Origin of the sequence: Chryseobacterium sp. UNC8MFCol, assembly GCF_000482305.1 — a bacterium.
Lineage (GTDB): Bacteria > Bacteroidota > Bacteroidia > Flavobacteriales > Weeksellaceae > Chryseobacterium > Chryseobacterium indologenes.
The window spans coordinates 1-57,671 of the sequence record NZ_KI535293.1 but is presented as its reverse complement, the minus strand read 5'-3'; the positions used below and the strand labels follow the sequence as shown (position 1 = coordinate 57,671).

Here is a 57,671-nt window from a genome sequence, read left to right as displayed (position 1 = left end):
GACGTCATTATCCTTGAAACCTCAGGTATCGGACAATCCGGTTCGGAAGTTTCTGATTTTGCAGATGTTTCGATGTACGTCATGACTCCTGAGTACGGAGCCTCTACTCAGCTTGAAAAAATTGATATGTTGGATTACGCTGATTTGGTAGCACTAAATAAATCTGACAAACGCGGAGCTCTTGATGCCCTTCAGGCGGTAAGAAAACAATTCCAGAGAAACCATCTTTTATGGGAAAGTCAACTGGAAGATATGCCTGTGTACGCAACAAAAGCATCTCAGTTTAATGATCACGGGACAACTGAGCTTTACAACAGGTTGGTTTCAAAGGTCAATGAAAAATTCACTGATTTAGATCTTAAAACGTTTGTCGAGCAGGAAATCACAGATGAAGTGACGATCATCCCGCCTAAGAGAGTTCGTTACTTATCTGAAATCGTTGAAAACAATAAACAATATGATGCCAATGTTGAGAAACAAGCGGAGCTTGCCAGAACAATGTATCATATTGAAGGGGTTAAAAACATTCTTTCTAACGAGGTTTTAGAGGCTGAATATCAAAAAGCGGAAAAAAATCTTCAACAGGAAAATATTGACTTCCTGAAAACATGGGATGATACGAAAAAAGCCTTTCATGCTGAGTTCTATTCATATTATGTGAGAGGAAAAGAAATTAAGGTTGAAACGTCAACTGAATCTTTATCTCATTTAAGAATTCCAAAAATTGCCTTACCAAAATACAATGACTGGGGGGATCTTATCAAATGGAAATGCCAGGAAAACCTTCCGGGAAGCTTCCCATACACTGCAGGAATCTATCCGTTCAAAAGAACAGGAGAAGATCCGACAAGGATGTTTGCCGGAGAAGGGGGTCCCGAAAGAACGAACCGAAGATTCCATTATGTTTCTGCAGAAATGCCTGCAAAACGTTTATCCACAGCTTTTGACTCGGTGACATTATATGGCCAGGACCCTGCTTTACCACCGGATATTTACGGTAAAATCGGAAATGCAGGAGTTTCTATTGCCACGTTGGATGATGCTAAAAAACTATATTCAGGATTTGACCTGGTGAATGCATTAACCTCCGTTTCCATGACGATCAACGGTCCGGCTCCTATGTTATTAGCTTTCTTTATGAATGCTGCAATCGACCAGAACGTTGAAAAATACATCAAGGAAAACGGATTGGAGGCTAAGGTTGAAGCTAAGCTCAGGGAAAAATTCGACGATAAAGGATTAGAAAGACCCCAATATAATGGTGAACTTCCGCCATCCAACAACGGATTGGGATTACAGCTTTTAGGACTTACCGGAGATGAAATTGTACCTGCAGAAGTATATGCAGAAATTAAAGCAAAAACCATCGCTACAGTTCGTGGTACCGTTCAGGCCGATATTTTAAAAGAAGATCAGGCTCAGAACACCTGTATTTTCTCTACAGAATTTGCCTTAAGATTAATGGGTGACGTTCAGGAATACTTCATTAAAGAAAAAGTAAGAAATTTCTACTCTGTTTCTATTTCCGGGTATCATATTGCTGAAGCAGGAGCCAATCCGGTTTCTCAGCTCGCTTTCACCCTTGCCAATGGTTTCACCTATGTGGAATACTATTTAAGCCGTGGAATGGATATCAATGATTTCGCTCCTAACCTTTCTTTCTTCTTCTCAAACGGTATTGACCCTGAATATTCAGTGATCGGACGTGTAGCAAGAAGAATCTGGGCAAAAGCCATGAAGCTGAAATATGGTGCCGATGAAAGAAGCCAGATGCTGAAATACCACATCCAGACCTCCGGGCGCTCACTGCACGCTCAGGAAATTGATTTCAACGATATCAGGACTACGCTTCAGGCATTGTACGCTATCTATGACAACTGTAATTCACTTCACACAAATGCGTATGACGAGGCTATTACTACTCCTACAGAGCAATCGGTAAGAAGAGCGATGGCGATCCAGCTGATCATCAATAAAGAATTAGGATTAGCCAAAAACGAAAATCCGCTTCAGGGATCATTTATTATTGAAGAATTAACTGACCTTGTGGAAGAAGCCGTATACACGGAATTTGACAGAATCACGGAAAGAGGAGGTGTATTGGGTGCGATGGAAACAATGTACCAACGTTCTAAAATCCAGGAAGAGTCTATGCACTATGAATGGCTGAAACACACCGGAGAATATCCGATCATTGGAGTGAACACATTCCTTGGTAAAGACGGTTCGCCAACTGTACTTCCGGGAGAAGTGATTCGTTCTACTGAAGAGGAAAAACAGGCCCAGATTGAAGCTCTTCACAATTTCCAGAAAGCCAACGCAGATCGATCGGAAGAAGCATTGAAAAAATTACAACATGCTGCCATCAATCAGCAAAACTTATTTGAAGTAATGATTGATGCCGTGAAATACTGTTCTTTAGGACAGATCACCAATGCTTTATTTGAAGTAGGTGGTAAGTACAGAAGAAATATGTAGGAAGCATTTCATCTTCTGAAAATATACAAACCTAACAGAATTCAGAATCCTGTTAGGTTTTTTATTTATCTTCACCACAAATTTCAATTAACCAGAAAGTATACATGAAGCCCCAAGCCCTATTCAACTGGAGCAGCGGAAAAGATTCTGCACTCGCCTTGTATAAAATCCTTCAAAAAAACCAATATGAAGTTTCTACCTTGCTTACAAGTATTAATGAGGAATTCCAAAGGGTTTCCATGCATGGAGTTCATGTTTCTTTGTTGGAAAAACAGGCAGAAAGCCTCGGAATTCCCTTGGTTAAAATGGAACTTCCTAAAGAACCGTCCATGGAAGAATACCAGAAAATAATGAGTAATACAATGGCTGAGATACAGGCTCTGGGCGTTACACATTCAATTTTCGGGGACATTTTCCTTGAGGATCTTAGAAAATACAGAGAGCAACAGCTCAATGCTATCGGTATGCAAGCTGTCTTTCCACTCTGGAAAAAAGATACCTCAATACTTATCCGTGAATTTCTGGATCTGGGTTTTAAAACCATTGTAACCTGTGTGAACGGATCTTATCTGGATAAAGGTTTTGCCGGACGGATGATTGATCATGATTTTATCAAAGACTTACCGGAAAATGTAGATCCTTGCGGAGAAAACGGAGAGTTCCATACATTTACCTTTGACGGTCCTATTTTTAAAACCCCTGTTGCTTTTGAAATTGGGGAAACTGTAAAGAAAACATATCCTAAACCCAAAACGGATGCCGACAAAGAAGGTGGTGAATATGTTTTTTGGTTCAGTGACCTGATTCTAAAATAAGCCCGGGAATAGCTCCAACGGGCTTATCAAAGTATTATTTTATCGCGTTAAAGACTTCATTCATGGTATCAAAAATCAATTGGATATCATTTTCATTGGTCATCCAATTGACAAATGCAGCCCTTATTCCCTTGCTGCCGTTATACGAAGTTGGAGTCATAAAGACTTTACCTGTATTATTAAGATTCTCCAGGAACCGACCAACCTCATCTTGCATTTCGTCATCCTGTAAGGTAAAACAAACCGTATTCAGACGTACCGGGGCCAATAGTTTAAAATTATCGCTATCCTCAAGCCACTGTCCCAGTTGCTTTGCCAGGGATATGTTATTTTCTATGATATACTGATATCCATTTTTACCATATGCCATGATGGAAAACCATGCCGGAAGTGCCTTTAATCTTCTTGAATTTTCGGGAAGAAAATTTAAATATCCAAAATCTTCCAAGGGATCCCCAAGATAAGGAGCATTAGAGTTCTGGAAGGTTTCAACCTGCAGAATATGATATTGCTCTTTAATTAAAAATATTGCACTTTCATAGGGAACATTAAGCCATTTATGACAATCAACGGTGATACTGTCGGCATATTCCCACCCTTCCAAAAGGTGTTTATATGAATCCGAACAGGCTGCAAAGCCACCGAAAGCGGCATCAATATGCCACCAGAAATTATACGCATCTTTTAATCTTTTGATTTCTTTAAAATCATCGAAATCTACTGTATTTACTGTTCCCCCGCTGGATATTAAGATAAAGGGCTCCCCTTTAAGGCTCATGATCTGATGCTCCAGATCTGCCATATCAATAGATTCACGATTTCCTGCTGCTGTTTTAATCTTAACAATAGTATTACTTCCCAATCCCAGAAGTGATAAAGATTTTACCGAAGAAGAATGTGGAGTAGCACTCAGTATTTTCATTGTTCCGGGCATTCCTTCTTTAGCAATATCCCTTCCCTGCTCTTTGCCTAACCATTGCCTCGCAACGGCCAGACAGGTGAAATTTGACATGGTCGCCCCGGTTACAAATCCACCCAGAAAACTGTCCGGAAGTCCTAAAAGTTCTACTATCAGATGTATGGTCTCCAGCTCAATATTTGCGGAGATATCGCCCTGTCCTTTTGTGGTCTGGGTATTCTGATCATAAATAGTCGTCAGCCAGTCACCGGCAATGGAAGCAGGCGTTGTTCCTCCGGTTACAAATCCAAGATACCGTGGGCCGGAAGATCCCACTATTATGGGTTCAAATCTTTGGTTAAAAATTTTTAAGGTCTCTTCTGTTCCGTATCCTGATTCGGGTAATCCCTGTTTTTCCCAGACAGGGATGGTAGGTACAGAAGTAGGTTTTTCCGTTATAGAATTCAGATACTCAACTCCTTGTTGCTTTATACTGTTCAGCAAAGTTTCAATTTGAGACCAGTCACTTTTCAGATGTTCATTCATAATTTTCTGATGGTAAATAATAGAATCAAAATTATTGAATACTCTTTAAAAGCCGACAGATTATTTTATATGATAGAAAAAACCTATTCTAGCACGGATTTTGCATCCCTTAACACTTTTTAAGATTTTACGATCTATAAAATGATAATCTATTAATAAAACACCCCCGTGATTAAAAATTTAACATTCCTTCTGTTTTTTTGTGTATTATTTTCATGTAAAACCGGTACAACACAAGCTCCCGTTGATCAAAAAGCTATTATTGACTCTACCATTACTGCTTTTCAAAAGACCCTCTTGGAACAGCAGATTGATTCTGTGTTTAAAAAGTACCATTTTAACGGGAGTATTGCAGTCTTCAAGGACTCAGACCAGCTTTACAGAAAAGAAAGCGGATATTCAGATTTTAAAAGAAAAGCAAAAATCGATAGCAACACTGTTTTTGCCATTGGTTCAATAAGCAAACAATTCACAGCCGTTCTGATTCTTCTTCAGATGGAACAGGGAAAACTGAACGTCAAAGATAAAGTATCCAAATACCTGAAGGAATTTAAGAATAAAGATTATGATAATATTACTATCCATCAGCTTCTGAATCACACTTCAGGATTGAATTTAATGGGTGGTAAACTGATGTTTAAAAGCGGTACGGATTTTTTCTATTCCAATGACGGATTTAATGCTTTGGGAAAAATTGTTGAGACAGTATCCGGAAAATCTTATGATCAAAATGCAACGGAACTCTTTAAGAAAGCCGGAATGGCCAGTTCTTCCACAGGAGACACCTTCCACGGAAATAACTTTGCAAGTGCTTACCTTGGTAATTCTGCCAGATTTCAGGAAGTTCCCAATATGCCTGAAAGATTAAGCGGAAAAGAGATCGGTACCCCCGCCGGAGGAGTGCTTTCCACCATTTCAGATCTTCACAGGTGGAATAACGCTCTGTACGGAGGGAAAATTTTAAAACCCGAAACACTCAATCAGTTCATGGCTAAAAGTGCAGAAAGACGTCATGCAATCTTTGGAAAAATGGGATATGCCTATGGAATCATGCTGAATATCGGAAAACCTAATTCCTATTTTCACAGTGGATACGTGAAAGGATCTCCTTCATTGAATATTTATTATCCGGATACAAAAACTTCAGTGATTATTCTGTCTAATATCGCAGATGAGGAAAAAGGTAAAAGCTCCATATTTAGACCGCATATAGAAGTGAAAAAGATGACAGATCATCTTGAAAGCACATTGCTACAGCTGAAAGCAAAAAATTAAGTACCTTTAGTCTGGCCGACATCAGGAATATGAAAAAACTATATTTTATCGCCATCTATCCTCCAACGGAAATTATTGAAGAAGTAAGGATTTTTAAAAAAGATCTGGCGATTTATTATGACAATTCCAAAGCGTTAAAGAATGAAGCTCATATCACCCTATTCCCTCCTTTCTCAAGAGAAATTGAGTGGGAAGACGACATCTTCACAGCTTTTCAAAAAATAGACACCCATATGAATCCCTTTAAAATTGAACTGAATGGATTCGGAAGCTTTGCCAATCCTAAAAATCCGGTGATCTATATTCATCCTGAAATCAGTTCTGAGCTCCAGGACCTTTACCAGAGAGTAAAGCAACAATTCAGCTTCGCCCCCTACTCATTTAACCCTCATATGACAGTAGGGTATCGGGATCTTACGTGGGAAAACTATTTAAGAGCATGGGAAAAGTATCAGCATTTTCCGTATAAAACTAATTTCTTAGTTGACAAAATATTACTTCTCCGTCATGATGGAAACTGGGTTCCGATTGCCGAGAAAAGACTGGAAACCAATTAAAAACCGGCCTGTCAGGCCGGTTTTCATAATATTTATTCTTTTATAATTTTCTGGGAAATGATTGGCTGATCATCTTCAACGACATTCAGCAGGTAAGAACCGGAAGGTGCATATTGAATGTCTACCGATAAGGTTGAACTATCTTTCATTTCAGACTTCGCCGAAAGCAGCTTACCGGAAGCATCATAGATTTCAATTTTTATATTTTTTGAGAAATCCTGTTTTCCTCTGATATAAAATACCCCATCTGTCGGATTCGGATAAATACTGAAGCGTTTCTCTCTGGCTGTAACTTTAGAAACTTTAAGTCCTGACTTATTAAGCGTCCAGCTGACATTGGTAAAATGAAGAGTTCCGTGATTGTTTACTTTTAAAAGAGGACTGTTGTCTGTCACTGAAAAAAGCAAAGTATTATTACCGCTGTTAAGTTGAGCAGGAGTGATCGTAATTGTATTAGCCGTTGCACTGAGTGTTGTTCCATTCAGTTTCCAGGTATTCACGAGTGTATTAGGGTTAGGAAGGATCTCATTCACTGTAAAGGTGATATTGGTATTGGCATTTAAAGTGGTATTATTTGCCGGGGTATAAGAATCTACCGGAGATACCAAAGAGTGAATTTTCTCCACAATAGCTTCTTTACATACAGAACAAAACTGTTGATTCAAATATCTCATCTCACAACTTTGATGGGGTCTGAACCAGCTCGGACTTTCCGTATAAGGATAAACACCGACACTGTTTACGCCTACCCAGTTTTTCCACTTTACCGTCGCAGGATTTGACGTCTGAGTTTTGTTTGGGGATTCGCCGGAACCTGCAAACCAGTATTCATCTGCCAGTTTTCCGAAAGAATGTCCCAACTCATGTACAACAATTTCACTGGACGAACTATTAAGAGACGCAAAGGCATATGCCCCACCGCAACCTCCATATTCAGTTGAATTTCCTAAAACATAAGTAATATCATAATCAGGAACATTGGCGGCCAATACCTGCCCGACTTTATTCGTTGTACTGCTGTAGATACATCTGTGGACTCCGACATCAAAGCTGGAACCAAGATAATTGTTAGGATTGGATACAGGAATAACAGGTTCTGCCACGTCGGTTGCCGTTCCCGGGTGCTTTACTCCGGACTGAGTGGATATCACTTTCACCGCATAGGCATTAAAATAATTTTTATACTCTTTGTAAGGGCTTTTGGTAAAAAGATAATTAACGGTTGACTGAGCTGAAGAAACAAAAGAGTTTTGTTCCGCACTGGTGAAGCCATCCCCCAAAACGGCAATGATGATTCGTTTATCATTTGCACCGCTTTGTAAAAGTGATACTTTATCAAATACCTGTCCGAAGCAGTTGCTTCCAATAAGTAGGGATAATAGAATTTTTTTCATGATTATAGTTTTTGAGTGAATAATAATTGTATCCCATCCTCTGCAACTTTTTCGATTTTTACAGATCGGATATTTTCAGAATAAGCAAATCTCACACTGAATTCAGCATCGGGAAGCGAGGCTTTCTGTCTGGAGACTCCTTCTTTTTCATACACTTCCAGTTCAGGCTGTAAAGGATTTTTAACGAGTTGTCTGGAGATTTCTTTTCCTCCTGCTTCCTGAACAGTGATGATAAGATCTCCTTTTTGCATCTCATCTCTATCAAAAGATGGCAGAAGTTTTAACCTTCCCTCCAAAATTTTACTATCCTGAAGAACAATTTTTTCTCTTCCGGATGGATCTTTATCCGCTTTAAAAAACAAATACATAATCCGATCTCCTTTTTGAACGGCATTTCCTGCCTTCAAGTATCCTTTTTGAGCTAATCCACTCTCTTTCTGAAAACTACAAAACAGAAAAACAGGAACAATTAATACATTAAGTAAATTTTTCATGATCATTTTTTATTAAAGTTAATAAAGATTTAAACACAAATCACCATTCTTTGATTTTTTTTCATTATTAAATAAACTTGAGAAAATCATATCTTTGCAATAATGATTTCAGAGAAAATAATTTTAGGTATTGATCCCGGAACTACGGTCATGGGATTTGGTCTAATTTCCGTCAAAAAAGGTAAAATGGAAATGGTTTCTATCCATGAGCTTATCCTAAAGAAGTATCCCAACCATGAAACTAAACTGAAGTACATTTTTGAAAGAACTCTGTCACTTATTGATGAGTTTCATCCAGATGAAGTTGCCCTGGAAGCTCCTTTCTACGGAAAAAATGTACAAAGTATGCTGAAACTGGGACGTGCCCAAGGCGTTGCTATGGCAGCCAGTCTTTACAGAAATATCCCCATTACGGAATATTCTCCGAAAAAAATCAAGATGGCTATTACCGGAAATGGTAATGCCAGTAAGGAACAGGTAGCAGGAATGCTCCAAAACCTTCTCAATCTTAAAGAGTTTCCCACGAAATATCTGGATGCTTCAGACGGCCTTGCTGTTGCGGTATGCCATCATTTTAATTCAGGGACGATTGCAGATACAAAGTCGTATTCCGGCTGGGAAAGTTTTTTGAAGCAAAATCCGGATCGGTTGAAATAAAAAAGCCCTTTTTCAAGGGCTTTCAGTTCTAATTATTTAAGAATTTTTTCGATTCTTTTCTATTTTTGTCTGAATAATTGAGTATAAACGCTCCTTTAGGAAGTTCTCTCTCAATCTGAATTTCATTTGTTCTGGCGTTGCCTTTCTGGATAAGCTTGCCACTCAGGTCATAGATCTGGTATTCTCCAAATACATCATTTCCTTTCCCTGCAAGTTTGAGTTTATTTTCTGATTTCACGTATACTACTTTCAATTCTGTAGCATTATTTTTGGTATCCGAAGTTCCCAGAGAGCCTACAATTTTCACCGCATAATCTTCCATTTGGCCATATTGTAACTGAGAACAAGGACTAACATCCGGTAGATTTGTTCCACTGTATGTCGCTGCATCTACAGCAACTCTCATTCTTAGGTAAGTATCTGTAACGGCTCCAGCCGGAGGAGTAATAGCTGCGGTGACAGCAGCCCCCGATCCAGATGCCACAGCAGTGGCTGAAGTATTATTTACGATTAATTCACCATCTTCGAAAGATCCGTTGTTATTATAATCTATCCAAACCTTTGTTCTGAATTTTTCAGCTTGTGAAAATCCATTTTCAAAATACACTTTTAGACTTGTGCTTGCATTTGATGCGATATCTGTATAGTAAGCTGGTCTAATACAAGTCGCAGTTGCATAATCTTCATAAAACTTAGGAGTCGGTTCATCCGAGTCATATCCGTTAGTCATACTGCTGATTCCTCCAAATTCAACTCTTGTAGGACCGATAGCGAAGTTATTATTAGTAGGATGAGCGGTACCTGTAGGGTTACATTGAGCAGCCGATATTACAACCGGAGACGGAACCACAACAGAAGGATCCTTTCCTCCTAAAGAATTAAGCAAATTCTTTCTATATTCCATCATCAACATAAGTGCACGGTCTCTTTGCCCTGCTGTAAACTTTCTGTTGGTATTGGAATAATTCATAATATTATATTGTACCCCTTGATAGTTAACACCCGTACAAGGGTTAATAGCTGTATTGGAAGGTGCCGGAAACTGATAATAAGCTGCACCGGATACTTCTGTATCACAAACCATATCATTGTCTATTGTACAATCAGTTTGTGCTGGCGGGCAATAGTTTGTGGTACCACTTTGAGCAGCATAATTTCCTCCCTGAAAAGTATGGTATAATCCAAATGAATGTCCTAACTCATGGGTCAGTGTCGTATCATTTGCATTGGTGATCGTAGCAACTTTCATGAAACTTTCATAAAAATAATCATATGTCTCCGGGAACCGGGCATATCCCATAAGCCCACCAGAGTTTTGCTGCTGGCCGTTAAACCCAATAACAACATAAATATTAAAATATGAGGTTTCCGGCCAGTGAGGTGCCAATTCTTTAATTGAATAATCAGGAGCTCCGGTACCAGGATTCGTTGCAGACATCGCTTGTCTTACCCCACTGGCATCGTATGCAGGAATTGTACTTCCGTTATATCTCACAATTCCATTCGTAGCGGTACATTGTGGTGTTCTTTTTGCCAATACCAGTTTAAACGGAATAACATTCCCTCCGTCTGCTCCGGGTCCTTCTGCATAAAAGCCATTACCATAAGTGGTGGCATACATTTTATTGGCCCTGTCTATCCAATCTGTAATCTGCTGATCTGTCAATTTTAAATTGACATTTGATGTTGCATTCGACTCGATAACGTGTACTACAACCGGTATTTCGTATACCTGACCTGTATACAATCCGTTCCAGGAAGTTCCTCCGCCAACTTTATTAAGATAGGACTGCTTATCAATATTTCTCAATTTAAGTTCTCCTTCTTCCCGCCTTTTTTTGAGTTCAGGAAACTTTGTGTCCATCCTTCTCATATCTTCATCAAAGCCACAATAATGTTCCTGCACCTGAGAAAAAGCACTAACAAATAGCAAAACACCTAAAAAGGTAGTAATTTTCTTCATTTTTAATATTTTTTTTAATTAGAATTAAGCAAAAGTATAATTTTATAATCAAATCATCAAAAAAAATAAAATATTTTCTTAGCATTTTTTTATTTATCCTAATTTTTTAAAACAACGTTGTATAACAGTAAATTAGACCCCAAACCACAATTACTTGGTAAAACATAATACTATCTTTTACATTGGTATGATTTTTAATACTACATTTGTATAAATTTTCTACAATGAAAACAAACCAACAAACTATAAATCAAACGAATCATAAAATAAACTGGTTCCAGAAGTTTCTTATGGTATGTTCCGGAGGAAACATCCATATTTTAAGAAAGACTCCGAGTGAATGGAATAAATTTTCAGGGATCGGAGGAATTGTACTTTTCACTGCAGTATTTGCTACTCTCTCTGCAGGATATGCCATGTATACAGTATTTGATAACCTGTGGGCAGCTACAGGATTTGGAATTCTCTGGGGGTTAATGATTTTTAACCTGGACAGGTATATCGTTTCATCCATCAAAAAAACCGGGACATGGTGGAATCAGATTCTGATGGCTATTCCACGTTTGGTACTGGCCACCTTTTTAGGAATTATAATTTCAAAACCGCTGGAGCTTAAAATTTTTGAAAAAGAAGTAAATAAACAACTGAATACCATTATTCAAAGAAATAAAAAACAGCTTCAGGGAGAAATGAATGGAAGGATTCTGCAGCAAAGCGGCCCTTTTGAAACGGAGAAAAAACAAATCTCAGAAAAGATTGCTCAATATCAAGTGGCATATGACTCCGCATCCGTAGAACTTGAAAAAGAAATTCTCGGAAAACAATCAGGTTTAACCAGTGGTAAAGAAGGTTTCGGACCTAATGCCAAACGTAAACAGGAATTAAAAGAACAGCGACGACTTGATCTTGAAAATTATCAGAAACAAGCAGCTCCAAGGCTTAACTATCTTGACAAAGAAATCTCCAAAGTATACACCAATCTGGAAACAGAAAGAAAGTCTACGGAAACTTTTGAAGATAAATTCAACGGATTTGCAGCAAGACTTCAGGCTTTGGATGAACTTGGAAAAAACTCCGCAATTATAGGCCTGGCTGCGGCATTTATCATGGGGTTATTTATCTGTCTGGAGATCTCTCCTGTGTTGGTAAAACTTATTTCGCATGTAGGGCCTTATGATTATCTTCTTGAAAAGACAGAAAACGATTTCAGATTATATTCCAAAGAAAAAATTGAAAAAGGAAATGCTTTGACAGATTTCCGTGTTGATGATTTTAAAGATAATTTAAAAAAATAGCGTATTTTTCATACATGATTATTGACAAAGAAGAAATCAGGAAGAAAAAGAAAAAACTGGACGACTGTAAAGCCTTCCTGAAAAAAGAATTCATCGGAATCGATAAGATTATTGATGATGTCATGGAATATATCCAGATATGGTATCTTATGCCTGAAATCCTGACACGCCCAGTGGTCATCAACCTTTGGGGAATGACAGGAGTAGGGAAAACAGATCTGGTGAGAAAGATGGTCCGGTTTCTCGAATTTCAGAATCGTTTTGTTGAAATAGAACTTAGCAATTCCGATGAGACCTCCTGGAGTAAAAGTGTCTCTGATATCTTCCAAAGCAACGGTTTGAGTGATGAAAAACCAAGCATTGTTCTTTTTGACGAGATCCAACGTTTTAACACTATTGATCCGGATGGCATGCCCGTTCCTCAGACCAAATTCACCGATTTCTGGGAACTTTTGAGTGACGGACGCCTCAGCAAGCGGGAACGGGAAGATCTCGAACATTACCTGTTTTCTTATCTTTTACGTAAAAAAGAAAATGAAAGACGCAAAGTAAACGGCGAAACAGACCTTGATGAGAATCCATATCTTAATTTATGGGATGCCAAAGAACTTAAAAAATATCTGAGTATGGATGATGATGTAATGAGCATCATTGATATGAAAGAGGAAGATATGATCAAGCTGATTCGTAAAAAGCAGAAAGAAAAGAAGATTTACGAACCCGTGAATTACAGCAAAATGCTGATTATTATCAGCGGAAATCTGGACGAAGCTTTTCAAATGTCAAAAGAAACAAGCGAGGCAGATATAGATGCTAATATTTACCATGCTTTTACCAAAAAAATAACTGTTGTAGATATTAAAAATGCCCTGTCAAGAAAATTTCGTCCTGAACAGGTGGCGAGATTCGGAAATATCCATCTGATCTATTTTTCGTTAAAAACGGAAGATTTTCAAAAATTAATTCAAAGGGAAATCAATAATCTAAAACATAATACTAAAACAAAATTTGGTGTTGGTTTAAAAATAAATAAAAATATTAACGAGCTCATTTACCGAAACGGGGTGTTCCCTGTACAGGGTGTGCGTCCTGTCTTCAGTAGTGTCGTTGATATTCTGGATACAAATTTGAGTAAGTTTCTTTTTGAAGCGATTATTCACGATGATCCGTCGATAGAGATCAATTACTCTCATGCTGACAAAATCATTACCGGTAAAATCGGTGATCGTCTGATCGAAATTCCTTATCTGGGTAAGATTGATAAAATACGGCAGTCTAACCTTCAGGATGCGGTAGCCAATATTAGTGTTCATGAATGCGGTCACGCAGTATCATATATGCTGTATACAGGCTTTGTTCCTTTACAGCTTAAAAGTAAAGTGGCGAGCAGTTATGCCGCAGGATTTACGTTTCCGCATCAGATCCACGATACCAAAGAAAGCATTGTCGACAGGATTAAAATTTATCTTGCTGGCGGAATTGCCGAAGAAATTATTTTTGGTGAAAAAAATGCAAGTATCGGAAGAAGCCATGACCGTGAGCAGGCTACCACTCTTGCTATAGACTATATCCGAAAATATGGTTTTGAAGAAAATTTCCAGGCTACTTACAATCTTGAAGATTACCCTCATCGAATGCAACAGCATATTACGGATGAAAGAATTGAAAATTTAATGCAGGAATTGGCCCGAAAAACCCGGGAAGATCTGATCTTGCATTTTGATTTATTAAAAAACATGAGCAAAACGCTTAGTGAAAAAGGTAGTTTACAGCCTAAGGAAATATATGATATAGCCATCAAACATCAATTACAAGTAAGCCTTAAAGAAGAAGGCTATTTGCATATTGCCGGCTATCACCATTTACTGAATACATAAAGAAAAGCAAGAGCTATTTATACATCTGACCTTTTAGTTAATTCTGGAAGGTCTTTCTTTACTCCTTCAATGTATAGAAAAGTTAGCCAAACACAACCTGAAATCACAGAAATCTTACTCATCTAAGAGCAGGAACATTTTTTGCTTTCATTTTATATGCCTTCAAGTGTTGTCAATAGTTTTGTATATTTTCCTGAAACTGAAATATTGAGAATTATATATCAGTCGGGAGCAGTATACGATTATATGAAGGTACCGGCAGGCATCTTTGAAAAATTTAAGGTGGCAAGATCCAAAGGTTTTTTCCTCAATAAGGTAATCAAACCAAAATTCAAATACATCAGAATATCATAAAAAAATGCCCCCATATGATGGAGGCAACATGGGTAATATTTAAATTTTCTTTAATATAAACACACATGAATTAAATATTAAATCAATATAAAATGATAAAAACAACACAGAAACAATTAACAAAATTGCTGTTTTATTTTTAAAAAATAAAAACTTTTACCGTATTCAAATTCAATATCATAATAAAATCCTACACTAAGAAAAACAAACAGAAGAATATTTTTAAAACAAAGTAGCAATATCTAAATAAAAACAAAGCCCATACAGATTTGTATGGGCTTTGTTTTTATTGTTTACTATTCCTTATAAAGAATAATTCGGAGCTTCCTGTGTAATAATCACGTCATGAGGGTGAGATTCTTTCAATCCGCTTCCTGTGATCATAACCAATTTGGAATCTTGTTGTAAAGCTTCAATATCTTTGGCCCCACAATATCCCATACCGGCTCTTAATCCTCCTGTCAACTGGAAAATTACATCTTCCAATTTTCCTTTATGAGGTACTCTTCCTTCAATTCCTTCCGGAACGAATTTTTTAGCTTCACTCTGGAAATATCTTTCTTTACCTCCTCTCTTCATTGCAGAAAGACTTCCCATTCCCTGGTAAGATTTGAACTTTCTTCCCTGGAAAATAATCTCCTCACCCGGAGCTTCATCTGTTCCGGCCAAAAGAGATCCAAGCATTACTGCTCCTGCACCACTTGCAATTGCTTTTACAATATCTCCTGAAAGCTTGATTCCACCATCTGCAATTACCGTTACATTTTGAGACTTGGCATATTCATATACATTATAAATAGCTGATAACTGAGGAACACCTACTCCTGCTACAACTCTGGTTGTACAGATAGAACCTGGCCCTACCCCTACTTTAAGAACATTTGCACCTGCAGTAATAAGGTCTTTTGCCGCTTCGGCAGTTACAATATTTCCTCCTACGATATCTAAGTCCGGATATGCTTTTCTTATTTCAGAAATTTTGTCTAAAACTCCTTTAGAATGTCCGTGAGCAGAATCAATGGCTACAATATCCACTCCTGCTTTTACCAAAGCTTCAATTCTGTCTAAAGTATCCTCACCAACACCTACTCCTGCACCTACAATAAGACGTCCGTTCTGATCTTTATTGGCATTTGGGTACTCCAGCTGATTGTCGATATCTTTGATCGTAATTAATCCTACAAGCTTGTTGTCTTTATCTACGATAGGAAGTTTTTCAACTCTGTTTCTAAGAAGAATTTCTTTTGCTTTTTCAAGATTGGTATCTTTATCGGAAGTGATCAGATTTTCTTTGGTCATGATCTCCTCTACTTTCATATCAAGATTTTCCTGATATTTAACGTCTCTGTTGGTAATGATTCCGATTAAAACATTTTCACTGTCTACAACCGGCAAACCTGAAATTTTGTATTTTGACATCATTTCCTTAGCCTGTCCCAAAGTATGATCTTTAGAAAGGGTTACAGGATCAGAGATCATTCCGTTTTCAGAACGTTTTACTCTGTTTACCTGAGCAGCCTGCTCAGCGATTGTCATGTTTTTGTGAATGAAACCCAAACCTCCAACTCTTGCTAAGGCAATGGCAAGATCTCCTTCAGTAACTGTGTCCATCGCAGCAGAAACTATCGGAACATTCAGCGTGATTTTGTCGGTAAGTCTTGATTTTAATGATACCTGATTAGGTAAAACTTCTGAATAAGAAGGGACTAGAAGAACGTCATCGAAAGTGATGGCTGTCTCTACAATTTTGTTATGAATAGACATCTTTACTTTCTTTGCAAAATTAGGCTATTTTTACGACATATGAAAATCCTTTTTAATAGTTTACATCAAATTTAATAATCAATACGTTAAATTAAAAAACCGTTCATTATTCATGAACGGCCACTGTACAAAATAAATTTAGTCTTATAAAACTACTTATTAGGTTTAACTTTATTCTGGTATCCGTGATCGGTTAATTAACCGGATTACCTTTTTCATCCAAGTTCTCAATATGAGTCTGGTTATTCTTATCAACGTATAACTTCAGTCGAATATTACCTTTGGCATCACGAATAAAAACTCCGACATCTCCATTTGCTGTTTTTCCGGCAAAAAATCTTTCATTTCCCAGCTTGCCTTCTTCTCTGAGTTTTGTATAAGCCTTTTTACTTATTGCAGCATTATTGAGCTTTTTAAGTGAATCATCAAACTTAATAAGCGCCTCCATCGGAAAATCATCCGGACGATCCCAAAGTTTTAAACCATAGACTCTGTTTTTTTCTTTTCCAGCTCTTTCAAAGTACTGGAGTTGCATGACCTGGTCTGTTCTTCTCTGATCTACAGAATATACCATTCCGGATTCCTTTTCATTGGCGTCATAGACCAATCCGCCACATTCGTCACCTAATGAGTTAAAGAAAATAAGTCCTGCTTCCCTTTCTCTGGGGTTCAAATCTTTATGATTGAATTTTCCGGGATGCTGGCGTTCTTTATTGCTGATGACCATTTTCAGTGTTCCGTCTTTTTCAACAATATTGATTCTTTCAACGTCTATTTCTTTAAAACGTTCGTTGGAAGATTGATTTTTGAATGCGAGAATAAAAAACAGGATGCACACGACAGTAAGCGAAGCCGCGTATATTTTTAGAATTCGTACTTCTCTTACTAGTTTTTCCATGGCAAATATTAGTTTTATGAGTGGGAAATTATTTATCGGAAACAGAATTGATCATTTTTGAAATATCAGCGGTTGTAAAGTTTCCTTTTACATCTACAAATACCAATTCTTTATTTGAATTGACAGTGATCAGCATATTTTTAATAGCATCACCGTTTTGCTTTACCCGAACATTGACATTGTCACCGTCATGTTTTATGGTAGCCCAGTCTTCGTAGTGATTATTATTCAGATACTTTGCATAATCATTGAGCATTTCCTTGCTCCCGTTTTCAACGGTGAGAACTTTGATTTTTGAAATTTTCTTTACAAGGGCAATGAGTTCCTCGCTATCCCCATCCTCTTTTAAAGCCTTCTTAATATAAGGTTTAGCCAGGAACATAGGCACATTAAAACTTGTAAATTTAGCACCCCTGAAATCATATCGTGAATCAGAAAAGAAATTCATATTAGGTTTTTCTGATACGATGCAGGATTGAAAAATACTGATCATCAGAATAGCAAGGAAAATGTTTTTTAAAGTTTTCATGGCTGGTTTTTTATTCGATAGGTCTCAGGCTTCCTCCCGAAGTTTTACTGATATTTGATTCTATCTCGGGTCTTCCTTTATATTTTACCAATCCTCCCGAAGATGCTCTCACCTTTAATTTATCGGATACACTGACGGAAAGGTTTCCTCCTGATGTGGCTTCTGTTTCAAGGTAGGTTAATTTGAGGTCTTCGGCTTTACAAACAGCACCACTGCTGATATCTATCATTCCTGAATCTGCTTTTCCGTTCAGACTCATATTGGAGCCACTGGAACTTTTAATGGAAATATTCCCTGTTGTGATTCCGGCTCTGACGTTAGCACCTGAGGATGCAGAGATGTCTGTAGCTCCCGCAATTTTAAAATCACCTGTCACGTTGGCTCCTGAAGATGCATCAATTCTCATGTCTTTTTCCGAAATAGAATTCACCACCGTAAAGTTTGAACCGGATGAAACATCAATACTGTTCATTTTCGGCGAAGAAACATTTACACTTAAATTTTTAAACCTTAAATTCCTTACTCCTTTATTATCAATATAAATTCTCAAAATTCCATTTTCTACTTTTGTAATGATATACTGCAATTTGTCAGAATCTGCAATAACTTTTATGCTCGTAGGCTCTTCCTGCTTGAATACTACATTTACTCCTGTACTTACCTGAATTCCGGAGAATTTACCTACATTTCTTGCTTCGCCGTTCAGGTAGGAAGAATTTCCTTCTGAGGTCAGGCTGCTGCGTGTGGTGGAAACGATGGTCTTTTTAGTTTCACTGGAACTGATAATCTTACTCACATCATCCATAGAAAGTTTTCCGTCCAGCATCACAAAAATACTTTCTCCGCCACCACCGTCAATACTTAGCAGAAGGTCATCCAGAATACCATTTTTAGCTTCTGCTGAAAGGAATTTTATTTTACCTCCTGAACTGTTTACTGACATTATTTCATTGTAATTCAGGTTTTTCAGGTACGATGAAATATCTTTACTTAATTCAGACAGATTAGTCTGGACTCTTCGCCCATCGGTGGTATTGCTTTTTTCAGGATTCTCTGTAATCAGAATTTTTAATCCATTGATTTTAGACAGCAACGGTTTAATCTGATCCAACTGTGAATCATCAATATTTAAACTGCTCAGCATACCGAACATCGGTTTGGCAATTTTAATAGAAGTTACTCCTTCTACTTCCTGATATTTTTCGAAAAGTTGATCAAATTTATCTTTTTGTCCATATACGTTGAAGAAATGGGAAAAAGCAAGTGCGAATATTATGAATAGTTTTTTCATGAGTCAATTTTATTTTTTTTTAAGGATGATTATGGATGATCAGGCTGATCTTGGCTAATAATCATCGTCCACCACTTTAGGTTGTACCAATTTTTCACTAACGTTATTTGCAAATATCTGGAATGAATACTTAGTCACATTGATTGCTTCTTCTACATTATCGATTCTCTTGCCATTCACAATGACATAAGAGTTTTCATATCCTGTAGAGTCTTTTGAAATTTTATTTTTAAAAGAGGCATTGTCTACATACCTTGGTTTTCTCTCCTTTTTAAGCCTTCCTCTTTTAGGAAGAATCTCATCAAGTACATCCTTTTCAGCTACATGATTTTCCTGAAAGATAGAGTCTTTTTTGGCTCCTGAGATAGAATCGGTATGAGTATTGACAGCTACCTGGGCCTGATGATCGTTATTTTCTTCAATAAAATCAGATTTTTGTCTTAATACCTCTTCTTTTACCAGCTTTTCCGTATCCGGGGCACCTGTTGCGGCATTATCATTAGTATTGTAAAAGAAAAAACCGATGCCGAAAAGCAGTATGATGCTGGCCGCCATCCAGAACCATTTAGGAAAAGAAGGTTTTTTACTTTCTCTTAATGGAATAATAGGGGTAGTATCCTTTTCACATTCTTTATCTTCTGTCTTCTGAAGAAAGTCTTCGAAGCTCCAGTCCATTTTTTCTTCCCTGATATCCCGGAAGATTTCGTCGTATTTATCTTGTAATTGATCTTTTTTCATAGCTCATCAGTTGTGAGATTTGTTCTTTTACTTTTTGTCTTGCCCGCATAAGGTTGACCCTTACTGCATTTTCTTCCATTTCCAGCATTTCAGAAATTTCAGAAACATCGTACTCTTCTACATCTTTCAAATGGATAACCATTTTCTGCTTTTCCGGGAGCTGATTGATAAATCCTACAATATGTTCTTTAAGATTATCCACTTCCATACTGTAAAGCTCTGACCGGTGAAGCTGCATATCTGCAAAACCTATCTTCACATCGTGATGTTTCAGCCGGTTGAGACATTCGTTCTTGACAGATTTGAGAGCATAGGATTTAAAATTCCCAAACTGCTCCAGCTCGTCTCTTTTCTGCCAGAACTTCATCATCAGGTCCTGCACTACATCTTCTGCTTCATCACTGCTCATGACGAACCTTTTCGCAAAACGATACATCTCGTCTTTGAGAATAAACACCGTATTCTTGAAGGTTTCTTGGGTCATGAGTTTTGTTTCTTATAGGTAAGACAACCAGTCTTTACAATCTATTACATCAAAAATAAAAAAACTTCAAAAAAAAAATCATTTTTTTTATTTTCTATTGGGTTTCAGGCTAAGATAAACCATTAAAAGATTGTTTTCTCTTATAAAAACTTCTATATTTAAATTGTAAAACAATACAACCGTGAAGATAAAACATAAATATGAAGAATAGTCTCAAAATCCACAATCCCTGCCCTGAAAACTGGGACGATATGCAGGATCTTCCATCAGGAAAATTTTGTGAAAAATGTTCTAGATGCGTCATAGATTTTACCCATAAAACGGATGAAGAAATCCGAGATATTTTTAATACAGCTGATGGAGAAAAAATATGTGGCAGAATTACAACAAGGTCATCAGCTTTAGCAGCAGCGGGAATTATTTTAATTACAAATCTCAGCTTTGTTCAGGCTCAAACTAAAGATAGTTTCAGAATGGCTACCGAACAAAAGGCAGCAAACATCACTAAAGTGTCCGGAAGACTGATTTCTAACAGCACAAAAAAGGAAATACCAGGCGCTGAAGTGTTCTTTATCTGTAAATCTAAATACATTAAAGCCATTACCCATGAAGATGGAACATTTGCCTTGGAAATACCCAATGAACTTATTGAGAAGAAAAATATTTTATACTTTGACTTTGATAAGATGAATGAAGTTGAAAAGGTAAATAACAAGAAAGATTCAATCACGTCTATGGGGCTTGAAAATGAAACTGTTATTTTTGAAAAAAACGAGAAATTAGAAAATAAGGAATTTCAAATTGAATCTCACTACGCCACTATCGGTGGCGTCGTTATAATGTCCGAAAGACCTCCTGATTATTATTACTTTAACGGAAAAAGCATTAGTGGAAGAAAGTTTGAGAAATTACAAAAAGAAAACCCGAAGTATCAATTCTTTTTTTTCAAGGGCAAAGAAGCAGAGGTCATTTCCCGGAAAACCTATCTCAATTCTTTAAGGCTCTTATATTCGGACTAAAAAATAAAAACCTCAGAATCATCTGAGGTTTATTTATGTTCTAATAGTTATCAAACACATGCTTCAAAATAGCTTTATCTTCTTCCGTTAAAGCCACTTTTCTTCTTGCCATTGCTCTTTCTGCCACTTCATAGACCTTATCCAACCTGAACCTTTCATCATCTTTCAATCCACCCCATGAAAAGTTTTCCACAAGATTGGGTGGAAAGCCTGGTTTGAAAATATTGGAAGCCACCCCGACCACAGTCCCTGTATTTAACTGCGTATTGATTGCCGTTTTAGAATGGTCTCCCATAATCAGCCCTGCAAATTGTAATCCGGTATCTTCAAAAGCTTTGGTTCTGTAATTCCAGAATTTTACATGGCCGTAGTTATTTTTCATATTGGAAGAGTTGCTGTCTGCTCCGAAGTTACACCACTCTCCGATCACTGAATTTCCTACAAAACCTTCATGCCCTTTACTTGAATAGCCAAAAATAATTATATTATTGACTTCTCCTCCTACTTTACAGTGAGGTCCCACGGTAGTTGCTCCGTAGATCTTAGCACCTAAATTAAATTTAGATTCATCACACAATGCGATTGGCCCCCGAAGGTGACAGCCTTCCATAATTTCTGTATTTTTACCGATATAAATTTTACCGGTTTTTGTATTGATCGTTGAAAACTCTACGGAAGCCCCTTCTTCGATGAAAAGATCTTTTTTATCTCCCAGGAAACCATTTGTTGAAGATAATTCCTGTGATGTTCTTCCCATGGTCAACAGATCAAAATCAAAACTGATTGCATGATGATTATACGTAAAAAGATCTGCAGGTTTTTTAAAGAAAACAAGCTCTTCTTTAATATCAGTCATTTTTTCAATCTGATGTAAAGAAAAATCTTTCATATTAATTCTTGCCGCTACCAATTCATCTTCGTACACCAGCGCCTCTCCCTGTTTCAGGTCTTTGATCTGCTGAATAACCGTTTCAGAAGGCAGAAAATTCGGAACGAGAAAAAGACTTTCTTTTTCTTCAGGAGCATTAAATTTATCCTGAAGATACATTTCCGTAAAATAAGAAGCTTCGGTGTTTCCGAGAAGTTTTTGCCATCTTTCAGAAAAAGTCAGGATCCCGCATCGCATGGCTGCAACAGGTCGGGTAAAGGTAAGCGGAAGAAAATCTTCCCAATATTGTGCGTCTGAAAAAACTAATTGCATTTTTTGAAAGTTAGGGTTAAAAGATAAAAAACAGAGACAAAAAGCTAAAGCTGTTGTTTCTAATTCTATCTAAAACAAAAATACAAAAAGATGGGAGAAATTGTGATAGAAGACAAGAGATAATAGACGGATGGATGACAGATCAGGAAAGTTTGGAGCGAGGAGTATGCGTGGATAGCGGGATAAAGTTCCTAAAAATCAGATTTCATACAACAAAAAAAGCCTTCCAAAAGATTGAAAGGCTTTATTATTTTGAGTAGACAAAAAATTACTTAGCGAATTTTTTGTATTTGTTCATGAACTTATCAACTCTACCTGCAGTGTCAACTAATTTCACTTTACCAGTGTAGAAAGGGTGAGAAGTTGAAGAGATCTCCATTTTGATTAGAGGATACTCTTGTCCTTCGAACTCGATAGTGTCTTTTGTTTCTGCAGTAGACTTGCAAAGAAACACCTCGTCGTTACTCATATCTTTGAAAACAACAAGTCTATAATTTTCTGGGTGGATTCCGTTTTTCATAATACTATTTTTAAAAAATTAAAGTTTGCTTTCGAAATAGTAATGGATATTTCTCTGCTAATTTTAGGTTGCAAAAGTACAACTTTTTTTCTAAATTCCAAATACAGAATCCAATATTTTTTTAATGATAAGAAATTCAAAGTATTTTCGTTAAATTTGGAACTTACTTAAACTTTAATTTCAATGAAATTCAAATTATTACTGGCTTTTTGTTTCTGGATACTTCTTGTAACGGTATCATGCAATAAGGATGATATTACGTTTGATGCTCCTTCACAGCAATTAAGATTTTCAAGAGATACGGTATTTTGTGATACAGTCTATCATCAGGTACGTTCAGAAACCTATGTGGTAAAAGTTTATAATAATGAAGACAAAGATATTCTGATCCCAAGAGTAAACCTTGAGCAGGGAGCAGCCTCATTATATAGAATCAATGTAGACGGAAAGCCTGGATATGATTTTAAAGATGTTCCTTTAAGAAAAAAGGACAGCCTTTATATTTTTGTTGAAATTTCTCCACAGGCTACGGGGCCTGAAGCTATTGCTGAAGACAAAGTAATTTTTTCCGGTCCTGCCGGACAGCAGCACGTGACTTTATTTTCGGTAGTTCAGGATGCAGAATTTTATATTCAGACGCCTACCAATCCTAATGTCATTACCAGCTCTACAACCTGGAGTAATAATAAAGCTAAAATCATCTACGGAAATCTTACCGTCAATCCTAATGTTACATTGGATGTAGATCCCGGAACAAAAATATATTTCCACAAAAACAGTGGGATGAAGGTCGCTTCAGGAGGTGTTTTAAATATCAACGGAACCATGGATCAACAGGTTATCATTCGTGGAGACCGGAATGACACTAAATATGATACGGTTCCCAAAAACTGGAATTCTATTAAAATGGAGCCCAACTCTATCCTTAATATGAACCATGCAAGGCTTTTCGGAGGTATAAAAGGGCTGGAAATGAAGCAGACAACGGCTACCATTACCAATTCGTTCATCCACACCTTCCTGGATTACGGAATCTATGCGGTGGGATCTACAGTGAGAGCTAATAATTTGGTGATGAATAACTGTGGGCTTTCATGTATCGGGATATTCAGAGGAGGAAATCACAGCTACACTCATGCAACGATTGCCAATTATTCCAAATCGATGAGCCAGTTTGACAGAAATGGAATTTTTGCCACCAATGAATGGAAAAATGATGCTGGCCAGATAGAACAGGGAGCTTTACAGCAATTGAGTATCAAAAATAGTATTGTGTATTCTGACCGGGATAACTCAGTGCAGGTTGAGCCTACTTCCGGACAGCAATTCGAATTTTTAATCCAGAACTGCCTGATTAAATACTCTGGAAAATCTGAATCCGGATATACTTTTGACAACAGTCAGAATGTAGTGCAGAGTATTAAAAATGAAGATCCTCAGTTTGTCAATTATTTCATGGCTAAAATGAATCTAAGACTAAAATCAACTTCTCCGGCCAAAGGAAAAGGAAATGTAGCGGTAGCAGGAACAGTGCCTGCTGATATCGTAAATGTATCCAGAACAACCAATCCTACGCTGGGAGCTTATCAATAATGGAAATTACACAATTACAGCAACAGGTCGATGAGTGGATCAAAACCATCGGCGTAAGATATTTTAATGAACTCACCAATATGGCCATGCTGACTGAAGAAGTAGGTGAAGTCGCAAGAATCATTGCCAGAAGATATGGTGAGCAAAGTGAGAAAGAAAGTGACAAAAACAAGGATCTGGGAGAAGAACTGGCAGATGTGCTTTTTGTAACATTATGCCTAGCCAATCAAACGGGAGTCAATCTCCAGGAAGCTTTTGACAGGAAAATGAAAATAAAAACTGATCGCGATAAAGATCGTCATCAGAATAATGAAAAATTGAAGTAGAGACTTCAGATGTTAGAGATCAGACCTCAGGCTGTGACAGTTTGTAATCTGATATTTAAAAACACTGGATCTTAAGAGAGTAATAAAATTGAAGGAGAGATTACATTGCTGATTATAGACCATGCCCGTCTGGAATCCGATGTCTGAAATCTGAAATCTAAAGAAATAATGAAGCTAGAAAAATCAACACTACTAGGAAATAAAACAGTACAGATCAGCGGTTCGAAGAGTATTTCGAATCGTTTATTGATTCTGGAAAGTCTGTTTAGCAATATAAAAATCGGGAATTTGTCTAATTCTCAGGATACACAGTTACTGAAAAAAGCATTGTCTGAAAATTCAGAAACTGTAGACATCCATCACGCGGGAACTGCTATGCGTTTTCTGACTTCCTATTATTCTATTCAGGAAGGAAAAACAACGATTCTTACAGGTTCCAAGAGAATGAAGGAAAGACCGATTAAAAATCTGGTGAATGCCCTGAGAGATCTTGGAGTTGACATCGAGTACCTTGAAAATGATGGATTTCCCCCTTTAAAAATCACCGGAAAAAAGATCAGTCAGACTTCAGTGAATGTTCCTGCTAATATATCAAGCCAGTTTATCACATCTCTCCTGCTTATTGCCGGAAAGCTTGAAAACGGACTGGAAATCAATCTTGTGGGTGACGTAACTTCAAGGTCTTATATTGAAATGACACTTGATATTTTGACTAAATTCGGAATCAGAAACAGTTTTACAGGCAATACTATCAGAGTGGAACCTTTCAATCCCGACGATCAGCCTTCAACAGATTCTTACGAAGTGGAAAGTGACTGGAGCTCTGCTTCTTACTTCTACTCGATCTGTGCTCTTGGAAGGGAAACCCTTCACCTGAAAAGTTTTTATAAAGAATCTACGCAGGGAGATTCTGCGATTTCAAAAATATATGAGGATTTCTTTGGAATTAAGACTATTTTCTCAGAGGATGAGCATAAAATTACATTAGAACCTCAACAGAATTTTTCTTTTCCTGAAAAAATCATCCTGGATATGAACAACTGTCCGGATATTGCCCAAACGCTATGTGTAACGGCCTCTGCTTTACAAATTCCTTTTGAGATCTCAGGATTGGGAACCTTAAGAGTAAAAGAAACGGACAGGCTTCTTGCTCTATACCATGAATTACAAAAACTGGGTACTGAAACAGAAATCACAGACCTTACAATCAAGTCGATCAGTTTCGGGGAACCGCAGGATAATATTTCCATCAGGACCTATCAGGATCACAGAATGGCTATGAGTTTTGCGCCTTTCTGCCTGATCAAAGAACTGAATATCGAAGAGGAAGATGTTGTGGAAAAATCTTATCCGATGTTCTGGAGAGATCTTGCCGGCATCTTGACGAATTAATATTACAACGTAAAAACGGGATAATTTGAAATGAACTTATACATCTGATGTAAATTATCCCGTTTACTACATACTGTTTCATGAAGTCTCTTTTTTCTTTTCTCTGTTTCTTGTCACTGACAGGTTTTTATGCCCAAAGTATCCCAGATTTTTCGGTACCGACAGGATATATCAAGGTGGCGGAAGCAAAGGGAGATCTCGATAAAGATGGCAGAGACGAAATAATTCTCGCATTTGATACGAATATAAAAGCATCAGAACACGAAGGCTCTTCAAACCGGATAGATAAGCTGCGGATGTTTTATATTTTGAAAAATGAAAACAATCATCTTAAGGTCTGGAAAGAAAATTCTACTTTCCTTTTATCCGGCGATACAGGCTTTTCTCCTGAATATAACAGGCTTGCACTTTCCGTAAAAAACAATTGTCTTATTATTGAAGAGGAGTATTCCACCAATTCCCGGCATACTCAAAGCTATAAGCATACTTTCAGATTCCAGGAGGGCGATTTTTACCTGATTGGTTCTGAGGATACGTTTGAAGATACCTGTGATTTTAAATTTATAAATGTCATCAACTTTTCAACCGGAAAAGTAGTGATTGACAAAAAATATTCTTCCTGTGATGAACAAACAAAAGTATTACCCGACGGGTATAAAGAGTTTAACCACAAGTTTCAGGCACTTATCAAAATGAATGATTTCAAAATCGGTGAACATACATTCAGAATTCCCGGTTCAAAGGAGGATTTTGTTTTTTAAGAAGAAAAGCCGGAAGATTGGGGCTGAAAGTGCTTTGCATCCTTATTTTAAATTTTCATTTTTTTTAAGAATACTTCTTAAGAGAGTAAAAATAATTTTTTTTGCTGCCGGCTCCCAATCCATTATTTTCAACAACTTAATTATCTTTTAAAATTAAATTAACTCCTCGTAATTTGATATATTCTTATTTTTAGGTTACAATAAAAATATGAAAAAACTATGTTCAAATTAAACATGAGACGTTTTACGTCCATTACATTGGGTATTGCTACCGCTACCGTATTCTTTTCCTGTTCAAATGACAGTATCACTGAAAGAGACTCTCATGAAACTGTTCTGGCATCTTCCGCAAAACTTACAGGAAAAGCGTCTTTACTTCCTCTTGAGATGAACAGCTGGATGGCCGGTCTCCAGGATAATATTTCTATTTCAAAAATTTCAATTCCAGGAACACATGATTCAGGAGCACGTATTGACGCCCCGGTTGTATCAGGTACAGCGAAAACACAAGACCTCAGCATTGCAGAACAACTGAATGCCGGAGTACGTTTTCTCGATATCCGTTGCAGACATATTGACAATTCTTTTACCATTCATCACGGAGCTATTTATCAGAAGTTAAATTTTGATGATGTACTTAATGCCTGCTATGCTTTTTTAAACAGCCATCCGTCGGAAACCATCATCATGTCTGTAAAAGAAGAACATGAGCCGTCTAATAACACCAGAACTTTTGAAAAGACCTTTGATTCTTATGTTCAGAAAAATGAATCAAAATGGAACCTTGGAACGAATATTCCAACGCTTGGAGAGGTAAGGGGAAAAATAAGATTGCTAAGAAGATTCTCTGCTGAAACAGCCAAAGGAATCAGTGCTACGTCGTGGGCAGATAACACAACATTTGACATCAACAATCCGGGAGCTGCATTAAGGGTTCAGGATTATTATAAAGTAACAAATAATGACGATAAGTGGAACGGAATCTCCGCATTACTGAATGAGGCTAAAAACGACAGCAGCAACAAACTTTATATCAATTTCACGAGCGGGTATAAACCGGGGGTCTTTGGTATTCCTAGTATTCCTACGGTTTCGAATAATATAAATCCAAGGCTTAAAACATTCTTTCAGAATAATACAAAAGGATCTTTTGGAGTAATGCCTATTGATTTTGTGAATGCAGAATTATCCGAACTGATTGTAAAAACCAATTTCTAAGTTATTTAATCGCCAGATATTTTCAAACACAGGCTGCCTTATTGCTGAGGCAGCCTGTGTTATCAGTGGTTTACAAAACCATTGAATGCAAATTTAAAAACGTAATTGATTAAAGTAGAATATAACTCTTAGTAAAGAGCTACCTATTTTTTATCCACTTTAAATTACTTGATAAATTATTTCTCAATCCCGTAAGCGGCAAGAATTTTATTAAAGATTTCTGTATTCTCAAATAATCCTGTAAATTCTTTAGAATTCGGCCCATACGCAAAAACACTCGAAGGAATTGAAGTATGGTCATTGGTACTGAAATTTCCAAATACCCAACCTTCCTTCAGACTTCCGTCAAGGAGCGTTAGTCCACCTGTTTCATGATCTCCGACAACAATGACCAGTGTTTCCTTATTTTCATCGGCAAATTTCATGGCTTTTCCTACGACATGATCGAAGTCTAATAATTCGGTAACCAGTTGCTCTATATTATTGCTGTGTCCGCCTCCATCAGTTTGGGAAGCTTCTATCATCATAAAAAAACCTTTTTTATTTGATTTAAGATCATTAAGCGTAAGATCAAAAGCGTCGGACAGCCAGTTCCCTCTCCCATTGCTGATTCTTTGTGATGCTAAAGGATCAATGATCAGGGTACGGTTATTTATTTTTTCCACTGATTTCAGATCACGGTAGAGATCTACTTTGGCTTCCTTCAATTTCTGTTCTGCTTCCGGGGTTAATCCGCTGGTAGGCCCTCCGATCAGGATTTTTGTTTTGGAAGTGGCAAAATCTTTCAGGATAGGTTCTGAACTGTTTCTGTTGTCCGAATGCGCATAAAAATCTGCAGGCGTGGCATCTGTCACATCCCCAGTTGAGATCAGCCCTGAAACCATTCCTTTAGCCGCAATAATATCGGGGATTTGTGCTAAAGCTTTCCCGGCGTTATCAACTCCTACAAATGTATTTTTGGTTTTCACTCCGGTTGCAAATGCGGTGGAACCCGGTGCGGAATCTGTAATGTATGCATTCGACGAATTGGTTTTAGACCAACCTGTTGATTTCATATTAAATACATTCAGTTTTCCTTTATTTGCCGTGAAGGCTGCATAATATTGCGGCAAAGAGGTACCGTCCGGAATCAGCAGAATTACATTCTTCACTTTTTTGCCTACTCCATCAGTCTTATAAGTGGGAGTATAGGTCGTATATTCCTTCGTATTCTTGTAGAAATTCTTCGGAATTGTATTCATGAATTTTTTGAGATCCGGAATATGGTCTGTATTGATGTAGTCTGCTCCCATATCCATTAGGTTTACCCACGCATTGGGAAAATCCGGGGCTCCGTAAAACCGCATCGGTTTCTGCTGTGTATGGGCCCGCTCAACAGCTGCTTTTATTTTTGCCGTTTCTTCATCTCTCGGAATCCCTTTTCCGTTCCATTTCACTAATCCGGGTAAATCGGCACTGAACATTCCTATTCTTTTCAACTCGTCAGTGGTATAGTTTTTATCAAGATCGCCATCAAAATACAGATAGCTGGGATAATTTCTAAAATCACCGGGTTGCGGCCTTCCTCCTGTAATCACCATTTTAACTCCTGAATTTCCTGTAATTTCAGGATACTTCTTTAAAGTTGCGACCAAAGCTGTCAACGATGATTTATAATCCTGTTTGATATCAATCAGTAATTGCAGTTTTTTAGTCTTATCAGCATATATACTTCCTTTGTTCAGTTTAATCTGTTTTGAAATATTGTCAAGATAAAGACTTTCCAGGGTTCTATCTGGTGAAAGTTCCTTTTCGGTATGGGCTACCCAAAGCTTTCCTTTTACCAGGAAAACATCTGCTTCAACAGATCCAAAATTAGCATAATATGCCTGCCAGAAAGGAATTTCCTGCATATAGTCGTTGTGGGAGTGAGCATTTCCTACATTGTAATTCAAATAATTCTGAGCCTGACTTTCAGTAAAAACGGCTAAGGCCATTACCGCTAGTATTTTTGATAATTTCATTCGTTTATTTTTATGGTCTTGGTCGCGCTGATAAAATGTTTGGGCAAATGCTTTATCGTACGTGTAAAAAACTATATCATTGCAGAGATTCTGCAATGATATAGAGGGTAATATATTGGGCTGATTTTTTACCAACCTTCGTTTTGTTTAATGATTCCGTAGCTGTTTACAATCTCTGCTTGCGGCACCGCCCAAACATTATGTACGGAAGGATTAAAATTTCTGGTAGCCCATACCACCTGTCCGTTGATCCCATGTAAAGGTTTTGCATAGGTAGCCTGAGCATCCCCCCAACGTACAAGGTCTCTGTGACGGTCTGCCCACTCGCCTGCCAGTTCACAACGTCTTTCGTGCTTCAGATCTGGCATTGTACAGCCGGTCTTTGGAGCCAGGCCTGCGCGGGTTCTGATCATATTGATCTCCTGATCCGCATTTCCTCCGGACATCAGCAAGGCTTCAGCTTTGATAAGAATCACCTCTGCATAACGCATAATCGGAACAGCAAGATCTGTACAAGGATAATCTCCGTTGGCACTCACGTGGCCGCTGCTCAATGGATATTTGAAGGCATCCATATATTTATTGAACTGATATCCTGTGAGCGAGTTGGAAGAAGCATATGTTCTTTCTGTTCCGTTAAATGTAAACTTATCTCCAAGTTTCAGAACGGTTGTATTTCTTCTGAGGTCTCCGGCTTCATACTCATCATATAGTTCTTTCGTGGGCTGGAAATACCCCCATCCGTTATATTCTCCCCAACCTTTGTTCTCAAGCATAACTCCAGGAAGGATACTTCCCACAGAGTTAAATTTAGGAGTACTTGGAACTGACCAGATATATTCTGAACTGTAATTATTTTCGGCTTTGAAAACATCTGCATAATTGTTCAGTAGGTTTCTATTGCCTTTAGTCATGACCTCATTCGCCCAAAAGGCTGCATTCTGCCAGTCTTTCATGAATAAATATACTTTTGCCAAAAGTGCCCATGCTGCAGCCTTATGAGGTCTCCCGTAATCTTTGGCCGGAAGCTCTGCCTGGCTTGGCAGTAATTCCGCTGCTTTTTTAAGGTCTTCAACAATGAATTTGTAGTTTTCCATCACATTGGCTGCTCTTGGAGTCGGACCGTCCGGCTCTTTGGTACGGTCTACAATGGGAATACCTGCTTTTTCATTTCCGTAGCTGTATGCTAATTCAAAGTACATTCTGCTGCTCATAAACAGCGCTTCTCCCAAGTATTTATTTTTAACCGCCTGTGATGCCTGGATATTATTAACATTACGGATAACGCGGTTCGCCACTCCAATTACTGTATATCTCTTGTTCCACTGGGTTTCCAGATCTCCGGCAGCAATATAATTGCTGCTGAAATTCTTCACATTATCCGCTTCACTTTTTGATCTACCCGTTACCATATCATCGCTGGCATTGATGAACCAGAAAAAACCTCTTCCGTAAAACTCACTGTCTGAAAGTGGCTTGTACATTGCATTGGCTCCGGTAATCAGGTCATTTTCAGTTTTCCAGAAACTGGCTTCTGTTGGAGTTCCTTCCGGCTGTATATCCAATTCGTTGGTACAAGATAACAATGATGCAGATAGCCCTGTTATTATTAATATTCTATTGAAAATTTTCATCTTTTTACTTTTTAAATTGTTTTAGATTAAAACCCGACTTCAAGTCCGAAAATAAATGAACGGGCCTGCGGATATCTTCCGGTGTCAACGCCATAGGTTTCCATTCCCACCTCAGGATCGAAGCCTGTATATTTGGTAATGGTAAACAGGTTATTGCTGGTAACGTACACTCTGATTTTATTCACATCCAGTTTTTTGTAAAGTTCTCCCGGGAGCGAGTATCCTACTGTAAGGTTTTTTAATCTTAAATAAGAACCGTCTTCCACATAAAAATCCGATACTTTAGAGTAGTTACCACCCGGATCCCCCTGCATCAGTCTTGGAATATTGGTGTTGGTATTCTGAGGCGTCCATGCGTTCAGGATATCTCTGTCCATATTATAATTCTGCCCTGTTCCACCCGGGTTTAGTGAAATAAATTTCAATCCGTTGAATATTTTATTTCCATAGACTCCCTGGAAGAATAGGTTGAGGTCAAAATTCTTCCATGTCATATTGTAGGACAATCCGTAAGAAAATTTAGGATAAGGGTTCCCCAGGTTTACGAAATCATTATTATTTAATGTTCCGGTATTTCCGTCTTTTTTCAGGAATTTAATATCTCCCGGCTTCGCATTGGGCTGAATAAGGTTACCATTGGCATCCTTATAATTGTCTATTTCTGCCTGGGTCTGAAAAATTCCGCCAGTTCTGTAGCCATAGTATGAGTAAAGAGGTTCGCCCACTTTTATACGGGTCGGTTTCAAGACTCCTCTCACATTATTACTGCTCACAAAGATCTCGTCTACACCAGCCAATTGTTTCACCGTATTTTTTAGTTGACTAATAGTTGCCCCGATTGAGTAAGTAAAATCTCCTTTGCTTTTGCCGTTATAATTGATTCCCAATTCATATCCCTTATCCTGAAACAATCCGGCATTGAGATATCGGTCAATATACAGTTCCGTACTTGAAAGGTTAACATTGAAGATCTGATGTGTGGATTTTTTAACAAAATAATCGAATTGAAGGGAAAGACTGTTATGGAAGAAAGAAGCATCCACTCCGAAGTTCGTCTGCTCGGATTTACCCCATTTCAAATCCCGATTAGGTTTTGTGGTCGCATAGTAAGCAATATTCTGCGTCGGATCCTGCCCGAAAATAATATTGTTATCTCTTATCATCAGTGGATTTACTGCCTGGAAAGAAACACCACCAAGGTTTCCCAAGATCCCATAGCTTCCCCTTAGCTTAAGATTGGAAAGCCAGGAAATTTCGTTCATAAAATTCTCTTTGGAGGCCACCCATCCTCCAGAAACGGAATAGTAATTGGCAAAGTGGTTTTGTTTTGCTACCAAGGAGGTACCGTCTCTTCTTCCCAGCAAACTGATGATATATTTTCCTGCGTAGTCATAATTAACTCTTGCCAGGTAAGACGTCAGTGCCTGTCTGTATTTATAACTATATACTTCCTTGTTGGTATCTGCCGCATTTTGAAGATATCTGAAAACTTCGGCTTCACTTCTGAAATCAAAGGCTTTTGCCCTGAAGCCATCTTCAGTTGTTTTCTGGAAAGTGAATCCTGCGAGAGCGTCAAAATTATGTTTACCCAGCGAAAATTTATAAGTAAGAAGCTGCTCGGCAAGAGAAGTGGATATATTGTTGGATTGATATTCCAGGCTATTGGTATCAAATATTTTTCCAACCTCCAGCACTCTGGAAGTAAATTCCTTGATATTTCCCAGTTTAAATGTCTGGGAAAAATTGGAACGGAACTTTAAATCTTTTGCTAAGGAAACTTCTATGTAAGGATTGATCAGTATCTCATGGGTAGGATTCTGAATGCTGATCCTTTTAAGGTAAGCAACAGGATTGATCATATCTCCGTATCCACCGGCCACATCGATTGGAAGACCGGAAAACGCACCTGTAGGAGTGTATACGGAAACGTTGGGCGGATAATACATGGCAGCAACTAGTGCACCTGTATACCCATTCTTCGTGTTTGCCGTATTGCCGTCAGAGTAACTGTAATACATATTTTCACCAATCGTGAACCAGTCTTTTACTTTATGTTCGGAATTGACTCTGAAGTTATATCGTTTTGCCTGAGTATTTAAAAGGATACCTTCAAGATTCCTGTGGTTCATTCCTACAAAAAATCTGGATTTTTCACTTCCTCCGCTCAGATTGACATTGTATTCCTGGATCGTTCCCGTACGGAAAATCTCATTCATCCAATTGGTTCTGGTGATTCCTCCGTCAGTATATTTATTTGCGTTGAAGGCCATCGGAAGGCTGCTCAGTTTTCCGGCATTTTCATAAGCCTGGCGCATTACATTCTGGAATTCTGCTGCATTCAAAGATTCCTTTAATCTCCAGGCTTGATTAATTCCGTATTTAACATCAAAATCTACCGTTAACGCTCCTTTCTTACCTCTTTTTGTAGTAATAAGGATAACACCACCTGAAGACCTTGCTCCGTAGATCGCTGCTGAGGCATCTTTAAGTATAGAGATATCCTGAATATCATTTGGATTAATATTGGGTGTTCCGTTGAAAACAACACCATCCACTACGTACAACGGAGTTTCTCCATTTACTCCACCGAGACCACGGATATTCACTTTGGGTACCCCGTTAGGATCTCCTCCTTCGTTGACGACCGTTACACCAGGAGCTTTTCCCTGAAGGACTTCTCCTACTCCTGATAAAGATCTTGAACTGAGCTTATCCAATGAAGCCTCTGCCACAGCACCGGATACCTTACTTTTTTTCTGGGTTCCGTATCCAACAACGACAACCTCATCGATGGATTTTTCTTTAATACTGTCGTTTTTTTGTGAGAGGAACATCGGTGAAGCTGATATTGCACCAATAAGTAATACCCTGCCAGTGAGATAACTTACTGAAACCGGGACTTTAAATACATTCATGACATCCTTTTTAATTAGATGCAAAATTAGAACAGCCTCTCCCCGGACTTCATTAAGATTTTCTTATGTTTTTATTAAGAAATTTTAGCTTTGTTCGAACAAAGCCTCTCAACGCAATAAATTAAAACACTGTTTTCCAGCACAATAAACAGATAAAGTAGTAATTCTGTTTTAATCAGACCTTTTGTTGTATGTTAAGTTTATTTTAAGTTTGAAACAGAAATAGTATAATAAAAAACACGGTCCCGTTCTGCCACATCATCAATACTTCCCTGTTTTTATCAAGCTTTTATCTTTACACTATTTTTGAAACCGGCCATAACAATACCTTCGTGAATAGTGAAACGTATACATATTGGATTGAATCATTTTCAGATATAATAAATAACAGAGTTCATTTTTCTTTTTTTACATTTGCTGAAATTAAAATCATACAGATTAAATGACCATTATCATTACAGGAACCTCATCAGGGATCGGATTTGCACTGGCCGAATATTTTGGTAAAAAAGGACACCAGGTATATGGCTTAAGCAGAAAACATACGGACAGCCAGTATTTCAAATCTATCCCGACAGATGTTACCGACAATACTGCTGTACAAAATGCGATCGCAGAAGTTCTGCAAACAGAGAGCAGAATTGACGTTCTGATCAACAATGCCGGAATGGGTATGGTGGGTGCAGTGGAAGATTCTACCAAAGAAGATATTTTAAAGCTATTCAGCCTGAATCTGGCAGGTTCCGTTCAGATGATGAGCGCGGTCATGCCAACCATGCGTGAACATAAATTCGGTAAGATCATTAATATTTCCAGTATCGGAAGTGAAATGGGATTGCCTTTCCGGGGATTTTATTCGGCTTCAAAATCAGCGCTAGATAAAGTCACTGAAGCGATGAGGTATGAAGTATACCCATGGAATATTGAGGTTTGCTCACTTCATTTAGGAGATATTAAAACCAACATCGCAGAAAACAGAGTAATCGCTCAGGTTTCTGAACCTTATAAAAGTGTTTTCAACAAAGTATATTCCCTTATGAACTCACATGTAGATGATGGAACTGATCCTGGAGAAGTAGCGGCCTATATTGAAAAGCTTCTGTCAAAAAATACATGGAAAGCTCATTATTATTTTGGTAAATTCGGGCAGAAAATCGGAGTTCCTTTGAAATGGATTCTTCCACAGGGAATGTATGAGAATTTAATGAAGAAATATAATAAACTGGACTAGTTTCAGTTATTTAAAAAAATTATTAACTGTATTTAAACCATTAAGACAAAAATGGCTTCACCGTTAAGCTGAGAATGATTGATCACGATGCCAGTTCATTCTTAATGATTTAAATAAAATTAGCATTGAAATTATTTCTGAAAATATTTTTTGTTGTCTTCTGCGTTTTTGTACAAGCGCAGAAAAAACAGTATTGGCTGATTGACACGGAAACCAAAGTCAGAAAAAAAGTAAAAGACTCTACATCTGCGGTAAAGTTTCTTGACTCTCTGGCTCAGAATAATTATTTCTTTACTCAACTGAAGGACGTAAGAGTAAAAGGTGACAGCACGGAAATATTTTTTGATAAAGGGAAAAATTTTAATCAGACGTATGTGGATCTATCACAGGATATCGTTCAAAAGTTAAAAATTCAGAAAGACTTTTTCACCAAAAATCTGGACTCTACGAAGAAAAGTATCAACAAGTTTTATATTGATGACGGATATTCTTTCAGCAGAATCAAATCCAAATACAAAGGTCAGAAAAACGGTTTCCCTATCGTAGAACTGGACATCAATAAAAATGATAAAAGAACGATCGACGGATTTGTAGTAAAAGGTTACGAAAAAGTTCCCAAAAGATTTATCAAAAATCTGGAAAAGGAGTTTAAAGGGAAAACCTACGATGATAAAAACCTTCTGGCCATCAACAAAAACTTCCAGAGTCACCCGTTCCTGACCCTGGAAAGGCAACCACAAACACTTTTCACCAAAGATTCTACCAATATTTATCTGTTTTTGGAAAAGAAGAAGACCAATACTTTTGACGGGGTAATCGGCTTTGGAAATGATAAAAAGGATAAATTTACCTTAAACGGGACGATGAATGTCAATTTCCGGAATATGTTCAATGGTTTTGAAGCGATCAGCTTATATTGGCAGAGAAACCCCGACAGAGGGCAGACGTTCGACCTTCAGGTGGACATTCCCTATCTTTTCAAATCGAATGTCGGGATGAATGCCAAAGTGAATATTTACAGGCAGGATTCAACATTCGCCAATGTAAAATTCCTTCCTGCGTTTTACTATCATATCAACAACAGAAACAAAATAGGTTTCAGAGCTACGTTGGAAACTTCTACGATTATGGATTCTCTGTATGCAGCGGGAAAAGATTACAACAAAAGAGGGATCGGAATCTGGTATCAGATGACGGAACCTACGGATATTGATTTGTTTATGTATAAAACAAAGATCAATGTCGGCTACGATTTTTTAACAACAACCTATACAAAAGACAATATCAAATCAAGACAAAACCAGTTCTATTTCTTCGGGGAGCACAACTATCATATTTCAGGTAATCATTTCCTTAACATCAAAGGTGAAGGTGCCCTGATGGATTCTAAAATGGAATTTTCCGCCAACGAATTATACCGTTTCGGAGGCTGGAATTCTATGCGGGGCTTCAATGAAAACTCTCTCGCCGCCGATTTTTATTATTACGGCAGTCTGGAATACCGGTATCTTATCGGCAGCCAGGCCTTTTTTGACCTTTTTGGGCAATATGGGCAACTCAACAATAAATCTCTTAATGTAAAGCCCAAACTTTATAGCGTCGGGCTCGGTTTTAATTTCTTTATCCCTATTGGTTTGATGAGTTTCCAGCTGTCAAACGGTAATGAATTTGGAAATCCTTTCAAGTTCAATGACATCAAAATCCATTGGGGAATTCTGAGCCGTTTCTAATCTTCCAGATAATAACATTCTTTATTTTCGAGCTGGTATAAATATCAGGTAAAAAGGGTATTTGATGTAAACCCAAACCTTAACGTCCCAAAAATCAAAATATTACAAGTATTTACGATAAAAATTATTTACATTTGCCTAAAGACACAATGAAAAAAAGTAAATTAAATGTGTTATGAAAACTAAAATTTCATTGATCATCGGATTGTGTCTAAGCTTTTCAATTGCTACCTCTGCGCAAAGTACCTCCCTGTTCCTTCAAAAAAGTATGAAAGCACTGGGAAATTGGGAAACGATAGATAATTTTGAATATACCACTATAAGAATGAACCTGGATAAATGGCAGGGATATGACTTCAGCAATCCTATGCCTGAAAAAGACTCATTTTTTCTTAGTTTTGACAGGAAAGAAAATCGCTTTCTGCATCATACCCAAAATCATTATCCCGGCGGTTACTTATTTGATACTTACAGACTAGGACGGGATAGCACCTATTATGTGTATGACGGAATTGGAAGCAGAACCGGAAGAGAACTTATCAATCTGGGCTCATCATCTTTTAATAACAGAAAGAATGCTTTATTAAATGCTTTTCCCTATTTCATCCTAAAACAATTACTTTCGGATAGCAAAGATGAGTCTTTACTTGCAGAAGAAAAAGATTTCATTATTTCCAGAAAGACCTCAGCAGGTACAGAAGAGTATCTGTTTGACAAAAATACTTTTCTCCTGAAGAAAATATCCAAAACACAGGGCCAAGATACTCTGATCCAACGCTTTGACGATTATTCATCCACTGACGGATTAATGATAGCCAGGAAAAGCAGTCTGGAGCGCAATGGAACCCTTGTTTACTCCGACTCATTAACCTCGTTCAGATATAATAAAGGAATTGATAAAAAAGTTTTTGATTTTCCGGCGGGGTACAAATCTGTTACCGAGCAATCCCCAAAACTTTCAGCAAAAAACCTTGCCAAAGATATTTACCTGATTGAAAATGTAGATGGTGACCGAAATGTACTGTTTGTCAATATGGGAACCTATATAGTTCTTACTGAAGCGCCAGTATCTTCATCAACTGCCCAATCAATCCTTGAAATCATACATACGACCTTACCGGGTATTCCTGTCAAATATGTTCATCTTTCTCATTTCCATAATGACCATATCGCAGGTATTGCCCAGCTTGTAAGAGAAGGGGCAAGCATTATCTGTACAGAAAGCATGAAACAACCTGTTACAGCTATGCTGTCCAATACCGATAACAACCTCTATAAAAACGGCAAGGTAGATTTCATGGTTTTTAATGGTAAAAAACGATTACAAAATGGACGGAAGACCCTTGAATTTTTTGAAATTCCCAACAGCCATGCCAAAGGAATGTCATTTTTGTATATTCCTGATGAAAAACTGATCTATCAGGGAGATTTGCTGTCTTTGCCTGCCGATTCGTATCTCACGCCGGCTATAGCGGTTACAAAAGAATTTTCCGCCTTTTTACGTCAGAAAAAGATAATCTTCACGCAGATTATCGGACATCATGGTCTTGCCGTTATATCTGAAAACACTTTTGATAAAGTGATCCATATGAAATAATCAGATTTATAGTAATGCATTCGTGGAGTTATTTAAACATATAATAAAATAAAAACACCTATACCAAAGATATTTTTCACTTTAAAATTGTGTTAATTATGTATGTTAAAAAATATTTAAATCGTATTTTTATTTTAATATCTCCTTAAAATACTGGTAACAATGTCCCGCTAAATTTGCCTTCAAAAAAATGAAGAGAACTTTAGCTACTTTTGCCGTTTTTTTACTTCCTCTCTATTTTACTGCCCAGGAGATCAATATTTCGGGAAATGTAAAATCTGAAAACGGCTCAAGTGTTTCCGGTGTAAACATTACTGATAAAAATACCGGTAAGACAGCGACTACAGATGAGAATGGAAATTTCACTATTTCTGCTCATCCGAATGATATCCTTGAATTCATGTCTCCTGAATTTTCTGTTTACACTGTGGAGGTTTCTTCAAAAAGGCAGTATTCAGTTGTCTTAAAGAAAACGAATGAAAAGCAAATTGAAGGTGTGGTAATTACTGCTTTAGGGATTGCCAAAAAGAAAGAAAAAATCGGATATTCTACACAGGAAGTGGGAACCAAGCAATTTGAAACCATCACCACTCCGAGCATCGGAAACCTTTTCTCGGGACAGGTTGCAGGTCTGAATGTTTCCAATCCGACAGGAATGCAGCAGGCACCGCAGTTTACATTAAGAGGAAACTCAAATCTGGTATTTGTCATAGACGGTGTTATCGTAGAAAAAGAAGTTTTCCAAAACCTGGATCCGAACAATATTGAAAATATCAACGTACTGAAAGGAGCAACAGCCTCCGCATTATACGGCTCAAGAGGCCGATACGGAGCTATCCTGATCACAACTAAAAGTGCTAAAAAGAAAGGATTTTCTATAGAATTTTCTCAAAATACGATGATTACAGGAGGGTTTACCAACCTTCCGAAAACACAGACCGAATACGGAAACGGTTCCCATGGAAAATATGAATTCTGGGACGGAGCAGACGGTGGTGTGAATGACGGAGATATGATCTGGGGACCAAAATTTGTTCCCGGTCTGCAAATTGCCCAATGGAACAGCCCGATACGAGATAAAGTGACAGGGCAGACAATTCCCTGGTATGGTGCTGTCTCCGGAACGCAGTATAACGACAAATCAAGATACGAAAGGGTCCCTATTGACTGGAGATATCATGATAATTTAAAGACATTCATGAAGCCCGCAGTTATTAACAACAATAATTTTGCGGTCAGCTACAGAAATAATAAAGATGTCTACAGGTTATCAGGAAACTTCATGAATTATGATGACAGGGTTCCCAATTCATACTTACAGAAATATGGAGTCAATTTCTCTTCTGAAAACCATTTTGGTGAGAAATTTATATTTGATACCAAATTCAACTTTAATCAGACCTTTACACCAAATATTCCCAACTACGATTACAACCCAAGCGGACACATGTATACGATCCTGATATGGATGGGTGGTGATGTGAACGGAAAAGACCTTAAGAATCACATGTGGGTTCCGGGACAGGAAGGCAGACAACAGGCCAACTGGAACTATGCATGGTACAACAACCCATGGTTTGGTGCTGAATATTACAAAAACCAAAACAGAACCAATATCATCAATGCTCAGACTGGGCTTGAATATAAGGCCACTCAGGATTTCTCTGTGAAAGGAAAGATTTCGATTGTCGAAAATCATAACAAGCAGGAAATATTCAGCCCTTATTCTTATTTCAATTACAGTGCGCCGAGAAGTGGCGGATATATTGTAAATGATACCAAGACATGGAACCTCAACTATGATGTATTGGCTACCTATAAAAAGAAAATATCAGAAAACTTCGACTTTACGATCAATGCCGGTGGTTCTGCCTTCTATTACAAAAACAATAAGAATGAAAGATCTACTGACGGCTTAAAAGTTCCGGAACTCTACTCTTTTGACAATTCTATCGGAGCACTTAAAAATTATACATACCTGAAAGAAAAATTGATCTACAGTGCTTATTCGACAATCGATATTGGCTTGTACAATGCATTTTTCATCAACTTCTCAGGACGTAACGACTGGTCTTCCACACTTCCCAAGGCCAACAGGTCTTACTTCTACCCTTCTGCATCCATCAGTGCTGTCATTTCTAATCTGGTAAAAATGCCGGAAGCTGTTAATTTGCTGAAGGTATCCGCGTCATGGGCAAAAGTGGCTTATGACTTCCAGCCATATTCCATCAGAAATTATTATCTGAACAATAAAGGAATTACTTTTAACGGTAATCCCACATTTTATTATCCAACGATCCTTAATGTAGAAAACTCTTTAAAACCGGAGCAGACAAAATCTTATGAACTGGGGCTGAGTGCAGGTTTCCTGAACAACAGAATTACTCTGGATGCTACCTATTTCAGAACTTTAGATTATAACAACATTCTGCAATTTCCGAGTGCGGAATCATCCGGTTTTATCTCTCAATATGTAAACGGTAACGAGTACACGACAAAAGGATTTGAAATCTCTCTTGGTCTGGTTCCTGTAAAAACAACTGATTTTACGTGGAAAACATTGATCAACTGGAGTACATTTGAGCAAAAGCTGACTTCTATTTATAACAATATGCCGAACTACAACAACATCAAGTTGGGGGAAAGAATGGACAGCTATTATGATTATGAATGGCAAAAATCTCCAGACGGAAAAGTTATCCTGGATGCCAATACAGGAATGCCGACAAGAGCAAATACACAAACAAACTTAGGTCATTTTAATCCTGACTGGACTTTTGGAATCAACAACTCATTCAAATACAGAAAATTAACCCTAAATATCGGAATCGACGGAAGTATTGGCGGGATCATGAGATCTCAGGTCGTTGAAAAAATGTGGTGGGGAGGAAAACATCCGAATTCCGTGGCCTACAGAGATCTTGAGTATGCTAATCCTGGAACGTATTATTTCGTGCCGGATGGGGTAAATTATAACGCCGCAACGGGGCAATATACCCAGCATACCAAGGCCATAAGCTTCCAGGACTGGGCACAGAACTATCCGTATCAGGCCAGAGTAACACAAAATGAAAGTGAAGAATTTGCAAATGTATTCGACAGAACTTTCATCAAATTAAGATCGGTAGTACTGGAATATGACTTCTCCTACTTATTGAATCCTAAAGGAATGGTGAAAAGCTTTACAGCCAATATTTCAGCCTACAACCTTGCGATGTGGAAAAAATCGAAAAACCTTTATTCTGACCCGGATTTCCAGATCAGATCAGGAAGAACGGGGGATACGACCAATGATATTCAGGATCCTTCCAGCAGATGGTTCGGAATCGGATTTAATCTTAAGTTTTAATTTAACAGTCGATATTACAATGAAAAATAATATATTCAACACAGAAGGACAGAAAGGCAAAAAAACAAAAAGACTCATCACAGCATTATTTACAGCAGGAGTGTTGGCATTGACTTCATGTGAATCCAACCTTGATAAAATCAATGAAAACCCTAACGATCAGGCTAGTATTGATCCTAAATATCTGCTGACTTATGTTTCAAAATATACATTCCAGGTAGATGCGGATAATATGTATGCTTCTAGAATGATGATCGGTACCGACGGGGAAAATAAGTACCAGTACATGAAGTGGAATGATGCTTCCTTTGAAGTGTATACCAGAGAACTTCTGAATACTGTAAAAATGATGCAGGAGGCCGAAAAAAGAAATAATAAAAACTATATAGCTATCGGTAAGTTGTTAAGAGCTTACCATTTCTTTACGATAAGTTTAAAAGTAGGGAGCGCTCCATATTCCGAAGCGGTAAAGGGAGAATCCGGCATTACACAAGCTAAGTACGACAGTCAGGAAGCCATTATGTCCGGAATTTTATCAGAATTGAAGGAAGCCAACGATCTTATCAATACCAACGATAAAATTGAAGGGGATATTATTTTCAACGGTGATGCTTCAAAATGGAAAAAACTGATCAATTCATTCCGCCTGAAAGTGTTGATTACTTTATCTAAAAAAACAAGTGTGGGAAATTATACCATTGCCACAGAATTTGCATCTATTGCCGGAAGCCAACCGTTAATGACTTCCATTTCAGACAACGGAGAACTTAAATTTGCCGATGCTGCCGACAGCAGGTACACGATGTTTAATAACAGCGGATACGGATCAAGTTTATATATGGCTGATTATTTCATCAACTTATTTAAAGACCGAAACGATCCTAGATTATTTACCTTTGCTGCCCAGACCACAGGAGCCAAGGAAGCCGGAAAAGCCATCACAGATTTCAGTGGCTACAACGGTGGGAATCCTACGTCATCTTATTCTGATAATGCGGCATTGATTACTGCTAAAAATATTTCTAAGGTAAATGACCGTTTCTACAAAGATCCTACGAATGAACCTTCTTCAATTTTAAGTTATCCGGAGCTTGAATTTATCCTTGCCGAAGCAGCTGCCAGAGGATGGATTTCAGGATCTGCAAAAACGCATTATGACAACGGAATTAAAGCAAGTTTCACATTTTATCAAACGTATGTTAAAAACCCGGGACAATATTTCACAGGATTTGATGTGAACCAATATCTGGCTACACCTTTGGTGGTATTTGATAATTCAGCACCATTACAGACTCAGCTGGAGAAAATTATGACTCAGAAATACATGACCATGTTCCACCAGTCACAATGGACTTCTTATTATGATTACCTGAGAACAGGTTACCCTAATTATCCTTTAAAATCGGGAGTTCCGGCACCTTTCAGATTCAGGTATCCGCAGTCGGAGTACAATTATAACAGTACAAATTTAAAAGCTGCACTTACCACTCAGTACGGAGGAAACGATAATATCAATTCTAAACCCTGGTGGCTGCAGTAGAAAAATTAAAGAACAACAAAAAGGATTTTCGAAAAAAATCTGATTATTTTATTTAAAAACAAAGAAATCGCAGGAAAATCCTATTAACTTGCGGTTTCTTTCTTATTACGATTGCACATGAACAGAAGAGAATTTTTAGAAAAATCAAGTATTTTATTGGCAGGATTAGGAACTTCAAGCGTTCTGCACCCCGCTATTTTAAAAGCTTTGGCTATTGAACCGGCTGCCCGGTCGACTTTTTACGATGCAGAGCATGTTGTCATTCTGATGCAGGAGAACCGTTCCTTTGATCATGCTTTTGGTACGCTTAAAGGAGTCAGAGGCTTTTTGGATAAAAGAGCATTTGTAAAACAGGATGGCCATTCTGTTTTCTTTCAAAAAGACAATAGCGGTAAATACGCTTCTCCTGCCCGGCTGGATCTCAGAAATACCAAATCTACCTGGATGAGCTCGCTTCCCCACTCATGGGATAATCAACAGAAAGCTTTAAATAAAGGTAAATATGACCAATGGCTTCAGGCAAAAGCTTCCGGAAACAAAGATTATCAAAAAATTCCCCTTACACTGGGCTATTATAACCGTGAAGACCTTCCTTTTTATTATCAGCTGGCAGATGCTTTTACCATCTTTGATCAATATTTCTGCTCCTCACTGACAGGGACCACGCCGAACAGACTCTTTCATTGGTCCGGGACTTTAAGGGAACAGCAAAACGGAAAGGTAAAAGCCAATGTTTATAATGATAATATCGATTATGATAAGGCCCGTCAGGCAAAATGGAAAAGCTTTCCGGAAATCTTAGAAGAGCAGCAGGTATCATGGCGTATCTATCAGAATGAAATCAGTCTTCCGAAAGGAATGTCCGGAGAACAGGAAGCCTGGCTGAGCAACTTTACAGACAACCCTATTGAATGGTTCTCAAAATACAATGTCAAATTTTCAAAAGGATATTACCAGAATATTCCAAATATCATTACTTATCTGAAACAGGAAATCACCAAGAACCCCAACAGAAAAGATAAACTTGAAGCCATGATCTCCGAATTGCAGGAAGATCAGGTGAAATACCATCCGGATAATTATTCAAAACTATCCCAAACGGAGAAAAACCTCCACGAAAAAGCCTTTACCACCAATGTGAATGACCCCGACTACTGGAATCTTGAAATCGGAAAAGATGAAAATGGGGAAAGACTTGTCGTCCCGAAAAGTGATGTGCTTTTTCAGTTCAGAAAAGATGTGGAGGAGAAAAAACTTCCGTTGGTTTCCTGGCTGGTAGCTCCTGAACATTTTTCAGACCATCCCGGATCGCCGTGGTATGGAGCATGGTACATTTCTGAGGTATTAAACATTCTTACCAAAGATCCTGAAATGTGGAAAAAGACCATATTCATTATTAATTACGATGAAAATGACGGATATTTTGACCATGTCCTTCCATTTGCCCCTCCGATGAACCCGAGCCAACCCGTAGATATGAACGGAAGAGAAGGAGTTGAATATGTGGACCAATCTCAACAATACATGTCTGATCCTTCATTACAAAGCCATGAAAAAATTGAAGGGACAGTAGGCCTGGGCTACCGGGTACCTATGATTATTGCTTCTCCATGGACTAAAGGAGGTTTTGTAAATTCAGAAGTATCGGATCATACGTCAGTACTTCAGTTTCTGGAGAAATTTATCATGAAAAAATTCAAAAAGAATGTTCATGTAGACAATATCAGTGACTGGAGAAGAGCGATATGCGGGGATCTTACGTCGGCCTTTAATTCTCCTGATGTGAAAGTCCCCCAAATGGGTTATTTAAATCAGAAAGATTTTGCCAAAACCATTAATGCCGCGAAAAATAAACCGGTACCAGACCTGAAATGGTATTCGGAAAATGAGCTGAATCAACAGCTTCTCGACATCCAGGAGAGAGGAACAAAACCATCCAACCCTCTTCCTTATAACTTCCATGTGAATCTGGACAATGGTAAGATCAGAATGACCAACTTAAGAGATAATGGGGTTCCATTATTACTTTATGACAAAAATCGTCTGAATACAGATCATTATCATTTTGCTTATGCCCTATATGCCCAGCAGGAACTATCACATGATGTACAGTCCGGAGCATATGATTATGAGGTTTTCGGACCGAACGGGTTTTTCAGAAAATTCAAAGGAGATGCAACTCCCGACTGCGAAGTATTATTCATCAATAACCCTTCTAAAAACCAGATTGAGCTGGTCTTTAAAAATCATAAAAAAGCCGGTTTGGCCATCAATATAGAAGACCTGTACGAAAAAAATAAAAAGGAGGTGCCTCTAAAAAAAACAGAGGAGAAAATAATCTTAGATCTTACCAAAAATAAAGGCTGGTATGATTTGAAAGTAACCCTTGCAGGCCATATCTGGCACTTTGCCGGACGGATAGAAACCGGAAAAATCTCAGTATCCGATCCTCATTGGAATTAATTGAAATTATATAACTCAACAAAAGATCCTGTACAAAATGTACAGGATTTTCTTTTAAACAAAGGAAAACACACTTTATAATTCATCAATCATATTTAAATATAAACTACTTATTTTTAACAATATAAAAAATATATGATATTTTTTTTACAGTATGTCGAATTTTATTATATTCACTTAACTAATTCTCAGCATCATGAAAAAATTAAATTTAACGATTGCATTGTCATTATTCGCAGTTGCCGTATCCGGGAATCTGAGTGCACAGGATACCAACACGGATAACCACACGATCACGATTTCTGTTCCCGAAGTTGCATTGGTAGACATTGAACCTGCTGCTACAAAAAACCTTACTTTAGGATTTACAGCTCCAACTGAAGCCGGAAACCCTGTTGTAGCAAGTGCGGCCAATACTACGCTGTGGCTTAATTATTCTTCCATCAAATCTGTTGCAGACCCAACCCGTAATGTAACGGTAAAAATGAACGCCATTATCCCCGGAGTTGATATCCACGTTACTGCGGCGGCAGCTACAGGCTCAGGAGGTGGTACATTGGGAACATCTGCAGGGCTTTTAACATTAAGTGCTGCTGACCAGACCATCATCTCAGGGATTGGAAGTGCTTATACGGGAAACGGTGCCAATAACGGCCACAATCTTACCTATGCTCTTGCACCGGGTAGTGGCCCGGGAGGAGTTGCAGCCTATGCAGATTTACAGGCAACCGCAACTACAGTAGCAACTGTTACCTATACGATTTCAGATAACTAGAAGAAATTCACCATTAAAAACAAACCTGAAGAAATTGCCCCACAGTTTCTTCCGGGTTTTTATTACCATCTAATTAAACTTTACATGACTATGATAAAGCGTGTCCTTATTTTGATTTCCCTGATCTTGCAGTTTTGCTTTTTACATGCCGGTATTGTGGTCCTCAATGGTCTTACGCATTCTTACAAAGTAGAAAACGGAAAAGTTTATAAGGGCAAGATTGCGATAGAGAATACAAGTACTAATCCTCAGAATGTAAAAATATTTTTGCAGGATTTCAAGTATCAGTCTGACGGAACTACCCATTACACGGCACTTCATACCAATAACAGAAGCAATGGTTCATGGATTAAACTCAACACTAATCTGGTAGCGCTTAAAGGAAAAGAAAAAACTGAAATATTCTATGAAATCACAGTACCGAATACATCTGTAGACCCGGGAAGTTACTGGAGTGTAATCATTGTGGAACCAGTAGAAGATATCAAACCCAGCAATGATAAACCGGGAGTAAACATTACCTCTGTTATTCGTTATGCTATTCAGGTTATCACCGATTATAATGCAGAAAAAGCAAAACCTGATCTGAAGTTTGAAGGTGTAAAAATAGAAAAGCAGGATCACAAACAGGCGGTAAAAATAGCTATTGCCAATCAAGGCAATTTATACTGCAGACCTACAGCTTCTATTGAAATATACAACCGTAAAACAGGTGAAAAAATCGGGAATTTTTCAGGTATGGCTATGGGTCTGTTACCCCAGACTTCCAAAACATTTGATATTGATATCAGCAAAGTACCTCCGGGACAATACAAAGCTGTGATTATAACCACCGATGAGGATGAAAATGCTTTTGCACTCAATGTGGAATTAGAAGTAAAAAATGATTAAAACCTGGACTATATATATAATCCTTCTCTTATCTCCGGTATTTATTTTTTCCCAACAGCAGTTGGCGGGTAAAAAAGATAGTCTGACGCCGGGAATGTCTACTTCTATCTCTTTTGCGCTGGAAAACAATTCTGACGAAGACAAAACCTATGATATTTCGGTGACTACCTCAAGCGCATCTATCATTCCTATCCTGGCTAAGGGAGAATTTCATATGGGTTCTCACCAAAGCACAAGTTATATCGTTCCGTTTCGGATCGCTTCAGAAGCTTCGAAGGGTGCTTATTCGCTAACACTGAAAGGTATTGATAAAAATTCGGGAATAGCGTTTACAAAAACTGCGCAGGTCACCATTCTTGGCAACAGAAAACTTTCGCTTACCCCTCTTGAATACCCTGACTTTATAAGAGCAGGAGAAACCATACGGGCTACTTTTCTTTTAAAAAATAACGGAAATGTTACTGAAAAACTAATTCTTGAAAGTAAGAATGCCATCGTAGACGAAGAACCGGCAATTAGTCTAGCTCCTAATGATACAAAAATTGTATCCATTCACAAAGAGACCAATCCTGAGCTTGGGCAGAACGAATATCAGAACCTAAATCTTTCGGTATACTCCACAGACAACCCTAAAGAAAATCAAAATATATACATCAGCACACAGATTATATCTGTAAAACCTCAGGATACAGACATTTATCACAGACTTCCCATCGCAGCGTCCTTATCTTTTGTGGGAATGAAAAATATGGGAGAATATCATGACGGATTTCAGGGTGAACTGTATGGTAAAGGCAGTTTGGACAAGGATAATAAAAATCAGATTGAATTTCGGGCTGTAACCCATAATCCTGTTGAACTCAACAATTTTACCCAGTATGAAGAATATTTTGTGAACTACCGAAGAGATCATCTATTCGTTCACCTCGGTGATAAAACATATTCTTCTTCCTATTTAACAGAGTATGCAAGATATGGGCGGGGTGCAGAAATCCGCTATGATTTTAACAGAATAAGCATAGGCGGTTTTTACAATCACCCGCGATTTTTCCGAGATATTAAGGATGAATTTAATTTTTATTCAGCATTTAAAATTCGGAAAGAATCAGAAATTTCTGTAGGATACCTTTACAAAATACCCAGAAAAGAAGAATCCAATTTTGGAAATGTCAGGCTAGACTCCGAAGCTCACCTTCCTTATGCCAAAGGAAAGGTTAAAATTTCAAAAAATATTAACGTTTCCGGAGAAATCGCTTACAGCACAACGGAAAAAACAGACGGAACAGCTTTTATGGCGCAGGCAGAAGTTAATTTTAAAAGACTTACGGGAAATGTTATGTATATGAAAGCAAGTCCTCATTTTGCAGGATATTTTACCAATACCAGCACGCTGAGTGGGAATATTCAGTACAGGCTTTCTGAGAAGATCAGTGTATTGGCCAATTATATGCAGGATGCCCAGAATTTTCAGAGAGATACTTTGTTTCTGGCCGCTCCCTACAGAAAGTTTTTGCAGTATGGTATTCAATACAAATATCTGCCGAGCGGATTTATCGTTGCCACCAACGGGTATCAAAAATATCAGGATCGTTTGGAGCCTAAACAATTTGATTACTTTGAAAGGTTTTTCAGGGTAACAATAGACCAGCGAATCGGTTTATTTCAGATTAATCTTGAAGGACAGTTCGGAAAAACAGATAATTACCTGAGCGGATTTAACGGAAATTCAAGTTTATATTCGGCTAATCTTTCGTTTGAAAAATTCAAAACTTCGTTCAGTATCTTTGGAAGCTTTGGAACGACCTCAAGATATCAATTGCAGAATCAGAAACAGGTCTATTACGGAGCACGAATTTTCAGCCGGTTCTCTGATAAAACAAGCCTTAGTATTTTTTATCAGAACAATTATATTCCCGAGGATTATTTTAAAGACAGAAACCTCTTTGAAGTCCTTTTTCACCAACAGGTATTCCGTGGAAACGAAATTGATATTTCTGGCAGATATTCATTACAAAGAGGGCAGATAGGAGATAAAGATTTTATATTTTCTTTACGTTATACCTGGCGCCCGAATGTTCCGGTTCAAAGGACAGCTGAATACGTTTCTTTATATGGTAATATCAAAAATCTGGGAATCAAAAAGACACAGGGAGTACGGTTAATGTTAGGTAGCTATTTATCTGTTACCGATCAGAACGGAAACTTTATATTCAAAAATGTCATTCCCGGAAATTACTTTCTGGAAATCGACCGGTCGACTACAGGGATCAATGATATTCCGACGGTTGCTTTTCCGGCTGCACTTTCACTTGTTAATAAGGAGAATACTTTTAATTTCGGATTAACTTCTTCTGCAAATGTACAGGGGCATATCCAATTCCTGGAAGTGGAAGAGCCCAATCAGACCGAAATTGAAGCATTACAACCAAGGAAAAAGAAAAATAAAAAAGAAAGTATTGTGGTAGAGGCTGTGAGCAATAATCAAACGTATCGTAAGATCTGTTTTATAGGAGAAGATTTTGATTTTACTTATCTCAGACCCGGAGACTGGACTGTTACTCTTTACCGAAACGGTCTCGATAAACGGTACAAAATTTCAACCGATAAATTTCAGTTTACCTTAGCGTCTGCAGAAACGAAAAAATTAAGCATCAATATCATTAAGCAGCCTATTGAAATCAAATACCAGAAGGAACCTTTAAAGGTTGGATATAATGACATAAAAATTAAGAAATGATTCTGAAACGTTCCATATTATCAGTCGCTTTTATGCTGTCCGGTTTATTATATTCTCAGGCTAATGTTACTTTTACGTTACCTTTGGTTACTTTAATGGATGTAGAGCCTGCGGGAAGTATCAGCTTAATCTTTACAGCACCTACCGAAGCCGGAAATGCACTTGGTAACCCGACTCCTAATATGACAAAATGGATCAATTATTCTTCTGCCATTGCATCAGGCGGACTTTCCAGGAGAATTACAGCATCTGTCAGCCAACTTATTCCCGGAGTCAATATCAGGATACAAGCTGCAGCGGCATCAGGAGCAGGCGGAGGTACATTAGGGACTTCCGCGGGACAGATTACCCTTACCACAACGCCTACAACTATTATCAGTGGTATTGGAGGGGCTTACACAGGTAACGGAGCCAATAACGGACATCGTCTTACTATTTCATTGGTTCCCGGAACATATGCGAGTTTATCCGCTCAAGCCAACACCACCGTTTCCATTGTTTATACCATCACAGAATAAAACATAAGCATGAAAATGAGTAGACACTTTCTCAGAATAATTTATTTAAAAAGGTATCTGTACATTATTCTCATTTTGGGCAGCAGTTCTTTTGGAGCACAAACAGTAACGGTTACAGGAAACTGGGCACCCACAATTGCTGCGATTACGGAAGCAGGAACTAATTATGCCGGGACTTATGATAATATTACGCCCAGCAACCCTATAACAATGTCCGGAACACTGCCGGGATCCTTCTTAAATCTTTTATCCAGTAATGGTGCAAAAATCACCATGCATCAGGCCACTACCGTCTGGAATAATTCGTTAGTTCTTTCTGCAAAAAGAACCGGCGGCACCACTACGATCAACGGACTCTGTGTTGCCTGTACCGCAACGATCAATGGCGGTACTACTTATACTGCTGTACCACAGGGCACGGATGTCACATTTGTAACCATTACTTTTACAGGACTTTTGGGACTGAGTAATAGTGTCAACTTTTCAAATATTAATTTACAACTACAGCTGTCGGGGGTTTCTGTTGCTATTCCGGCAGCTTCATATAGTACGCGCGTCGTTTTCACAGTGGCAGCAAACTGATAGGGCTGCCCGTCACAGACGGCTACAAAAAAACAAATCCTTTTCAAATGTTGAAAAGGATTTATGATGAGGTATTTTTATACTTAATGCTTTGCCCACCAGAGAGGAGTCAGAACGGCATCCTGTCCACCCAGTAGCTGAACAGCCTTATCATATCCGACTTGATCTGTATTTCTGAAGGTACTAGGATATCTTAGTCTCTGAGGGAAATTCTGTATAGAATTGGTCATATAATTTCCGGAATTCAGATTAGGAAGATTCACTAGCGGAGTTTCTATAGCAGGATTTTCAAAGAACGGTAAGCCCAGCCTTCTCTGATCATTCCATGCTTCCAGCGGTAGCCAAGGTGTATTGGCCAGGTATTTCTGAGTGATAATTTTGGTTAATTTATCATTTTTCACAGAGCCATTTTTATAAATGGTATTAACAGGATATTTAATATCAACAGAAACCAAATTTCCGGTAGCAGGATCTTTATATTTCATCGTATGACTGGCTCCCGGTTCTGCAGTATGGCTATAAGAAACAGATGTTCCGTCTCTGTTAAAGTCCGTTGAAGCAATATATTGTCCATAGAACTGTGATACACCGTTGTAGGCAAAGCTATCCTGTATTCCCCTATTATAAGCTGCTTCATCACTCATCGGAACTGCCCAGCCTTTCAATGCTGCTTCAGCCATCAGGAAGTAGGTTTCCCAGCTTGCAAAGAATATTCTTGAGTTTTTACTTTCCCTGTACTGCTTACCTAATGCAGGCATGCAGCCTATTACATTTCTCAGGCCGTTTCTCTGTCCTTTTACTCCCCAGTTACCAATTGTATAGGCATTCCAGGTATTTACAGTATTGATTGTTATTTTGGAGTTATCGGCAAACGTCAGATCTCCGTGATTAGTAGTTGCCTGATTGGTGTATGTCGGATAGAGAGAGTACACGGGACTTGAAAGATCTCCCGGGATATAGAATGTCTTATAGGCTCTCGGGTCTATCTTATTCGGAAGTCCATCCAGCCAATATCCTGCACTCGGATCATTGGTCATCGTTGTAAACTGCTCATCGTATTTTATTCCTACATAATCGGCCGCTTTCACTGCTGAATGTTGGCTGGCTGGCAACTGATCTGTAGAGTTAATTCCTCCAAGGCCAATATACATATTATTTAAAGTAGCAGAAAGAATCTGCGAGTTCCATTCTCTGGACATTACTCCGGACAGAGGACTCCAGCCATCTTTTTCAGCAACGGTAAAATTTTCTGAGCTGTTACTGATATACATATTTGAACTGGCCGCAGCTTCAAATTCTGCTTTTGCTTTTGCAGGATCTACCTCGGCGATTCTCATGGCGATTCTCATCCTCATAGAGTTAGCATACCGTACCCATTGTCCCCATTTAAAACCATATACCATATCATAGGCATTGGTATTACTTGGCGCTGGTTGATTAACATCCATTTTAGCCGTAGCATCTTTTAGCTCTTCCAGAATATAATAGTACACTTCTTTTTCAGAGTTGAAAGTGGGATTGTTTCCCTGGAATGCATTAATAGGCTGAGGCCCGAAGTTATCGGAAAATTCACTCATTAAATAAGCTCTCCAGATTCTTGACATCTGAATAAGGTTATCATAATAAGGCTTGCCCTGTCCCATGGATTTTTTTTGATTGGCAACTTCGATAGCGGCATTGGCATTATTTAGCCATTCGGAGATGTATTTCCAGTATTCCGATGTCCAGGAATCATCATATGTACCACCAGCGATACCTGTAGACAGCTGTTGTCTTCCTGCGGTTTTCCAGTAAAGAACGAATACACGTTCTGCTATATTGGGATCTTGCTGTGCCCCAAGAATAGAGTTATTTAAAAAGTATTCCGGCTCAGATTTATTAAGATCTACAACGAATGGGTTGTTATTTATATCTTCAAAATCCTTACATGCTGTACATAATGTAACTAACGCAATGCAAGATAAAATATATTTTTTCATGATGTTATTTAAGTATTAAAAGCCTAATGTAATGGTGAATAAGTAAGATCTCGTCGTTGGAAATGCCATATTTTCAAACCCTACGGCATTTGAGCTGATTGCAAATACAGATTCCGGATCAACACCTTTTGCCTTACTATAAATCATCCAGACGTTATTAGCTGTAAAAGAAACCTTAGCGCTTTGTAATGCCATTTTTTGGAAAATACTTTTAGGAAAGGTATACGACAATTGAATATTTCTTAATCTGATATTGGTAGCATCGTAGACATTCTGTTCAGTAATACCGAGGTTTCCTGTGGTGACAGCTGCCCAATAATCCTGCTGGGTGATTTCTTTTGTATTTGAAGAGTATCCTCCATTCTGTTGTACTACAGCATCAAGTACAAAATTGTCCCGTCTTCCTCCGGGAGCTGTATCTGACGCAAGTCCTGCTTTTTGCAATGCCAATTGAGTCGCTGAGAAGAATTTCCCTCCGATTCGGCCATCAACCAAAAATGATAAACCTATATTTTTATATGCAAAACTACTGGTAAATCCAAATAATGACCGAGGGGTCTGATCACCTAAGTATTGCATATCAGGTGTTGCCTGAGGTAAGCCATTGGCCCCGACAATAAGTTTTCCAAAATAAGGGCTGTTAGGATCTTCAACTCTTAAAAATTTTGTCCCATAAATAGCTCCATAGGGTTTCCCTACTTCTGTATAAAATGTTATATTATCAAAACCTCCAATCGGATACTTGGAAACATCTCCGTTAATCTCATCAACATTACTTCTTAACAGGGATAAATTAGCATTTACATTCCATGTAAAATTTTCCTTTTTAAGAATATCTGTGTTTAGAACAAATTCAAATCCTCGATTATGAAGTCCTCCCGAACTGATTTTCATTTTTTCATATCCTGAAAGCGGGTTCATTGGTAAGTCAATGAGTTGCCCAGTAGCATTGTTATTGAAATAGCTGACGTCTAAAGAAACTCTGTTGAAAAACTTGAGATCTGCCCCTACCTCAAATGTTTTGAGCTTTTCTGCTTTTAGATTAGCATTGTAAAGTATTTTTTGTCTGCTCAGAGTAATATGTCCGGTAGGATCGGTGGAAAGTACATAATTGTTATACAATTCATAAGGTTCAAGGCCGTTTCCTGTTACTGCGTAAGCTGCACGTAATTTTGCAAAGGTCAGAAATTTGGAATGAAATCCATTCATTTTATTCAGCATATCAGTTAATACTAATGATGTACTGATTGAATTGTAAATATAAGATCTGTTCTCAATATTTAATGTTGATGACCAGTCTGTCCTGGTGGTTGCGTTAAGAAACCAATATCCGTCATAATTGATTTCTGCAGCGGCAAATACGGAGTTGATTTTCTTCCAAAGATCTATTTCAAAATTAGCTACTGCTGCATTATCACTTGTATTTTTTACGTTAAATGCATTGGGAATAATAAGATTCTGAGTAGTAAAATACAAGGCCTTAGTTCTCGTTTCCATCATTTGCCCATATACCGAAAGGGATCCGCCCCATTTTCCAAATAAATTATCTTTTTTCGCAGTAATACTTGCTATATAATTATTTTCATAGAACTTTTCATTGCCGGTAGAATACGAATTTCTACGAGAAGATCCGGTCCAAACTCTGGCATCTGTGTTGAGAGCATAAAAATCAGTACCCAATCTAATATCGGAACTTAACCAGTCATTGAATTGATATTTTAAATATCCATTTAATAAAATACGGTCTTTTTTATCCGCATTAAGACTATTATAGGCAGACCAGTATGGGTTGATTCCATTAGGAGTGATCCAACGGGAGGTTACATTATTTTGCATTTGGCCTTCACGGTAATCTATAATATTGATATTTTGAGGCATCAGCAGAATAGCAGGATAGAAATTGCCATCTCCCTGTCCACCGGAAGGACGGTTATTGCCCTTTGTACTTATGTATTGAGCCTTTACTTCCGAAGTCCATCTTTTATTAGCACCAAATGTAGAATTCATTTTGGCCATAAAGTTAAACCTCTCATATGTGGAATTTGGGATTTGGCTGTTATCATGCAGATAACCAGCTGAAGTATACAAGCTTGATCCTTCTCCTAAATTAGATTGAAAACTAAGATTGTGCTGTGAGTTAACCCCTGTTTTGAAAAAATTCTTAAGATTATCATATCTTTTCATTGATTCCGTAAATGCCGGGCCCCATGATGTAGTATTATCACTATTTTCCGGATTAACCAACCCATTACTTCCCTGGGAAAAATTCTTCTGCATATCCGGCTTCATAAACAGAGATTCAAATCCTAAACTTGTAGAATAAGAAATTCCTAATCCTCCTTTCTTCTTTCCGCTTTTTGTAGTAATCAATATAACTCCATTTCCTCCTCTTGATCCATACAAAGCTGAAGCAGCACCACCTTTAAGTACAGACATCGATTCAATGTCTTCAGAATTAAGATCACTTAAACCATTTCCCATGTCCAGATCAGGATTCCAGAAATCATTATTAGCTGCTTCATTATTATTCTTAGGCTTAGCACCTAAACTATTGCTCAATGGAACTCCATCCACAACAATCAGAGGTTGATTATCGCCTTTAAAAGAATTAAATCCCCTTAGGTTAATCTTCGATGAAGATCCAGGCCCAAAGCCACCCTTTATGACTTGAAGACCTGCGACCTTGCCTGCTAAAGCATTTGTTACATTTGTTTCTTTAGCATCAACAAGCGTCTGACCTTTCACATCCTGGAAAGAATATCCCAGTGATTTTTTCTCCTTTTTAACACCGTAAGCTGTTACCACAACTTCTTCAATTTTCGCGGCCTTCGTAGAATCAGTATTTTGTCCGTACAATCCATTGATACCTAAAAATAAAGATGGGAGAAGTCCAATCTTAACTATTAATTTGTTCATATATACACGATGGTTTAAAACAAATATAATATTTTAACAGTATTTAATAATATACATTTAAAAAATAAATAAAAACATGATGATACTATTGATAATATGAGAGTTATCTCAACAAATCAATATAAAATGGAATTCCATCCCTGCAAAATTCAATATTTCTGAGTGCAAAAAACAGTATCAAAAAGTGAAATAAGTTGAAAATTGAGAATTGAGAGTTGAAAATGCTCAATCAGGAATGATCTAGTGGATTAGGGCTTACTGCCTATTGCCTGTAACCTGCTTAGGTATAAAGCAAAAAAAAGTCTCATACATTGCTGTATGAGACTTTTTAAAAATAAAATAAAAACTGGCGGCGGCCTACTCTCCCGCGTTAGCAGTACCATCGGCGCTGGTGGGCTTAACTTCTGTGTTCGGAATGGGAACAGGTGAGCCCCACCGCTAAAACCACCCTAAAGGTTGTATATAAGATGTCAG

The 57,671-nt window shown here is 37.9% G+C and carries 42 protein-coding genes and 1 rRNA gene (1 of these 43 running past the window's edge); 25 read left to right on the top strand and 18 right to left on the bottom strand.

What is annotated here, in order from left to right; translation table 11 throughout:
• Together M030_RS0122190 and M030_RS0122185 are read left to right on the top strand one after the other, a co-directional pair.
• On the top strand, positions 1–2,478 hold the 3' portion of the coding sequence (locus tag M030_RS0122190; RefSeq protein ID WP_027375417.1) for a methylmalonyl-CoA mutase family protein. It extends 870 nt beyond the left edge of the window; the window shows 2,478 of its 3,348 coding nt (coding positions 871–3,348); the start codon falls outside the window, past its left edge; its stop codon occupies positions 2,476–2,478.
• Positions 2,479–2,582: 104 nt separating this feature from the next.
• Positions 2,583–3,293, top strand: a complete 711-nt coding sequence (locus tag M030_RS0122185) for a diphthine--ammonia ligase (protein ID WP_027375416.1) — start codon at positions 2,583–2,585, stop codon at positions 3,291–3,293.
• Between the two features lie 34 nt (positions 3,294–3,327).
• Here the strand turns inward: M030_RS0122185 and M030_RS0122180 are convergent, their stop codons facing one another.
• Positions 3,328–4,737 (bottom strand): pyridoxal phosphate-dependent decarboxylase family protein, encoded by a 1,410-nt coding sequence (locus tag M030_RS0122180; protein WP_027375415.1) that lies wholly within the window; start codon positions 4,735–4,737, stop codon positions 3,328–3,330.
• A 168-nt stretch (positions 4,738–4,905) separates the two neighbouring features.
• Between M030_RS0122180 and M030_RS0122170 the strand changes: the two genes are divergently transcribed.
• On the top strand, positions 4,906–6,012 hold the full coding sequence (locus M030_RS0122170; RefSeq protein WP_027375414.1) for a serine hydrolase domain-containing protein: 1,107 nt from the start codon (positions 4,906–4,908) through the stop codon (positions 6,010–6,012).
• 29 nt (positions 6,013–6,041) lie between these two features.
• A complete protein-coding gene (locus M030_RS0122165; protein ID WP_027375413.1) occupies positions 6,042–6,569 on the top strand; it encodes a 2'-5' RNA ligase family protein in 528 nt (175 codons plus the stop codon).
• A gap of 32 nt (positions 6,570–6,601) precedes the next feature.
• Here M030_RS0122165 and M030_RS0122160 read toward each other — a convergent pair whose 3' ends face one another.
• On the bottom strand, positions 6,602–7,963 hold the full coding sequence (locus tag M030_RS0122160; RefSeq protein ID WP_027375412.1) for a peptidase M64 domain-containing protein: 1,362 nt from the start codon (positions 7,961–7,963) through the stop codon (positions 6,602–6,604).
• 2 nt (positions 7,964–7,965) lie between these two features.
• Positions 7,966–8,457, bottom strand: coding sequence for a hypothetical protein (locus M030_RS0122155; RefSeq protein ID WP_123840807.1), 492 nt, complete (start codon positions 8,455–8,457; stop codon positions 7,966–7,968).
• Between the two features lie 102 nt (positions 8,458–8,559).
• Here M030_RS0122155 and ruvC point away from each other — a divergent pair, with 102 nt between their 5' ends.
• Positions 8,560–9,114, top strand: coding sequence for a crossover junction endodeoxyribonuclease RuvC (gene ruvC, locus M030_RS0122150; RefSeq protein ID WP_027375410.1), 555 nt, complete (start codon positions 8,560–8,562; stop codon positions 9,112–9,114).
• A gap of 28 nt (positions 9,115–9,142) precedes the next feature.
• Here the strand turns inward: ruvC and M030_RS0122145 are convergent, their stop codons facing one another.
• Positions 9,143–11,077, bottom strand: coding sequence for a zinc-dependent metalloprotease (locus M030_RS0122145; protein ID WP_027375409.1), 1,935 nt, complete (start codon positions 11,075–11,077; stop codon positions 9,143–9,145).
• Positions 11,078–11,301: 224 nt separating this feature from the next.
• Here M030_RS0122145 and M030_RS0122140 point away from each other — a divergent pair, with 224 nt between their 5' ends.
• From M030_RS0122140 to M030_RS0122130, 3 genes are all read left to right on the top strand, one after another.
• Positions 11,302–12,372, top strand: a complete 1,071-nt coding sequence (locus tag M030_RS0122140) for a DUF4407 domain-containing protein (protein ID WP_027375408.1) — start codon at positions 11,302–11,304, stop codon at positions 12,370–12,372.
• A 14-nt stretch (positions 12,373–12,386) separates the two neighbouring features.
• Positions 12,387–14,249, top strand: a complete 1,863-nt coding sequence (locus M030_RS0122135; RefSeq protein WP_034722978.1) for an AAA family ATPase — start codon at positions 12,387–12,389, stop codon at positions 14,247–14,249.
• Positions 14,250–14,405: 156 nt separating this feature from the next.
• Positions 14,406–14,603, top strand: a complete 198-nt coding sequence (locus tag M030_RS0122130; protein ID WP_027375406.1) for a KTSC domain-containing protein — start codon at positions 14,406–14,408, stop codon at positions 14,601–14,603.
• 303 nt (positions 14,604–14,906) lie between these two features.
• On the opposite strand, the gene guaB is transcribed toward M030_RS0122130, so the two are convergent.
• From guaB to M030_RS0122100, 6 genes are all read right to left on the bottom strand, one after another.
• On the bottom strand, positions 14,907–16,367 hold the full coding sequence (gene guaB, locus M030_RS0122125) for an IMP dehydrogenase (RefSeq protein ID WP_027375405.1): 1,461 nt from the start codon (positions 16,365–16,367) through the stop codon (positions 14,907–14,909).
• A gap of 193 nt (positions 16,368–16,560) precedes the next feature.
• A complete protein-coding gene (locus tag M030_RS0122120; RefSeq protein ID WP_027375404.1) occupies positions 16,561–17,265 on the bottom strand; it encodes a hypothetical protein in 705 nt (234 codons plus the stop codon).
• Between the two features lie 28 nt (positions 17,266–17,293).
• Positions 17,294–17,794, bottom strand: coding sequence for a DUF4252 domain-containing protein (locus tag M030_RS0122115; protein WP_027375403.1), 501 nt, complete (start codon positions 17,792–17,794; stop codon positions 17,294–17,296).
• A 10-nt stretch (positions 17,795–17,804) separates the two neighbouring features.
• Positions 17,805–19,085 (bottom strand): DUF4252 domain-containing protein, encoded by a 1,281-nt coding sequence (locus M030_RS0122110; protein WP_027375402.1) that lies wholly within the window; start codon positions 19,083–19,085, stop codon positions 17,805–17,807.
• 54 nt (positions 19,086–19,139) lie between these two features.
• Positions 19,140–19,823 carry a hypothetical protein gene (locus tag M030_RS24740; RefSeq protein WP_185097408.1) on the bottom strand — a complete coding sequence of 228 codons (684 nt, stop codon included), beginning with the start codon at positions 19,821–19,823 and terminating at the stop codon, positions 19,140–19,142.
• Positions 19,798–20,307, bottom strand: coding sequence for an RNA polymerase sigma factor (locus M030_RS0122100; protein WP_027375401.1), 510 nt, complete (start codon positions 20,305–20,307; stop codon positions 19,798–19,800). Before M030_RS0122100 ends, M030_RS24740 begins: the two co-directional genes overlap by 26 nt.
• A 200-nt stretch (positions 20,308–20,507) precedes the next feature.
• On the opposite strand from M030_RS0122100, the gene M030_RS0122095 reads away from it, so the two are divergent.
• Positions 20,508–21,326, top strand: coding sequence for a hypothetical protein (locus tag M030_RS0122095; protein ID WP_027375400.1), 819 nt, complete (start codon positions 20,508–20,510; stop codon positions 21,324–21,326).
• Between the two features lie 40 nt (positions 21,327–21,366).
• Here M030_RS0122095 and M030_RS0122090 read toward each other — a convergent pair whose 3' ends face one another.
• Together M030_RS0122090 and M030_RS0122085 are read right to left on the bottom strand one after the other, a co-directional pair.
• Positions 21,367–22,527: a GlmU family protein gene (locus M030_RS0122090; protein WP_027375399.1), complete on the bottom strand. Its 1,161-nt coding sequence runs from the start codon at positions 22,525–22,527 to the stop codon at positions 21,367–21,369.
• 268 nt (positions 22,528–22,795) lie between these two features.
• Positions 22,796–23,047 (bottom strand): type B 50S ribosomal protein L31, encoded by a 252-nt coding sequence (locus tag M030_RS0122085; RefSeq protein ID WP_027375398.1) that lies wholly within the window; start codon positions 23,045–23,047, stop codon positions 22,796–22,798.
• 183 nt (positions 23,048–23,230) lie between these two features.
• On the opposite strand from M030_RS0122085, the gene M030_RS0122080 reads away from it, so the two are divergent.
• From M030_RS0122080 to M030_RS0122055, 5 genes are all read left to right on the top strand, one after another.
• Positions 23,231–24,640 (top strand): hypothetical protein, encoded by a 1,410-nt coding sequence (locus M030_RS0122080; protein ID WP_027375397.1) that lies wholly within the window; start codon positions 23,231–23,233, stop codon positions 24,638–24,640.
• Complete coding sequence (locus M030_RS0122075) at positions 24,640–24,966, top strand: nucleotide pyrophosphohydrolase (RefSeq protein WP_027375396.1); 327 nt, start codon at positions 24,640–24,642, stop codon at positions 24,964–24,966. Before M030_RS0122080 ends, M030_RS0122075 begins: the two co-directional genes overlap by 1 nt.
• Positions 24,967–25,134: 168 nt before the next feature.
• Positions 25,135–26,358 (top strand): 3-phosphoshikimate 1-carboxyvinyltransferase, encoded by a 1,224-nt coding sequence (locus M030_RS0122070; protein ID WP_027375395.1) that lies wholly within the window; start codon positions 25,135–25,137, stop codon positions 26,356–26,358.
• A gap of 80 nt (positions 26,359–26,438) precedes the next feature.
• Positions 26,439–27,119, top strand: coding sequence for a hypothetical protein (locus M030_RS0122065; protein WP_027375394.1), 681 nt, complete (start codon positions 26,439–26,441; stop codon positions 27,117–27,119).
• A 219-nt stretch (positions 27,120–27,338) separates the two neighbouring features.
• A complete protein-coding gene (locus M030_RS0122055) occupies positions 27,339–28,337 on the top strand; it encodes a phosphatidylinositol-specific phospholipase C (RefSeq protein ID WP_228375342.1) in 999 nt (332 codons plus the stop codon).
• 176 nt (positions 28,338–28,513) lie between these two features.
• Here the strand turns inward: M030_RS0122055 and M030_RS0122050 are convergent, their stop codons facing one another.
• The 3 genes from M030_RS0122050 to M030_RS0122040 form a co-directional block, all read right to left on the bottom strand.
• Positions 28,514–30,340, bottom strand: a complete 1,827-nt coding sequence (locus M030_RS0122050; protein ID WP_027375392.1) for an alkaline phosphatase — start codon at positions 30,338–30,340, stop codon at positions 28,514–28,516.
• Positions 30,341–30,468: 128 nt separating this feature from the next.
• On the bottom strand, positions 30,469–31,974 hold the full coding sequence (locus tag M030_RS0122045; RefSeq protein ID WP_027375391.1) for a RagB/SusD family nutrient uptake outer membrane protein: 1,506 nt from the start codon (positions 31,972–31,974) through the stop codon (positions 30,469–30,471).
• 26 nt (positions 31,975–32,000) lie between these two features.
• Positions 32,001–34,889 carry a SusC/RagA family TonB-linked outer membrane protein gene (locus M030_RS0122040; protein WP_027375390.1) on the bottom strand — a complete coding sequence of 963 codons (2,889 nt, stop codon included), beginning with the start codon at positions 34,887–34,889 and terminating at the stop codon, positions 32,001–32,003.
• 442 nt (positions 34,890–35,331) lie between these two features.
• Here M030_RS0122040 and M030_RS0122035 point away from each other — a divergent pair, with 442 nt between their 5' ends.
• From M030_RS0122035 to M030_RS0121985, 11 genes are all read left to right on the top strand, one after another.
• On the top strand, positions 35,332–36,120 hold the full coding sequence (locus tag M030_RS0122035) for an SDR family oxidoreductase (protein ID WP_027375389.1): 789 nt from the start codon (positions 35,332–35,334) through the stop codon (positions 36,118–36,120).
• 125 nt (positions 36,121–36,245) lie between these two features.
• Entirely contained in the window at positions 36,246–37,850 is a 1,605-nt protein-coding gene (locus M030_RS0122030) for an autotransporter assembly complex protein TamA (RefSeq protein WP_051585216.1), read from the top strand.
• A 175-nt stretch (positions 37,851–38,025) separates the two neighbouring features.
• Entirely contained in the window at positions 38,026–39,447 is a 1,422-nt protein-coding gene (locus M030_RS0122025) for an MBL fold metallo-hydrolase (RefSeq protein ID WP_027375387.1), read from the top strand.
• 190 nt (positions 39,448–39,637) lie between these two features.
• The gene (locus M030_RS0122020) at positions 39,638–42,796 is read left to right on the top strand and encodes a SusC/RagA family TonB-linked outer membrane protein (protein ID WP_027375386.1); all 3,159 of its coding nucleotides are present in this window, start codon (positions 39,638–39,640) and stop codon (positions 42,794–42,796) included.
• Positions 42,797–42,815: 19 nt separating this feature from the next.
• Positions 42,816–44,336: a SusD/RagB family nutrient-binding outer membrane lipoprotein gene (locus M030_RS0122015; RefSeq protein ID WP_081806367.1), complete on the top strand. Its 1,521-nt coding sequence runs from the start codon at positions 42,816–42,818 to the stop codon at positions 44,334–44,336.
• Between the two features lie 117 nt (positions 44,337–44,453).
• Positions 44,454–46,799 (top strand): phosphocholine-specific phospholipase C, encoded by a 2,346-nt coding sequence (locus M030_RS0122010; RefSeq protein ID WP_027375384.1) that lies wholly within the window; start codon positions 44,454–44,456, stop codon positions 46,797–46,799.
• A gap of 196 nt (positions 46,800–46,995) precedes the next feature.
• Positions 46,996–47,574, top strand: coding sequence for a hypothetical protein (locus M030_RS0122005; RefSeq protein ID WP_027375383.1), 579 nt, complete (start codon positions 46,996–46,998; stop codon positions 47,572–47,574).
• A gap of 90 nt (positions 47,575–47,664) precedes the next feature.
• Entirely contained in the window at positions 47,665–48,465 is an 801-nt protein-coding gene (locus tag M030_RS0122000) for a WxL protein host-binding domain-containing protein (protein ID WP_027375382.1), read from the top strand.
• Positions 48,458–51,202, top strand: coding sequence for a hypothetical protein (locus M030_RS0121995; RefSeq protein WP_027375381.1), 2,745 nt, complete (start codon positions 48,458–48,460; stop codon positions 51,200–51,202). The genes M030_RS0122000 and M030_RS0121995 overlap by 8 nt, the downstream gene beginning before the upstream one ends.
• Positions 51,199–51,720, top strand: a complete 522-nt coding sequence (locus M030_RS0121990) for a hypothetical protein (protein ID WP_051585215.1) — start codon at positions 51,199–51,201, stop codon at positions 51,718–51,720. Before M030_RS0121995 ends, M030_RS0121990 begins: the two co-directional genes overlap by 4 nt.
• 15 nt (positions 51,721–51,735) lie before the next feature.
• A complete protein-coding gene (locus M030_RS0121985; protein ID WP_228375340.1) occupies positions 51,736–52,302 on the top strand; it encodes a hypothetical protein in 567 nt (188 codons plus the stop codon).
• 83 nt (positions 52,303–52,385) lie between these two features.
• On the opposite strand, the gene M030_RS0121980 is transcribed toward M030_RS0121985, so the two are convergent.
• From M030_RS0121980 to rrf, 3 genes are all read right to left on the bottom strand, one after another.
• Positions 52,386–54,281, bottom strand: coding sequence for a SusD/RagB family nutrient-binding outer membrane lipoprotein (locus tag M030_RS0121980; protein ID WP_027375378.1), 1,896 nt, complete (start codon positions 54,279–54,281; stop codon positions 52,386–52,388).
• A gap of 15 nt (positions 54,282–54,296) precedes the next feature.
• On the bottom strand, positions 54,297–57,197 hold the full coding sequence (locus M030_RS0121975) for a SusC/RagA family TonB-linked outer membrane protein (protein WP_027375377.1): 2,901 nt from the start codon (positions 57,195–57,197) through the stop codon (positions 54,297–54,299).
• Positions 57,198–57,541: 344 nt separating this feature from the next.
• Positions 57,542–57,649 (bottom strand): 5S ribosomal RNA (gene rrf, locus M030_RS0121970).
• Positions 57,650–57,671: the final 22 nt, after the last annotated feature.

Bases quoted from the DNA above. Each gene is read 5' to 3' on its own strand.
- M030_RS0122005 (WP_027375383.1), top strand. From the start codon at position 46,996: ATGAAAAAATTAAATTTAACGATTGCATTGTCATTATTCGCAGTTGCC.
- guaB (WP_027375405.1), bottom strand. From the start codon at position 16,367: ATGTCTATTCATAACAAAATTGTAGAGACAGCCATCACTTTCGATGAC.
- M030_RS0122180 (WP_027375415.1), bottom strand. From the start codon at position 4,737: ATGAATGAACATCTGAAAAGTGACTGGTCTCAAATTGAAACTTTGCTG.
- M030_RS0122110 (WP_027375402.1), bottom strand. From the start codon at position 19,085: ATGAAAAAACTATTCATAATATTCGCACTTGCTTTTTCCCATTTCTTC.
- ruvC (WP_027375410.1), top strand. From the start codon at position 8,560: ATGATTTCAGAGAAAATAATTTTAGGTATTGATCCCGGAACTACGGTC.
- M030_RS24740 (WP_185097408.1), bottom strand. From the start codon at position 19,823: ATGAAAAAAGATCAATTACAAGATAAATACGACGAAATCTTCCGGGAT.
- M030_RS0121975 (WP_027375377.1), bottom strand. From the start codon at position 57,197: ATGAACAAATTAATAGTTAAGATTGGACTTCTCCCATCTTTATTTTTA.
- M030_RS0122115 (WP_027375403.1), bottom strand. From the start codon at position 17,794: ATGAAAACTTTAAAAAACATTTTCCTTGCTATTCTGATGATCAGTATT.
- M030_RS0122130 (WP_027375406.1), top strand. From the start codon at position 14,406: ATGCCTTCAAGTGTTGTCAATAGTTTTGTATATTTTCCTGAAACTGAA.
- M030_RS0122035 (WP_027375389.1), top strand. From the start codon at position 35,332: ATGACCATTATCATTACAGGAACCTCATCAGGGATCGGATTTGCACTG.
- M030_RS0122020 (WP_027375386.1), top strand. From the start codon at position 39,638: ATGAAGAGAACTTTAGCTACTTTTGCCGTTTTTTTACTTCCTCTCTAT.
- M030_RS0122185 (WP_027375416.1), top strand. From the start codon at position 2,583: ATGAAGCCCCAAGCCCTATTCAACTGGAGCAGCGGAAAAGATTCTGCA.
- M030_RS0121990 (WP_051585215.1), top strand. From the start codon at position 51,199: ATGATTCTGAAACGTTCCATATTATCAGTCGCTTTTATGCTGTCCGGT.
- M030_RS0122160 (WP_027375412.1), bottom strand. From the start codon at position 7,963: ATGAAAAAAATTCTATTATCCCTACTTATTGGAAGCAACTGCTTCGGA.
- M030_RS0122010 (WP_027375384.1), top strand. From the start codon at position 44,454: ATGAACAGAAGAGAATTTTTAGAAAAATCAAGTATTTTATTGGCAGGA.
- M030_RS0122025 (WP_027375387.1), top strand. From the start codon at position 38,026: ATGAAAACTAAAATTTCATTGATCATCGGATTGTGTCTAAGCTTTTCA.
- M030_RS0122135 (WP_034722978.1), top strand. From the start codon at position 12,387: ATGATTATTGACAAAGAAGAAATCAGGAAGAAAAAGAAAAAACTGGAC.
- M030_RS0122000 (WP_027375382.1), top strand. From the start codon at position 47,665: ATGATAAAGCGTGTCCTTATTTTGATTTCCCTGATCTTGCAGTTTTGC.
- M030_RS0122095 (WP_027375400.1), top strand. From the start codon at position 20,508: ATGAAGAATAGTCTCAAAATCCACAATCCCTGCCCTGAAAACTGGGAC.
- M030_RS0122145 (WP_027375409.1), bottom strand. From the start codon at position 11,077: ATGAAGAAAATTACTACCTTTTTAGGTGTTTTGCTATTTGTTAGTGCT.
- M030_RS0122065 (WP_027375394.1), top strand. From the start codon at position 26,439: ATGAAGTCTCTTTTTTCTTTTCTCTGTTTCTTGTCACTGACAGGTTTT.
- M030_RS0122100 (WP_027375401.1), bottom strand. From the start codon at position 20,307: ATGACCCAAGAAACCTTCAAGAATACGGTGTTTATTCTCAAAGACGAG.
- M030_RS0122080 (WP_027375397.1), top strand. From the start codon at position 23,231: ATGAAATTCAAATTATTACTGGCTTTTTGTTTCTGGATACTTCTTGTA.
- M030_RS0121985 (WP_228375340.1), top strand. From the start codon at position 51,736: ATGAGTAGACACTTTCTCAGAATAATTTATTTAAAAAGGTATCTGTAC.
- M030_RS0122015 (WP_081806367.1), top strand. From the start codon at position 42,816: ATGAAAAATAATATATTCAACACAGAAGGACAGAAAGGCAAAAAAACA.
- M030_RS0122075 (WP_027375396.1), top strand. From the start codon at position 24,640: ATGGAAATTACACAATTACAGCAACAGGTCGATGAGTGGATCAAAACC.
- M030_RS0122070 (WP_027375395.1), top strand. From the start codon at position 25,135: ATGAAGCTAGAAAAATCAACACTACTAGGAAATAAAACAGTACAGATC.
- M030_RS0122085 (WP_027375398.1), bottom strand. From the start codon at position 23,047: ATGAAAAACGGAATCCACCCAGAAAATTATAGACTTGTTGTTTTCAAA.
- M030_RS0122045 (WP_027375391.1), bottom strand. From the start codon at position 31,974: ATGAAAATTTTCAATAGAATATTAATAATAACAGGGCTATCTGCATCA.
- M030_RS0122165 (WP_027375413.1), top strand. From the start codon at position 6,042: ATGAAAAAACTATATTTTATCGCCATCTATCCTCCAACGGAAATTATT.
- M030_RS0122090 (WP_027375399.1), bottom strand. From the start codon at position 22,527: ATGCAATTAGTTTTTTCAGACGCACAATATTGGGAAGATTTTCTTCCG.
- M030_RS0122155 (WP_123840807.1), bottom strand. From the start codon at position 8,457: ATGAAAAATTTACTTAATGTATTAATTGTTCCTGTTTTTCTGTTTTGT.
- M030_RS0121980 (WP_027375378.1), bottom strand. From the start codon at position 54,281: ATGAAAAAATATATTTTATCTTGCATTGCGTTAGTTACATTATGTACA.
- M030_RS0122140 (WP_027375408.1), top strand. From the start codon at position 11,302: ATGAAAACAAACCAACAAACTATAAATCAAACGAATCATAAAATAAAC.
- M030_RS0122040 (WP_027375390.1), bottom strand. From the start codon at position 34,889: ATGAATGTATTTAAAGTCCCGGTTTCAGTAAGTTATCTCACTGGCAGG.
- M030_RS0121995 (WP_027375381.1), top strand. From the start codon at position 48,458: ATGATTAAAACCTGGACTATATATATAATCCTTCTCTTATCTCCGGTA.
- M030_RS0122055 (WP_228375342.1), top strand. From the start codon at position 27,339: ATGTTCAAATTAAACATGAGACGTTTTACGTCCATTACATTGGGTATT.
- M030_RS0122050 (WP_027375392.1), bottom strand. From the start codon at position 30,340: ATGAAATTATCAAAAATACTAGCGGTAATGGCCTTAGCCGTTTTTACT.
- M030_RS0122120 (WP_027375404.1), bottom strand. From the start codon at position 17,265: ATGGAAAAACTAGTAAGAGAAGTACGAATTCTAAAAATATACGCGGCT.